Origin of the sequence: Pseudomonas sp. 10C3 (genome assembly GCF_036346185.1) — a bacterium.
Taxonomy (GTDB): domain Bacteria; phylum Pseudomonadota; class Gammaproteobacteria; order Pseudomonadales; family Pseudomonadaceae; genus Aquipseudomonas.
Genome location: NZ_JASJVE010000016.1, coordinates 113,443 through 160,395, shown reverse-complemented (window position 1 = coordinate 160,395; position 46,953 = coordinate 113,443). Strand labels below are relative to the sequence as shown.

General features: G+C 57.9%; 44 protein-coding genes (1 of these 44 only partly in view). 27 read left to right on the top strand and 17 right to left on the bottom strand.

Translation table 11 applies throughout. The annotated features are described in order from the left end of the window. Window positions 1-163: 163 nt before the first annotated feature. A complete protein-coding gene (locus QN399_RS17300; RefSeq protein WP_322218785.1) occupies window positions 164-1,384 on the bottom strand; it encodes a CaiB/BaiF CoA-transferase family protein in 1,221 nt (406 codons plus the stop codon). Window positions 1,385-1,430: 46 nt separating this feature from the next. Then, a complete protein-coding gene (locus tag QN399_RS17295) occupies window positions 1,431-2,612 on the bottom strand; it encodes an acyl-CoA dehydrogenase (RefSeq protein WP_322177217.1) in 1,182 nt (393 codons plus the stop codon). Window positions 2,613-2,773: 161 nt separating this feature from the next. Here QN399_RS17295 and QN399_RS17290 point away from each other — a divergent pair, with 161 nt between their 5' ends. The 10 genes from QN399_RS17290 to QN399_RS17245 all read left to right on the top strand — a co-directional run bounded on the left by QN399_RS17290 (window position 2,774) and on the right by QN399_RS17245 (window position 12,620). Beyond that, window positions 2,774-3,694 carry a LysR family transcriptional regulator gene (locus QN399_RS17290; RefSeq protein ID WP_322177216.1) on the top strand — a complete coding sequence of 307 codons (921 nt, stop codon included), beginning with the start codon at window positions 2,774-2,776 and terminating at the stop codon, window positions 3,692-3,694. Window positions 3,695-4,119: 425 nt separating this feature from the next. Further along, window positions 4,120-5,241, top strand: a complete 1,122-nt coding sequence (locus tag QN399_RS17285) for a Re/Si-specific NAD(P)(+) transhydrogenase subunit alpha (protein ID WP_322218782.1) — start codon at window positions 4,120-4,122, stop codon at window positions 5,239-5,241. A gap of 11 nt (window positions 5,242-5,252) precedes the next feature. Next, window positions 5,253-5,576 carry an NAD(P) transhydrogenase subunit alpha gene (locus QN399_RS17280; RefSeq protein ID WP_219063260.1) on the top strand — a complete coding sequence of 108 codons (324 nt, stop codon included), beginning with the start codon at window positions 5,253-5,255 and terminating at the stop codon, window positions 5,574-5,576. Continuing rightward, on the top strand, window positions 5,573-7,009 hold the full coding sequence (locus QN399_RS17275; RefSeq protein WP_322177213.1) for an NAD(P)(+) transhydrogenase (Re/Si-specific) subunit beta: 1,437 nt from the start codon (window positions 5,573-5,575) through the stop codon (window positions 7,007-7,009). The genes QN399_RS17280 and QN399_RS17275 overlap by 4 nt, the downstream gene beginning before the upstream one ends. Window positions 7,010-7,212: 203 nt before the next feature. After that, complete coding sequence (locus tag QN399_RS17270; RefSeq protein WP_322177212.1) at window positions 7,213-8,706, top strand: acetyl-CoA hydrolase/transferase family protein; 1,494 nt, start codon at window positions 7,213-7,215, stop codon at window positions 8,704-8,706. 318 nt (window positions 8,707-9,024) lie between these two features. Then, on the top strand, window positions 9,025-9,240 hold the full coding sequence (locus QN399_RS17265) for a DUF1127 domain-containing protein (protein WP_219063263.1): 216 nt from the start codon (window positions 9,025-9,027) through the stop codon (window positions 9,238-9,240). A gap of 339 nt (window positions 9,241-9,579) precedes the next feature. After that, window positions 9,580-9,897 (top strand): DUF2388 domain-containing protein, encoded by a 318-nt coding sequence (locus QN399_RS17260; RefSeq protein WP_322177211.1) that lies wholly within the window; start codon window positions 9,580-9,582, stop codon window positions 9,895-9,897. Between the two features lie 104 nt (window positions 9,898-10,001). After that, complete coding sequence (locus QN399_RS17255) at window positions 10,002-10,307, top strand: DUF2388 domain-containing protein (RefSeq protein WP_322177210.1); 306 nt, start codon at window positions 10,002-10,004, stop codon at window positions 10,305-10,307. A gap of 34 nt (window positions 10,308-10,341) precedes the next feature. Beyond that, on the top strand, window positions 10,342-10,662 hold the full coding sequence (locus tag QN399_RS17250) for a DUF2388 domain-containing protein (RefSeq protein ID WP_322177209.1): 321 nt from the start codon (window positions 10,342-10,344) through the stop codon (window positions 10,660-10,662). Continuing rightward, window positions 10,659-12,620: a DUF4105 domain-containing protein gene (locus tag QN399_RS17245; RefSeq protein ID WP_322177208.1), complete on the top strand. Its 1,962-nt coding sequence runs from the start codon at window positions 10,659-10,661 to the stop codon at window positions 12,618-12,620. The genes QN399_RS17250 and QN399_RS17245 overlap by 4 nt, the downstream gene beginning before the upstream one ends. Before the next feature lie 22 nt (window positions 12,621-12,642). On the opposite strand, the gene QN399_RS17240 is transcribed toward QN399_RS17245, so the two are convergent. Next, window positions 12,643-13,044 carry a GFA family protein gene (locus QN399_RS17240; protein ID WP_322177207.1) on the bottom strand — a complete coding sequence of 134 codons (402 nt, stop codon included), beginning with the start codon at window positions 13,042-13,044 and terminating at the stop codon, window positions 12,643-12,645. 348 nt (window positions 13,045-13,392) lie between these two features. Between QN399_RS17240 and QN399_RS17235 the strand changes: the two genes are divergently transcribed. The 9 genes from QN399_RS17235 to QN399_RS17195 all read left to right on the top strand — a co-directional run bounded on the left by QN399_RS17235 (window position 13,393) and on the right by QN399_RS17195 (window position 23,705). Beyond that, window positions 13,393-14,700, top strand: coding sequence for a CitMHS family transporter (locus tag QN399_RS17235; protein WP_322177206.1), 1,308 nt, complete (start codon window positions 13,393-13,395; stop codon window positions 14,698-14,700). 93 nt (window positions 14,701-14,793) lie between these two features. Beyond that, entirely contained in the window at window positions 14,794-15,561 is a 768-nt protein-coding gene (locus tag QN399_RS17230; RefSeq protein ID WP_322177205.1) for a TerC family protein, read from the top strand. Between the two features lie 237 nt (window positions 15,562-15,798). Next, window positions 15,799-17,451 (top strand): Na/Pi cotransporter family protein, encoded by a 1,653-nt coding sequence (locus QN399_RS17225; protein WP_330201307.1) that lies wholly within the window; start codon window positions 15,799-15,801, stop codon window positions 17,449-17,451. Between the two features lie 57 nt (window positions 17,452-17,508). After that, window positions 17,509-18,894 (top strand): insulinase family protein, encoded by a 1,386-nt coding sequence (locus QN399_RS17220; protein WP_330201306.1) that lies wholly within the window; start codon window positions 17,509-17,511, stop codon window positions 18,892-18,894. 117 nt (window positions 18,895-19,011) lie between these two features. Further along, window positions 19,012-20,121 carry a DUF5924 family protein gene (locus QN399_RS17215; protein ID WP_322218770.1) on the top strand — a complete coding sequence of 370 codons (1,110 nt, stop codon included), beginning with the start codon at window positions 19,012-19,014 and terminating at the stop codon, window positions 20,119-20,121. An 11-nt stretch (window positions 20,122-20,132) separates the two neighbouring features. Beyond that, the gene (locus QN399_RS17210) at window positions 20,133-21,299 is read left to right on the top strand and encodes an ABC transporter permease (RefSeq protein WP_322177201.1); all 1,167 of its coding nucleotides are present in this window, start codon (window positions 20,133-20,135) and stop codon (window positions 21,297-21,299) included. A 5-nt stretch (window positions 21,300-21,304) separates the two neighbouring features. Further along, the gene (locus tag QN399_RS17205) at window positions 21,305-22,123 is read left to right on the top strand and encodes an ATP-binding cassette domain-containing protein (RefSeq protein WP_322182967.1); all 819 of its coding nucleotides are present in this window, start codon (window positions 21,305-21,307) and stop codon (window positions 22,121-22,123) included. A gap of 2 nt (window positions 22,124-22,125) precedes the next feature. Then, window positions 22,126-23,064, top strand: a complete 939-nt coding sequence (locus QN399_RS17200) for an MlaD family protein (protein ID WP_322177200.1) — start codon at window positions 22,126-22,128, stop codon at window positions 23,062-23,064. Continuing rightward, window positions 23,061-23,705 carry an ABC-type transport auxiliary lipoprotein family protein gene (locus tag QN399_RS17195; protein WP_322177199.1) on the top strand — a complete coding sequence of 215 codons (645 nt, stop codon included), beginning with the start codon at window positions 23,061-23,063 and terminating at the stop codon, window positions 23,703-23,705. The genes QN399_RS17200 and QN399_RS17195 overlap by 4 nt, the downstream gene beginning before the upstream one ends. Here QN399_RS17195 and QN399_RS17190 read toward each other — a convergent pair. The 5 genes from QN399_RS17190 to QN399_RS17170 all read right to left on the bottom strand — a co-directional run bounded on the left by QN399_RS17190 (window position 23,678) and on the right by QN399_RS17170 (window position 28,507). Beyond that, the gene (locus tag QN399_RS17190; RefSeq protein ID WP_330201305.1) at window positions 23,678-24,916 is read right to left on the bottom strand and encodes a nucleoside recognition domain-containing protein; all 1,239 of its coding nucleotides are present in this window, start codon (window positions 24,914-24,916) and stop codon (window positions 23,678-23,680) included. The two genes, QN399_RS17195 and QN399_RS17190, sit on opposite strands and share 28 nt — an antisense overlap. A 138-nt stretch (window positions 24,917-25,054) precedes the next feature. Beyond that, window positions 25,055-26,386 carry a glutamate/aspartate:proton symporter GltP gene (gene gltP, locus QN399_RS17185; protein ID WP_219063277.1) on the bottom strand — a complete coding sequence of 444 codons (1,332 nt, stop codon included), beginning with the start codon at window positions 26,384-26,386 and terminating at the stop codon, window positions 25,055-25,057. 556 nt (window positions 26,387-26,942) lie between these two features. Next, entirely contained in the window at window positions 26,943-27,107 is a 165-nt protein-coding gene (locus tag QN399_RS17180) for a DUF1328 domain-containing protein (RefSeq protein WP_322177197.1), read from the bottom strand. Window positions 27,108-27,168: 61 nt separating this feature from the next. Further along, window positions 27,169-27,450: a hypothetical protein gene (locus tag QN399_RS17175; protein WP_322177196.1), complete on the bottom strand. Its 282-nt coding sequence runs from the start codon at window positions 27,448-27,450 to the stop codon at window positions 27,169-27,171. 208 nt (window positions 27,451-27,658) lie between these two features. After that, entirely contained in the window at window positions 27,659-28,507 is an 849-nt protein-coding gene (locus QN399_RS17170; RefSeq protein WP_322177195.1) for a BON domain-containing protein, read from the bottom strand. A gap of 229 nt (window positions 28,508-28,736) precedes the next feature. Between QN399_RS17170 and algB the strand changes: the two genes are divergently transcribed. Further along, entirely contained in the window at window positions 28,737-30,083 is a 1,347-nt protein-coding gene (gene algB, locus QN399_RS17165; RefSeq protein ID WP_322177194.1) for a sigma-54-dependent response regulator transcription factor AlgB, read from the top strand. A gap of 10 nt (window positions 30,084-30,093) precedes the next feature. Next, complete coding sequence (locus QN399_RS17160) at window positions 30,094-31,881, top strand: KinB sensor domain-containing domain (protein WP_322177193.1); 1,788 nt, start codon at window positions 30,094-30,096, stop codon at window positions 31,879-31,881. Window positions 31,882-31,891: 10 nt separating this feature from the next. On the opposite strand, the gene QN399_RS17155 is transcribed toward QN399_RS17160, so the two are convergent. The 7 genes from QN399_RS17155 to QN399_RS17125 form a co-directional block, all read right to left on the bottom strand. Continuing rightward, the gene (locus tag QN399_RS17155) at window positions 31,892-33,499 is read right to left on the bottom strand and encodes an EAL domain-containing protein (protein WP_330201310.1); all 1,608 of its coding nucleotides are present in this window, start codon (window positions 33,497-33,499) and stop codon (window positions 31,892-31,894) included. A gap of 93 nt (window positions 33,500-33,592) precedes the next feature. Further along, window positions 33,593-34,369 carry an N-acetylmuramoyl-L-alanine amidase gene (locus QN399_RS17150; RefSeq protein WP_322177192.1) on the bottom strand — a complete coding sequence of 259 codons (777 nt, stop codon included), beginning with the start codon at window positions 34,367-34,369 and terminating at the stop codon, window positions 33,593-33,595. 113 nt (window positions 34,370-34,482) lie between these two features. Continuing rightward, window positions 34,483-36,573, bottom strand: a complete 2,091-nt coding sequence (locus QN399_RS17145; RefSeq protein WP_330201304.1) for a diguanylate cyclase — start codon at window positions 36,571-36,573, stop codon at window positions 34,483-34,485. After that, a complete protein-coding gene (locus tag QN399_RS17140; RefSeq protein WP_322177190.1) occupies window positions 36,570-37,448 on the bottom strand; it encodes an endonuclease/exonuclease/phosphatase family protein in 879 nt (292 codons plus the stop codon). The genes QN399_RS17145 and QN399_RS17140 overlap by 4 nt, the downstream gene beginning before the upstream one ends. Window positions 37,449-37,460: 12 nt before the next feature. Beyond that, window positions 37,461-38,102, bottom strand: coding sequence for a thiol:disulfide interchange protein DsbA (gene dsbA / locus QN399_RS17135; protein WP_322177189.1), 642 nt, complete (start codon window positions 38,100-38,102; stop codon window positions 37,461-37,463). Window positions 38,103-38,299: 197 nt separating this feature from the next. Continuing rightward, entirely contained in the window at window positions 38,300-38,926 is a 627-nt protein-coding gene (locus tag QN399_RS17130; protein WP_322177188.1) for a c-type cytochrome, read from the bottom strand. A 46-nt stretch (window positions 38,927-38,972) separates the two neighbouring features. Continuing rightward, a complete protein-coding gene (locus tag QN399_RS17125) occupies window positions 38,973-39,263 on the bottom strand; it encodes a c-type cytochrome (protein ID WP_322177187.1) in 291 nt (96 codons plus the stop codon). A gap of 190 nt (window positions 39,264-39,453) precedes the next feature. Between QN399_RS17125 and yihA the strand changes: the two genes are divergently transcribed. Beyond that, window positions 39,454-40,098: a ribosome biogenesis GTP-binding protein YihA/YsxC gene (gene yihA / locus QN399_RS17120; RefSeq protein ID WP_322177186.1), complete on the top strand. Its 645-nt coding sequence runs from the start codon at window positions 39,454-39,456 to the stop codon at window positions 40,096-40,098. A gap of 298 nt (window positions 40,099-40,396) precedes the next feature. Here yihA and polA read toward each other — a convergent pair whose 3' ends face one another. Continuing rightward, entirely contained in the window at window positions 40,397-43,159 is a 2,763-nt protein-coding gene (polA, locus tag QN399_RS17115) for a DNA polymerase I (RefSeq protein WP_330201303.1), read from the bottom strand. Between the two features lie 74 nt (window positions 43,160-43,233). Between polA and QN399_RS17110 the strand changes: the two genes are divergently transcribed. After that, window positions 43,234-43,524 carry a DUF2782 domain-containing protein gene (locus tag QN399_RS17110; protein ID WP_322177184.1) on the top strand — a complete coding sequence of 97 codons (291 nt, stop codon included), beginning with the start codon at window positions 43,234-43,236 and terminating at the stop codon, window positions 43,522-43,524. A 37-nt stretch (window positions 43,525-43,561) separates the two neighbouring features. After that, window positions 43,562-44,512, top strand: a complete 951-nt coding sequence (locus QN399_RS17105; RefSeq protein ID WP_322177183.1) for a homoserine kinase — start codon at window positions 43,562-43,564, stop codon at window positions 44,510-44,512. Window positions 44,513-44,602: 90 nt separating this feature from the next. Here the strand turns inward: QN399_RS17105 and QN399_RS17100 are convergent, their stop codons facing one another. Beyond that, entirely contained in the window at window positions 44,603-45,526 is a 924-nt protein-coding gene (locus QN399_RS17100; protein WP_322177182.1) for a metal ABC transporter solute-binding protein, Zn/Mn family, read from the bottom strand. A gap of 66 nt (window positions 45,527-45,592) precedes the next feature. On the opposite strand from QN399_RS17100, the gene zur reads away from it, so the two are divergent. The 3 genes in view from zur to znuB are tightly spaced (each overlapping or abutting the next) and all read left to right on the top strand, a layout consistent with a single transcriptional unit that may run on beyond the window. Continuing rightward, window positions 45,593-46,075 carry a zinc uptake transcriptional repressor Zur gene (gene zur, locus QN399_RS17095; RefSeq protein ID WP_322177181.1) on the top strand — a complete coding sequence of 161 codons (483 nt, stop codon included), beginning with the start codon at window positions 45,593-45,595 and terminating at the stop codon, window positions 46,073-46,075. Continuing rightward, window positions 46,075-46,872 (top strand): zinc ABC transporter ATP-binding protein ZnuC, encoded by a 798-nt coding sequence (gene znuC, locus QN399_RS17090; RefSeq protein WP_322177180.1) that lies wholly within the window; start codon window positions 46,075-46,077, stop codon window positions 46,870-46,872. The genes zur and znuC overlap by 1 nt, the downstream gene beginning before the upstream one ends. Beyond that, window positions 46,865-46,953, top strand: partial view of a zinc ABC transporter permease subunit ZnuB gene (gene znuB / locus QN399_RS17085; RefSeq protein WP_322177179.1) — the start only. The gene runs 700 nt beyond the window's last position; the window shows 89 of its 789 coding nt (coding positions 1-89); the start codon lies at window positions 46,865-46,867; the stop codon falls past the right edge of the window. Before znuC ends, znuB begins: the two co-directional genes overlap by 8 nt.

The window sequence follows — 46,953 nt, the reverse complement described above, 5'->3', positions numbered from 1 at the left end:
TTACAAGGAGTTTTCCGTTTCATCTGCTCCGGAAGAGGTGCGAATTATAGAGAGATTAGCTGGGGCGTCAACACCTAATTTCATAAACCTGTCACATTGGTAAAACATGCCAGTAAACGCTAATGGATAGCCTTAAATCAGCCCTCTATATATAGCTATATGGCTACAGCACACCTGCCTGGCGCAGAACATCTACAGCGTCGGCATCCAGACCCAGGACACGCTCTAATACCTCCAACGTATGTTCACCCAATAGCGGCGGGGCAAGACGATACTCAACCGGCGTCTCAGACAACCGGATAGGGCTGGCGACCTGAGGCACACTTCCGGCCAGCGCGTGCGGCATAGTAATAGCCAGCCCGCGCGCCTGAACCTGTGGATCAGCAAACACCTGTGCCAGGTCGTTAATCGGCCCACACGGCACGCCGGCACGCTCGAGCGCAGTCACCCATTCAGCGGTGGTCTTGAAAACCGTCGCCTGGCGGATGAGAGGGATCAGTTCGGCCCTATGGGCAACGCGCAGGTTATTAGTCAGGAAGCGCGGATCTTCAGCCCACTGCGGTTGCCCGGCAACCTCGGCGAACTTTCTGAACTGACCGTCATTACCCACCGTAAGGATGAAGTTGCCATCAGCAGTGGGAAAATCCTGGTACGGCACGATATTGGGATGAGCGTTGCCCAACCTGCGTGGCGCCACCCCGGTCGTCAGGTAGTTCATCGCCTGATTGGCCAGACAAGCCACTTGCACATCAAGCAAAGCCATATCGATATGCTGACCAACACCGCCCTGATCCCGGTGAGCGAGAGCCGCCAGAATCGCAACCGTCGAATAGAGCCCGGTAAGAATGTCCGTCAGCGCCACACCGACCTTGACCGGCCCGGCGCCCTCATCACCCTCCGGACGCCCCGTAAGGCTCATCAAACCACCAAGGCCTTGAATCATGAAATCGTAGCCGGCCCGCTTGGCATAAGGACCGCTTTGGCCAAACCCGGTGATCGAGCAATAGATAAGCTTGGGATTGATGGCTTTTAGCGCCTCATAGTCCAAGCCATATGCCGCCAACCCACCGACCTTGAAGTTCTCGATGACGATGTCGGACTTGGCAGCCAGCTCCCGCACCAACTTCTGACCCTCAGGCCGGGTGAAGTCTATGGTGACTGACTGCTTGTTCCTGTTGGCCGACAGGTAATACGCCGCTTCACTGGTGTTCTCGCCCTCGGCGTCCTTAAGGAACGGAGGGCCCCAGGCGCGAGTGTCATCGCCATTGCCTGGGCGTTCGACCTTGATCACCTCGGCACCGAGGTCAGCAAGAATCTGTCCGGCCCAAGGTCCAGCAAGAACCCGCGACAAGTCGAGGACCCGTAGATGTGAAAGCGCGCCCATCGGCTGACTCCTTTTCCTTTATAGATAGAAAGCTGAAAGCCGCTACTTAATAGAAGGCTTGAATGCCAGTCTGTGCACGACCCAGGATCAGCGCATGGACGTCATGGGTACCTTCATAGGTATTCACGACTTCCAGGTTGACCAAATGACGGGCAACACCGAACTCGTCGGAGATGCCATTGCCGCCCAACATGTCCCGCGCCATCCGTGCAATGTCCAGAGACTTGCCGCATGAGTTGCGCTTCATCATCGAGGTGATTTCGACCGCAGCAGTGCCTTCGTCTTTCATCCGACCCAAGCGCAAGCATCCCTGCAAGGCCAAGGTGATTTCAGTCTGCATGTCAGCCAGCTTCTTCTGGATGAGCTGAGTCGCCGCCAACGGGCGCCCGAACTGATGACGATCCAGGGTGTATTGACGTGCGGTGTGCCAGCAGAACTCGGCAGCCCCCAACGCGCCCCACGAAATCCCGTAACGTGCCGAGTTAAGACAGGTGAAAGGACCTTTCAAGCCACGGACGTCCGGGAAGATGTTTTCTTCGGGCACGAACACGTTGTCCATCACGATCTCGCCAGTGATCGAGGCACGCAGACCCACCTTGCCGTGGATAGCCGGCGCAGTCAGGCCCGCCCAGCCTTTTTCCAGAACGAAACCGCGAATGTCGCCCGCATCGTCTTTACCCCAGACAACGAATACATCCGCAATCGGGCTGTTAGTGATCCACATTTTGCTGCCAGACAGGCGATAGCCGCCGTCAACCTTCTTGGCACGGGTAATCATCGCGCCCGGATCGGAGCCGTGGTTAGGCTCGGTAAGACCGAAACAACCAATCCATTCGCCGGTGGCCAGCTTGGGCAGGTATTTCTGTTTCTGTGCTTCGGTACCGAATTCGTTGATTGGCACCATCACCAGAGAGGACTGAACACTCATCATGGAGCGATAGCCGGAGTCGACGCGCTCAACTTCGCGAGCGATCAAGCCGTAGCACACGTAATTCAGACCGCTGCCGCCGTATTGCTCAGGGATGGTCGCGCCCAACAGACCTATTTCACCCATTTCGCGAAAAATGGCAGGATCAGTATGTTCATGGCGAAAGGCTTCAAGAACACGCGGTGCCAGCTTGTCACGGGCAAACTGTTCAGCGCTGTCACGCACCATGCGCTCTTCTTCAGTGAGCTGTTGATCCAGCAACAGCGGGTCGATCCAGTTGAAGCTTGCTTTGCCGCCCATGAGCGAGTCCTCGTGAAGATTGGTCAAAAGTCGTGGGACTGATCCTAGGCTGGCTTAAGGAATACGGCAAACGAGGATTTTGCATGCTGTTGTGCTAATTTCTCACTCCGTGACGATCAAAAAAGGCTTTTTCCGGTGATCGACTAGTGAGGTAGAGGTACATGCGCAGAAAGATCCCCAGCACAACCGCACTCATCAGCTTCGAGGCGGCAGCCCGACACGAGAGCTTTACCAAGGCGGCGCAAGAGCTTTCCCTCACTCAAGGCGCCATTTGCCGACAGATCGCCGGTTTGGAAGAGTTCCTTAATGTCGAACTCTTCCGACGCTCACGCCGCGGCGTGAAACTGACCGAAGCCGGGCTTTCTTATAGTCGTCGCGTGGCAACACAACTGGATGCGGTCGAGCGTGACACGCTATCGGTCATGGGTCAGCAGGGCGCTAACGTGATTGAGCTGGCGGTTGTGCCGACCTTTGGCACTCAGTGGTTGCTGCCGCGACTCAAGGATTTCCAGCAATGCCATCCCGACGTAACGGTCAATCTCACCAACCGCACGCGGCCATTTCTGTTTGCCGACACCGACTTCGACGCAGCGATCTATTTTGGTGACGCGGACTGGTCCGGTACCGAGTCACATCGGCTGATGGGGGAAAACCCGATGCCGGTGTGCAGCCCCAATCTTTTGGGCAATTTCGACACGCTGAGCGCACAGGCAATTGCTGAATTACCTTTGCTGCAACAAACCACACGCCCCTATGCCTGGCGCCAGTGGTTCGGCTCTCTGAACCTGAATATTCCCCGCGACATGACAGGGCCGCGTTACGAGCTATTCTCCATGCTTGCCCAAGCCGCCATGCACGAGATGGGGATTGCCTTGATTCCGCCCTTCCTGATCCAGCGCGAACTGGCCGAGAAGCGCTTGGTCATTGCCAACACCCACGCGCTATCGAGTATCAAGGCCTATTACCTGATGATTCCGGAGCGAAAGGTGGAATCAGCGTCTTTACGCGCATTTCGCGACTGGCTCGTGGGACAGGCTCATAGCTATGCGCTAATCACCGAGCGGCCCGCAGCCATTAACTGACCTTGTAGTCAGCTGCTAGAGACGCCTACAGATGTACGAATATATCGCTTTTACATCAACTGTACGGATGGCATCGGTAATGGCTCAAAAAGCCTGAAACCGCGGACTGCAGCTTGAGTTAAAGCACCGTAGGGTTATTCACACTGCGAATCCTGAATTTTATTAAACCTCATTAAAAGTCCCTGCGGGCCCGGCAATCATGAGCGTTAGCCCTGGCCTTGCGACATTGAGTCACAGGGTGACTTGTAGTTAATATTCAGTCACAGTTCAGAACTTGTTGAAGGGATCAAACTTCGCCTGCAAAATGCCGCCCCCGCCTTTCACGGCGGGATCGCGCTGATCTGACGCCCCGGCAGCACCATCCGTAGTGCGCTGGCCTATTTAAAATAGATAACAAGATAAAAAGATTACGCAGGAGATATAACGTGCACATTGGTATTCCTCTCGAAACCCATGCGGGTGAAACGCGGGTTGCCGCAACCCCGGAAACCATTAAGAAGCTGATCGGCCAAGGCCATCGGGTCACTGTGCAAAGCGGCGCAGGCGTCACTGCCAGTGTTCCGGACAGTGCCTATGAAGCGGCGGGCGCCACCATTGGTAGCGCCACGGATGCCTTCGGTGCCGAGCTGATTCTCAAAGTTGTCGCACCCAGCGACAGCGAGCTGACCCACATCAAGAGCGGCACGATCGTCGTGGGCATGCTCAATCCGTTCAACAACGAAACGATTGGCAAGATGGCAGAGTGCGGCATTACCGCCTTCGCCCTTGAAGCCGCGCCGCGTACCTCGCGCGCGCAAAGCCTCGACGTGCTGTCCTCGCAAGCCAACATCGCCGGCTATAAAGCCGTGCTGGTGGCCGCGCATCACTATCCGCGCTTCATGCCGATGCTGATGACTGCTGCAGGTACCGTGAAGGCCGCCCGCGTGCTGATCCTTGGTGCCGGTGTAGCGGGGCTGCAGGCGATTGCCACCGCCAAGCGTCTGGGCGCGGTGATCGAAGCATCCGACGTGCGTCCTGCGGTGAAGGAACAAATCGAATCCCTCGGCGCCAAGTTCGTCGACGTGCCTTACGAGACTGACGAAGAGCGTGAATGCGCGGTCGGCGTCGGCGGTTACGCCCGGCCGATGCCGGCCAGCTGGATGCAACGCCAGGCCGTCGCGGTCCACGAGCGCGCCAAACTGGCCGACATCGTGATCACCACCGCGTTGATTCCGGGTCGCAAGGCGCCTGTGCTGCTCAGCGCCGAGACCGTCGCGCAGATGAAACCAGGCTCGGTCGTCATTGATCTTGCGGCGGCTCAGGGCGGCAACTGCCCACTGACCGTGGCCGATCAAGTAGTCAGCGCACACGGCGTGACCATCGTCGGCTATACCAACCTGCCTGCGATGGTCGCGGCTGATGCCTCTGCGCTCTACGCACGCAACCTGCTGGACTTCATGAAGCTGCTGTTCACCCCTGAAGGGCAGCTGCAGATCAATCTCGAAGACGACATCGTCGCCGCGTGCCTGATGTGCCGCGACGGCCAAGTCATCCGCAAGAACGGCTAAGGATAAAAATAATGGAAGAGCTGATCTCCCCTGGCATCTACAACCTGATCATCTTCGTGCTGGCGATTTATGTCGGTTATCACGTGGTCTGGAACGTAACGCCTGCACTGCACACGCCACTGATGGCCGTGACTAACGCCATCTCGGCCATTGTCATCGTCGGCGCCATGTTGGCCGCCGCGCTGACCGTAACGCCGCTGGGCAAGACCATGGGCACCCTGGCGGTGACGCTGGCTGCCGTGAATGTGTTCGGTGGCTTCCTGGTCACCCGACGCATGCTGGAAATGTTCAAGAAAAAAGCACCCAAAGCCAAGGTTGAGGTGCAGAAGCCATGAGCATGAATCTGGTCACTACGCTGTACCTGATCGCCTCGATCTGCTTCATTCAGGCGCTCAAGGGCTTGTCTCACCCCACCACATCGCGACGCGGCAACCTGTTCGGCATGCTCGGCATGGCGCTGGCAGTGATCACCACCGTTGGCCTGGTCTACAAACTCGGCTCCGAGATGGCCGCCCCCGGCATTGGCTACATCATCTTTGGCCTGTTGGTCGGCGGCACGGCCGGTTCGATCATGGCCAAGCGCGTTGAAATGACCAAGATGCCGGAACTGGTCGCCTTCATGCACAGCATGATCGGCCTGGCAGCTGTGTTCATCGCCATCGCAGCCGTCGTCGAGCCGCAATCGCTGGGCATCGTTCGGCACCTGGGTGACGCCATTCCAGCGGGCAACCGTCTGGAACTGTTCCTCGGGGCCGCCATTGGCGCCATCACTTTCTCCGGTTCGGTGATCGCTTTCGGCAAGCTCTCGGGCAAGTACAAATTCCGCCTGTTCCAGGGCGCACCCGTACAGTTTGCCGGCCAGCATAAACTTAACCTGGCCATTGGCCTGGCGACACTGACGTTTGGCGTCATCTTTATAGTGAGCGGCAATCTGAATGCGTTCGCCCTGATGCTGGCGTTGGCGTTCGTTCTCGGCGTGCTGCTGATCATCCCTATCGGCGGCGCAGACATGCCGGTCGTGGTGTCGATGCTAAACAGCTATTCGGGCTGGGCAGCGGCAGGGATCGGTTTCTCGCTGAACAACTCGATGCTGATCATCGCCGGTTCGCTGGTGGGCTCTTCGGGTGCAATCCTCTCGTACATCATGTGCAAGGCGATGAACCGCTCGTTCTTCAACGTCATCGGCGGCGGCTTCGGCGGTCATGCGGACGCGGCGGGCCCAGCGGGTGACAAAGAAGCGCGGCCGGTCAAATCCGGTTCGGCAGATGACGCCACCTTCCTCCTGAGCAACGCCGACACGGTGATCATCGTTCCAGGCTATGGCTTGGCAGTGGCTCGGGCGCAACACGCACTAAAGGAGCTCACAGAGAAGCTCACCCATCGTGGCATCACGGTGAAGTACGCCATTCATCCGGTTGCAGGGCGGATGCCGGGGCACATGAACGTACTGCTGGCCGAGGCAGAAGTGCCTTACGACCAGGTGTTCGAGATGGAGGACATCAACTCCGAGTTCGGCCAGGCTGACGTGGTTCTGGTGCTGGGCGCCAACGACGTGGTCAACCCGGCAGCGAAGAATGACCCTAAATCGCCAATTGCCGGGATGCCGATCCTTGAGGCTTACAAAGCCAAGACCGTGATCGTCAACAAGCGCTCTATGGCCAGCGGCTATGCAGGCCTGGACAACGAACTGTTCTACCTGGACAAAACCATGATGGTGTTCGGCGATGCCAAGAAAGTGATTGAGGACATGGTCAAAGCCATCGAATAACGCTTCGATACTGGCACGCTGCAAGTGCACGCTTCAAAACAATCCCTGGCACCGAAATCGCCGGGGATTTTTACATCTGTCACAACGGTGTTTTACATCACGCACTATAATTAGAGCACGTGAATGCGACCATGGTAGCGGGACGAAAAATGCTCAACTCACTAGACTGCAGGTCTTGCTTCCACCGCCCGAGATGAAAATCCATGTACCGTGACCGTATCCGCTTGCCTTCTCTGCTCAACAAGGTGATGAGCGCGGCAGATGCCGCAGCCCTGATCCAGGACGGCATGACCGTCGGTATGAGCGGCTTTACCCGTGCAGGCGAAGCCAAGGCTGTGCCTCAGGCACTGGCCGAGCGCGCCAAAGTGTCTCCGCTGAAAATCAGCCTGATGACCGGCGCCAGCCTCGGCAATGACCTCGATAAACAATTGACCGAAGCCGGTGTGCTGTCCCGTCGCATGCCGTTTCAGGTCGACAGCACCCTGCGCAAAGCAATCAACGATGGCTCGGTGATGTTTATCGATCAGCATCTGTCCGACACCGTTGAGCAGTTACGTAACCGCCAGATCAAAGCCGTTGACCTGGCTGTGATCGAATGCGTGGCCATCACCGAAGAAGGGCATCTGATCCTGAGTACTTCGGTGGGCAACTCAGCCAGCTTCGCCATTCTGGCCAAAGAAGTGATCGTCGAGATCAACCTTGCTCAGCCACTTGAGCTGGAAGGCCTGCACGACATCTACATCCCAAGCTACCGTCCAACCCGCCTGCCGATCCCGGTACTGAAGCCTGACAGCCGCATCGGCAGCCACGCCGTGCAGATCGACCCGGCGAAGATCATCGGCATTGTGATCAGCAATCAACCTGACTCGCACTCGACAGTCCTGCCACCTGACGAAGAAACACAGGCTATCGCCAGCCACTTGGTGGAGTTTTTCAAAAGCGAAGTGCGCGCAGATCGGTTGACCAACAGCCTGATGCCACTTCAGGCAGGCATTGGCACCATCGCCAACGCAGTGATGCACGGTCTGCTGGACTCACCGTTCCATGACATGACCATGTACTCCGAAGTGCTTCAGGATTCGACATTTGACTTGTTCGACTCCGGCAAACTGATCTTTGCATCTGGCAGCTCCATCACCTTGTCTGCCGCCAAGCACGACGAAGTGTTCAACAAGCTGGAGCACTACAAGCCACAGCTGGTGCTGCGTCCACAGGAGATCTCAAACCATCCTGAGGTCATTCGCCGCCTGGGGATTATCGGCATCAACACCGCACTGGAATTCGACCTGTACGGCAACGTCAACTCCACCCACGTCTGCGGCACGCGGATGATGAATGGCATTGGCGGTTCGGGAGATTTTGCCCGTAACGCGCACTTGGCGATTTTTGTCACCAAGTCTATTGCCAAGGGCGGTGCGATCTCCAGCGTTGTGCCGATGGTCAGCCATGTCGATCACACTGAACATGACGTGGATATCCTGGTGACCGAGCAAGGCCTGGCTGACTTGCGCGGCCTGGCACCACGGGAGCGCGCACGGGTGATTATCGACAACTGTGTGCACCCGGATTATCGCGAAGCACTCAACGCCTACTTCGCGGCAGCCTGCAAAATAGGTGGTCACACTCCACACGTACTGCGCGAAGCACTCAGCTGGCACATCAATCTGGAAGAAACAGGGCGCATGCAGCCTCTCTGATTTTGGAGTGGGTAGCTGACAACGATTTTTTCGTGCTGTCAGCTACCCCAATGTTTCCCTTAAATCAGAAAACTGTACTGCTGTACCGGTCATTTCCAGGCTTTCAAATCGAAAAAACCCCCTGATTAGCACGAAAATGCGCCATTAAAGTGCAGACCAGTACAGTTACCCCAAATACGAACAAAACAGTCCCTATAAACAGTTAACTGGACCAGCACAATTGAAGTGAACTGTGTCTGGAGGGACTGGCCAAGAGGGAGGAAGATTGGCACCAGTCAAGCCACTATCTAAACCCGCCACAAGCGGAAGGAAGTCATCATGGAACGTACACTCAGTTCCGACCTGTTCTACGAAAATACCGCTTCAACCGCTAAAGCTGCATGGCCTCTTCGCGCTTTCGCCAACCTGATGCTTTGGCAGCGTCGCATCTCCAGCCGCCACCAACTGGCTCGTCTGGACGCACGTTTGCTGGCTGACGCCGGGATTAGCGAATCGCAACGTTACGAAGAGTTGAGCAAGCCGTTCTGGCGCTAAGCTAGCGCTCGCTGGTCTCAGACCATAGGTCTCCCTCCAGCAACCCGAATTGCTCCATACAAGACCCGTCGCAGGTAACTGCCGACGGGTTTTGTCATTTCAGAGATCCGGAATCAGGCTGAGAAACGAACGACCAGACAGTCTACAAGTACAGTTTGCAAATCACTTCAATCCACCGCTACAGTTGTTTTCTGCTTACTTCTCAACCACATAACACCCCCACAGAAGCGCCGATTGTCGCTAACTATGCACTGGAGCTGACGCAGGATGGTGCGTACAGCGCCGCTGCGATAGGCTTGGGCGTGCTTAGCTCACCTCTTTCAGTCATTGGAGTTCATCATGTCCCGCCTACGCCTACTTAGCGCTGTAGTCCTGCTGGCTGTCGCTACCGGCGCCAGCGCTTCGAGTTTTGTCGTCACCACCGATGCTGTAGTCCGCGCGCTCGATGCCTCCAGCAATGCAACGTCCAAAGTCTCGTCGTCGCTCAAGGATGACAAAATCGTTCTTGCGGCACGTGACGACGCGGCCAGTTTTGTCGCCAGCCAAGGTGACATCCGTGGTGTACACCTGGAAGGCGCCCTGGCGCATATCCGCCAACAGGCTCCTCAGCTCAGCGCCACCGATACTCAGCTGGCGCAAGCGATTCTGGCCCTCTAACGAGCGTCGTTCGAGGCTAATCGGCTAGCCCGCAACTGTCGGGCTGGCTCTGCTCCGGGCATTACGCTAGCCTTCGCCGCTCGAATTATTGGCTATTTCGACCCATGCGTTTTCTGTTGCTTCTGTTCGTTGCCCTGACTTGGAGTCTCCAGGCCCAGGCGTTTGACCTGACCACACAAAATCTGGTCGCCAGCGGATTTGTCACCAGCAAAGTGACCTCCGCCCCCTTCGACAATAAACTGATACTTGCCGCCCAGGATGATGCTGCAGCGTTTATAGCCAGTGATGGCCAACTGCGAGGAGCACAGCTTGAATCGGCGTTGGCTTTTTTACGTGAAGAGCACCGTCAGACCCAGCCAGAATTTCGTGCCAGTGATCTTGAACTGGCGCAGGCAATCCTCGTCCAATAATCATGTTGTATCTTTTGTATTCCGGAGACATTTCATGCGTACCCCGCTCATTGCTACCGCCCTCGGCCTCTTGTTGTTGGCCGGTGTAGCTCAAGCTCAAACTGTGAAGGCAACCAGTAACATTGTCGTCCGCGCCTTCGGCCGCAGTATTGATTTCACCTCTGACACCACCACCTCGACCCGCGACTCAAAAGTCGTGATCCAGGCCAAAGATGATGCTGCCAGCTACGTTGCCAGCAAAGGCGATATTCGCGGAGTGCAGCTTGAGGCCGCGTTCGACACCTTGCGTGCTCGCCTGCCTGAAGCCCGAGACGCCAGTGACCAAACGCTGGCCGAAGCCATTCTTGCTCTGTGAGGCGCCTCACAGGTTGGCTGCTGGCCTCAATGCTGTTGCTGGTCGGCAACAGCGCCGCAGCCGCATTGAGTCTGTCGCTCAACGCTGACAGACTCACTCCGGCGCAGCAACAAGCCAGCCAGACACTGCTCGATGAAGCCCTGCAGGCCTTGCCGCCGCGCTTCATCGAGCAACTGGACCGCCGTATCGACGTTCGTTGGTCTGCAGACCTGCCGAGCAACGCATACGGACAAGCGTCAGGTCCCTATCAGCTCGACTTGAACAGCAATCTGCTGGCCGGTCTGACCGATGGCTCAGCGGCCACCCAGAAAACCAATCGCCCCCACGGCACAGTACGCCGGGAAATGCTCGCCACTGTGCTGCATGAACTTACCCATATCTATGATCGCGCCACGCTATGGCCGGGTGCCGAGCGTTCGCTGATCCTCAATTGCCAGCGTCAGGCCAATAGCCTGGGCAAGATTGGTTTGCCCGACCGCTGCCGTGGTCAAACGGCCCGGCGCTTCACCCTCAGCGACGATCCGAGGCTGCTCGACCTCGCCGGCTGGCAGCAATACGTCGGCCGCAGGGGCGAGCGTGAGGAACACAACCGCCAGGTCGCCCGTAGTCCGGACATCTACGAAATCAGCAACCCGCGTGAGTTCGTCGCGGTCAACATGGAGTATTTCCTCCTCGATCCGGACTACCCCTGCCGTCGTCCCGCGCTGTACGCGTACTACAAAGAACATTTCGACTGGGCCCCCTCAGCCAGGAGTGAGTGCCGGACGTCCTTCCCGTTCCTTAACGCCGGCAGCGACTTTGGCCGTCAACCTCTGGGCACAATCGACCCCGAGCGCGTGTACGCCGTCGACTACCTGCTGGCCGAGGCCAACCAGAACTGGGTCAGCCGCTGGGGTCATAGCATGTTGCGGCTGGTGATCTGCAAACCTGGACGCCCTCGTGGCCCGGATTGCCGTCTGGACCTGGATCAACACCTGGTGTTGTCTTACCGCGCCTTCGTCGGCGACGTGCAGCTTTCCAGTTGGGACGGTCTGACCGGCGTGTACCCGTCGCGCTTGTTCGTCCTGCCGCTGGGCCAGGTGATCGACGAATACACCAAGACCGAACTGCGCAGCCTGGCCTCGGTGCCGATGAATTTGTCCCGGCCGCAAATCAACGACCTGGTCGAGCACGCGGCCGAGATGCACTGGAGTTACGACGGCAACTACTACTTCATATCGAACAACTGCGCTGTGGAAACCCTGAAACTGCTGCGCAGTGGCACCGATGACCCACGCCTCAAAGGTCTGGACAGCATTATCCCCAATGGGCTGCTGGAAGTGCTCAATGCACGTGGATTGGCTGACACCAGCGTACTGAAAGACCCGCGAGAGGCATTGCGCCTAGGGTATCGTTTCGATTCCTATCGCGACCGCTATCAGGCGATGTTCGACGTGCTCAAAAAACAGTTGCCGATCAAACAGACCACGGTAGAAGACTGGTTGGGGGTGCCCTCCAAGGAGCGGCGTGAGTGGTTTGCCAGTGCCGATTTGCGCACCAGTGCAGCGATGCTGTTGCTGGAGCAAGCCAGCTTGCGTCGAGAACTGTTACTGGCCCAGGAGGAGGTCAAGCAACGCTACCTCAGTGCCAGGGAGCAGAAGGATGGCGGCGTCTCCAAGGCGACCGGCACCTTGCGGGAAATTCTCGCCAGCAGCGGCTTCCTCAGTCGCCCGGCAGAATTGCTCGACAGCGGCGGCTACGGCTTGCCCCAAGCCAGCGAATGGCAGCGCCTGGAAGACGAAAGCAGCCAGCGTCAGAAGCAATTGCAGCGTTTGACCGGTGATCTGGACAAAGAAGTCCGCGCATTGCTTGAACCCGAACGCGCCGCAGAAATCGCCGCCAACGAAGACAACCTCAAACAGATCAGCGACCACCTGCGCACGTTGCACAAGGCCGCAGGTGGGCTGGAACTGCCTTAGTCCTGCAACATAGGCGTTAAACCTACAACGACTCCTCACGCTCTTCAGGCAAATGCTCATCCAGATGCAACCACGGCAATCGATTGGCGGTCCAGATATGCCGAGCTGCCGGGGCCTGCTCCGGGTGATCCAGCGTGGCGACCGTGACGTCCATGCTGTCCGGCGTTTTGCGGGTGAACAACGCCAACTGTGCGCCGCAGTTGGCGCAGAAATAACGCACACAGGTCGGACCAGAGTCGTAAGACGCCGGGCTGCCCACCAGCCACTCGAACGACGTGAGCGGCACCGTAATCCAAGTCGTCACGAGCCCACCCGAAACCCGTCGGCAAATAGAACAGTGACAGTGGGCGATGTCCTGCAGCGGGGCGTTGAACTGATAACGCAGACTGCCGCAATGGCACCCACCGGTGTGAGACTGACTCATCAAGCGTGCTCCTTCTCAGATCACATGAAATTGAAACCCTTGTGGCACGCCACGGTTGCGCCTTCAACGAAACGGCAACGCGTCAGATGTTTGTTCGACGAAAGCTGGCTGAAAGCTTACCGCTTTAGGATCGCACCACCACCGGCAACAGACCGGTCAGCCAGGGCATGCGTTTTCAACGTCACCCGGCCCAGTAAACAACAATAAGCGTTAACAACCATGGTGATTCTCATGCCCTCTACTACCCCTCTCTTCGCACCATTCCCCCTTGTACTCCACGCGCCGCCCACCCAGCGCTGATTCGCTCGGTTCGCCTTCCTCACGTCGCGCTACATCTGGAGTATCTCTATGTTGACCTTCCTCGGCTTCGCCATGGTCGTCACGTTCATGTACCTGATCATGAGCAAACGCCTGTCAGCACTGATTGCGCTGATCCTTGTACCTATCGCATTTGCCTTGTTCGGTGGTTTCGCTACCGGCATCGGCCCGATGATGCTCGAAGGCATCACCAAGCTAGCGCCAACCGGCGTGATGTTGATGTTTGCCATCCTGTATTTCGCCTTGATGATCGACTCGGGCCTGTTCGACCCGGCAGTGCGCCTGATCCTCAGACTGGTCAAGGGCGATCCGGTCAAAGTCTCGGTGGGCACCGCCGTGCTGGCGCTGGTGGTGTCCCTCGACGGTGATGGCGCGACGACATACATGATCTGCGTGGCCGCCATGCTGCCGCTGTACGCCCGCGTGGGCATGAGCCCGCGCATCATGGCGGGCTTGATCATTCTGGCTGGCGGCGTGATGAACATGACCCCGTGGGGCGGCCCAACCGCGCGTGCTGCCAGTGCGCTGCATGTCGACCCTTCGGATATCTTCGTACCAATGATCCCGGCCATGCTGGCAGGTGTGGTGGCGATCCTGCTGATTGCTTATGCCTACGGTAAACGCGAGCGCGCTCGCCTGGGTGAACTGCACCTGTCGGACGATGACGTCGACCACAGCGAAATCAGCGTTTCGCAGTTCCCGGAAGCGCGCCGGCCCAAGTTGATCTGGTTCAACGGCGCCCTGACCCTGGCCCTGATGGCGGCCCTGATCGCCGGCCTGCTACCCCTGCCTGTGTTGTTCATGGTCGCGTTCAGTATTGCCATGATCGTCAACTACCCCTGCCTGCAAGCGCAGAAAGACCGCATCGCCGCACACGCGGGTAGCGTTCTAGCGGTGGTTGGGCTGATTTTTGCGGCAGGCATCTTCACCGGTATTCTGTCGGGCACCGGCATGGTCAACGCCATGTCCAAAAGCCTGTTGGCCGTCATCCCCGATGCCCTCGGCCCTTATCTGGCCGTCATCACCGCGCTGGTCAGCATGCCGTTCACATTTTTCATGTCAAACGATGCTTTTTATTACGGGGTGTTACCGATTCTCGCTGAGGCAGCCAGCCATTACGGCATTAGCCCAGTGGAAATGGCCCGTGCGTCTATCGTTGGCCAACCCGTGCATTTGCTCAGCCCGCTGGTGCCTTCAACCTACTTGTTAGTGGCACTGGCCGGCATCGAATTCGGTGACCATCAGCGCTTTACCTTGAAGTGGGCAGTGCTGGTCTGCCTGTGCATAATGTTTGCCGCCTTACTGATGGGGATTTTCCCGCTCTTCAGCAGTCTATAACGCACTCGATTCATCCCGTTGTTACCCCTCACCACCGGGGTTGGCCCGTGAGGCGGGGTAACATAGGGGTATTAACCGCATAAAGGAATACCTATGGAATGGCTGACCAACCCGGAAATCTGGGTTGCCTTTTTCACGCTGACTGCCCTGGAGATCGTCCTGGGCATCGACAACATCATCATGATCTCGATTCTGGTCAGCCGCATGCCCAAAGCCATGCAGCCGCGCACCCGAATTTTCGGCCTGGCGCTGGCCATGATCACGCGTATCCTGCTGTTACTGTCGATTGCCTGGGTCATGCGCCTTACCGCAGATCTGTTCGAGGTCTTCGGCAAGGGTTTTTCCGGCCGTGACCTGATCCTGTTCTTCGGTGGCCTGTTCCTGCTGTGGAAAAGCTCCCAAGAGATCTACCACGGCCTGGAAGGTGAAGACGAAGTCGTCGACGAGCCCAAAGGCAAGGGCGGCCAGTTCTTCTACACCATCATCCAGATCGCGATCATCGACATCGTGTTCTCCCTGGACTCGGTGATCACTGCGGTCGGCATGGTCTCTCACGTGCCCGTCATGATTGCTGCCATCGTCGTCGCCGTGCTGGTGATGATGGCGTGCGCAGGCGCCATCAGTAACTTCATAGACAAGCACCCATCACTGAAGATGCTGGCGCTGTCCTTCCTGACGGTGGTCGGTACCGTGCTGATTGCCGAATCGTTCGGCGTGCATGTACCTAAAGGCTACGTGTATTTCGCCATGGCGTTCTCGCTGGCGGTAGAAGCCATCAACATCAAGATGCGCACCGAAATGGCGAAAAAGAAGAAACAAAGCGAGCCGGTCAAACTGCGCAAGGACATCCCTGGTCAGTAACTGCACCGCTTGAAAACAAACGGGGCATTGAGTGCCCCGTTTTTTTATGAACTTTCAATCTACTGATTTATGACGGTTTTGTTTCAAGGCGTGTATTGCCTATGCGATGCTGGCGCCAAGGCCATAAGCCGACTAAAGCTTAGGTGAGCGCTAAAACGCTTCGGTTACATCGCTTCGTTCGCTACACGCTGCACTTTTAATCCTCACCCGGCTTGGGTGACCTCAGGGGGCCTTTGTATGCTAACCCTGCTCAATTTGCTTTCTGCCGTTGCCTTGCTGATCTGGGGCACGCACATCGTCCGTACCGGCATCCTCCGCGTATACGGCTCCCAATTGCGTCGCGTACTTAGCCAGAACATGTCCAGGCGCCCGTTGGCTTTCGTCGCCGGGATCCTCGTCACTGCGCTGGTGCAAAGCAGTAACGCCACGGCGATGCTTGTCACTTCCTTCGTCGGCCAAGGGCTAATGGCCTTAGCCCCGGCACTGGCAATCATGCTCGGTGCGGACGTCGGCACCGCGCTGATGGCGCGGGTGCTGACGCTCGATTTGTCCTGGTTGTCGCCACTGCTGATTTTCCTCGGCGTGATCTTTTTTCTGTCGCGCAAGCAAACCCGAGCCGGGCAACTCGGGCGGGTGGGTATCGGCCTTGGCCTGATCATTCTGGCCCTGCAACTGATCGTCACGGCTGCGTCGCCCATTACCCAGGCAGCGGGCGTGAAGGTACTGTTCGCCTCATTGACCGGAGACCTCCTGCTCGACGCCCTCATCGGGGCAATGTTCGCGCTGATTTCCTACTCCAGCCTTGCTGCCGTGCTGTTAACTGCGACCCTGGCTGGCGCGGAAATCATCAGCCTGCCAGTCGCGATCGGTTTGGTGATCGGGGCAAATATCGGCAGCGGCCTGCTGGCATTCCTGAGTACCAGCATGCAAAACGTCGCCGGGCGCCAGGTTGCGCTTGGCAGCTTGCTGTACAAGCTGATCGGCCTGCTGCTGATCATTCCCATACTGGACCCGCTGGTGAAGTGGATGGATACGCTGAACTTCAGCGCCCAGAGCCTGGTGATCAGCTTCCACCTGACCTACAACACCCTGCGCTGCCTGCTGATGTTACCCAGCGTCAGCCCCATGGCCCGGGTGTGCACGTGGCTATTGCCTGAACGCCCCGACACCAACGGCGTGGCAAAACCCCGGCATCTGGACGCCACGGCGTTGGCAACGCCAAGCCTGGCGCTGACCAATGCCGTGCGCGAGACCCTACGCCTGGGCGATCTGGTCGAAAGCATGCTCGACGCCATGCACGGGGTGCTGCGCGGTACGCAAACGGCGGTCACCCTGGAAATGCGGCGCCTCAACGACGATGCCGAAGCGCTGTACAACGCGATCAAACTCTATCTGGCGCAGATGCCTCGGGAAGACCTGGGCGAGCAGGACAGCCGACGCTGGGCAGAAATTATCGAGCTGGCGATCAACCTCAAGCTGGCCAGCGATCTGATCGAACGCATGCTGCGCAAGGTCCAGCAACAGAAGACCTCGCAACGCCGCTCGTTCTCCGAGGTAGGCCTGGAAGAACTGACGGGGCTGCACAGTCAATTGCTGTTGAACTTGCGCCTTGGCCTGTCAGTCTTCGTCAGCGCCGACCCCGAAAGCGCCCGCCAATTATTGCGTGAGAAGCGCCGCTTCCGCGCTCAGGAGCGACGTCTGGCACATGCCCACGTCAGTCGCTTACAACGCAAAGTGGTGCAAAGTATCGAAACCAGCTCGCTGCACCTGGAGATGATTGGCGACATGAAACGGCTCAACTCGCTGTTCTGCAGCAGCGCCTATGCCGTCCTCGAAACCGCGGAAACGGGTGCACTGTCCAGCGAACCCTTGCCCGACCAACCAATGTGAACGACCTCGGCTCATTGAAGTCTGTTAAACATATCGGCCCGCAAGGAAGCTCGTTTTATGCGTTGTCTGCTGTTTGTTTGCCTGCTTCTGACTGCCAGCCCGTCAATAGCCTTCGACCGTTATCAAGTCGAAGGCTACGACCTGCCCAATGGCCTGCAATTACTGCTCAAGCCGGGCAATGAAAAAGGCCATGTCGCTATTCGACTGGTCGTCGGTATTGGCTTCGATGACTTCAATTGCGCCAACAAGGAATTACCGCACCTGCTTGAGCATCTTTTGTTCAGCGGTATTGATGATCAAGGGGAAGGGGGGCTTGAGGAGCGCATGCAGGCGCTGGGCGGTGAGTGGAACGCTTTCACCAGCAGTGCCGACACGACCTTTGTGATCGAAGCGCCCGCGAGAAACCAGCGTAAGGTTCTTGATTTGTTGATGGCCGTATTGACCCGCAGTCGCATCGATGAAAATGCCCTGAACACCGCCAAACGTATCGTCGAGCGCGAGGACGGCGGCCATTACTCGCACCTGCAACGCTGGCTCGATCATCAAGACCTCGGTCACAACGCCAGTAAACAACTGGCGGTCGAGTTGGGCCTCAAATGTGCCGAACGACCCGATGTCGAGTCGCTGACCCTCAAGCAGGTCGAGAAAATACGCAACAGTTGGTATGCCGCGAACAACATGACGCTGATTATCGTCGGCGATCTGGACCGGCTCCTGCCGGCCTATCTGGTGCGCACCTACGGCCAACTCATCGCAGCCGAACCGAGCGAACACATCCCGCTCGCGCACATCAGCCATACCGCAGAAACCGAACGCAGCCTGATAAAAGGCTGGGTGGGTGAGGGCGCGCGTCTGCACTGGTTTTTCCCTGAGCCGCAGCTTGAACAGCAGCACGATGAGACCTGGGAGCTGGTCAAAAGCTATCTGGATTGGGCGCTCTACCGCCAGTTGCGGCTCGAGCACAGCCTTTCTTACGGACCCTGGAGCGAACGGGAAGTCTTCGGCGACACCGGTTTTCTCAGCCTGAACGCAGACCTTGGCCGTGATGATGTCGATCAGGCAGAACGCGTAATGCGTGAATTGAGCGAGCACCTGCAAAAAGACGGGCTCGACCCCGCGACCTTCTCCCGCCTGCAACAGGCTGCCATCGACAAACAGGCGTGGGCTGCCCAGGGCAATAGCGCGCTGGCCGATTACTATTGGGGATCGTTGAACGACTACGAGGATGGGCACCTGACAGACCCAGCAAAGCAGATCAGGGCCGTCAGTCTCGATACCGCCAACCGGGCGATGCGTCAATTGCTCGCGCAGCCGGGCTATGTCCGCGTGGAAAAACCGTTGCTGGGTTACAACGGATTGTATGAGGTGGTGGCGGGGACCCTTGTGTTGTTTACCCTGATGCTGTTGTTGTGGCGATACCGGGCGGTCCGCGCTCGCGAATGAATTCGCTGACGGGGATTGAGCCTGGAGTTTTCACACAGCCTGCACGGGGATGACCGCTAACCGAACAGCATTGGTATCCTGTCGAGGATTTTTCCTACATACACAGTGAACTGCCGAATGCCTGACTGGAACCATTACGTAACGCGAATACTGGATTTGATGAAGCGCTATCCAGGGTTGATTGCGCTCTTCGGTTTTGCTTCAGGTATCAGCAGCTTCATTTTGGTAGATCGTCAAGAAGCTCTGGCCACCTGGATTGCGGTCATCATGCTGGTCAGCTGGCTGTGGCTGATGTTCGAGAACAGCGTGATGCAGCTGTTCACTAAAATCTTCAAACGCGAAATTCCGCCGCCGCTGTTGCGCTATGGCACTCAGATGATCCACCAGGAAAGTCTGTTTTTCGTATTGCCGTTTTTCTTCATTACCACCACCTGGAACAGCGGCCAGCTGGTGTTCACCAGTCTACTGGGCGCGGCGGCACTGATTTCGATCACTGACCCGCTGTATTACAAATGGCTGGCGCCCAAGCGCTGGTTGTTTCTTGCGCTGCACACGCTGACCTTATTCGCCGCGCTGCTCACCGCGTTACCGATCATTCTGCACCTGACCACCGCCGAGAGTTACAAGCTGTCATTGGGTATCGCCATGCTGCTGTCATTTCCCAGCCTGGTGTCGAGCTTCCCGATCAACCATTGGCGGCGCGGCGTGTTATTACTGGCAGTGACGCTGGTTATCGGCGGCGCTGGCTGGTTTCTGCGTTCGTGGGTACCACCGGCGACCTTGTGGTTGACTGAAGTCGCGGTCAGCACTGATTTTGATAACCAGAACCGGACGCCGGGTGAAAGCCTGAAAGAGGTCAGCGCCCGCCAGGTACGCAACAGTGGGTTGTATGCCTACACCGCAATCAATGCACCGCGCGGGCTGGATGAACGGATTTACCATGTCTGGCGACAAAACGGTAAAGAGGTCGATCGAATCGCCCTGGATATCCACGGTGGGCGCAAGGAAGGCTATCGTGCCTGGACCCGCAAACAGAATTTCCCGGCCGACCCCACCGGGCGCTGGCAGGTGAGGGTGCTGACTGAAGATGGTCAGATGATCGGTGTGCTGCGGTTTCTCGTCACAGACACCGACCAGGCACCTGTCACGCACTCGGCTGGCGACCCTCTGGGTATAAAACCCTCAGCCGATGATCCAGCGCAATCCAATCCAGGGCAAACCTACTAAGCTCGGAGCTTATGACCACACCCTCTCTGGCCGGCAGTGCGCCGTCTTCGGCTGGCATCGCCCTCGTTGACACGTCGAGCAGCCCCCCGAGCCTGCGAATCTCGGGCGACTGGACGCTGGCACATTACCGCGACCTCAAGCAGCAGACGAGCGCGCTGTTCGGGCAGTACGACGCCACGACCCCCGTCGACCTGACTCTGCTGAGCGCCCTCGATACCGCAGGCGCTTCGTTGTTGGTGGAGTTGCTGGGCGCAGACCGGCTGGGACAACTGGCCGTGGACGCCCCGGAACTGCCAACCGCCAGCCGCGCCTTGCTGCAAACCATTCAGTCCTCGATGCATGATTTTTGTATACCTGCCAAAGAGCCGGAAGAGGCGGTGGGCATTCAGTTACTCATGCGCATCGGCAAGGCGGTGGATGCGGTTTGGCTGGACACCCTGCAACTGCTTGGTTTTGTTGGCCTGGTTCTAGAGACACTGGTGCTGAATTCATTTCGCCCAAAACGCTGGCGGATGACCTCGGTGATCTCGCACATCGAGCAGACCGGCCTTGATGCCGCGCCTATCGTGGCGCTGCTGACCTTCCTGGTCGGCGCCGTGGTGGCGTTCCTTGGCGCGACGGTACTGCAAAAATTCGGTGCCAGCATCTTTACCGTGGATCTGGTGGCGTTCTCTTTCCTGCGTGAGTTCGGCGTGTTGTTGACTGCGATCCTGATGGCCGGGCGAACGGCCAGTGCCTTCACCGCGCAAATCGGTTCGATGAAGGCCAACGAGGAAATAGACGCTATCCGTACCCTCGGTCTGAGCCCTGTCGAGCTGCTGGTGGTCCCTCGCGTATTGGCACTATTGGTTTCGCTGCCGATCCTGACCTTTCTCGCGATGCTCTCCGGGATTATCGGCGGTGCCGTGGTGTGTGCAGTGTCGCTGGATATATCGCCAGCGATGTTCCTCTCGCTACTGCAATCGGACATTAGCGTTCGGCACTTCCTGGTGGGTATGGTCAAGGCGCCATTCTTTGCCTTCCTGATCGCCTCCATTGGGTGCCTGGAAGGCTTCAAGGTCAGTGGCAGTGCCGAATCAGTCGGGGCTCACACCACATCCAGCGTGGTGCAGTCGATCTTTGTGGTCATCGTGCTGGATGCCGTGGCCGCGCTGTTCTTCATGGAGATGGGCTGGTGACCCCAATGACAAACCCTGTTGCAAGCCCGACCCCAAGTACGCCGCACGAAGTGGTGATTGAGGTGCGCGGTCTGTGCAACCGATTCGGTAGCCAGATCGTGCATGAGAATCTCGACCTGGACTTGCGGCGGGGCGAAATTCTGGCCGTGGTCGGAGGCTCGGGCAGTGGCAAGTCCGTATTGCTGCGCAGCATTGTCGGACTGCGGCGGCCGAACGAAGGCACGATTCGGGTATTTGGCCAAGACCTGCGACACCTGTCAGACAAAGACCGCTCCCTGGTCGAGCGACGCTCCGGTGTACTGTTCCAGAAAGGCGCGTTGTTTTCTTCATTGACGGTGACCGAGAACGTCGCGCTGCCACTGATCGAGAACGCCGGTCTGAGCCGCAATGACGCGGAGCACTTGGCGAGCGTGAAACTGGCGCTGGCCGGGCTGCCGTTGTCGGCCGCGCACAAATACCCGGCAACGTTGTCTGGCGGCATGATCAAACGCGCCGCGCTGGCCAGGGCTCTGGCCCTGGACCCGGACATTTTGTTTCTCGACGAGCCGACTGCGGGTCTCGATCCGATTGGCGCCGCCTCGTTCGATCAATTGATCCTGACCCTGCGTGACGCGCTGGGCCTGAGCGTATTTCTAGTCACACACGATCTGGACACCCTCTACACCATCACTGATCGGGTCGCTGTGCTGGCGCAAAAGCGTGTATTAGTGGTCGATCAAATCGATAAAGTCGCCGCCACGAACGATGCCTGGATTCATGAATACTTCCATGGCCCGCGCGGCCGAGCGGCCTTTTCAGCCGCCACACAGCAGAACGAGGTCTAACGATGGAAACCCGTGCCCATCATGTGCTGATTGGCTTATTCACCGTGATAGTGGTCGCCGCAGCGCTGCTGTTCAGCCTGTGGCTGGCAAAATCCAGTGTCGACACCGAGTTCAAAGAGTATGAGGTTGTGTTCAACGAGGCCGTGACGGGCCTGTCGAACGGCAGTGGCGTGCAATACAGCGGAATCAAGGTCGGCGACGTGGCGCAGTTGCGCCTGGACCCCGAGGATCCGCGGCGAGTGCTGGCGCGGATCCGTATCGCGGGCGAAACCCCGATCAAGGAAGACACTCAAGCCAAACTGGCCCTGACCGGGATTACGGGCACCTCGATCATCCAGCTCAGTGGCGGCACGCCAGAAAGCCATGTATTGCGGGGCGTCGACGGTAAACTTCCTGTTATTTTCGCCAAGCCCTCGCCCATCGCCCGACTGCTGAACGACACCGGCGACCTGATGAGCGGCGTTAATGAATTGCTGCACAACGCCAACCAGATGTTCTCGCCCGACAACGCGAAAAGCCTCAGCCTGACCCTCCAGCATCTGGAACAAACCACCGGCGTCATCGCCGAGCAGCGCGACGATATACGCCAGGCCCTCAACCAACTGGCGCAGGTCGGTAAGCAAGCGAGTGCAACGCTGGAGCAAACCGCCTTGTTGATGCGCAACGCCAACGGCTTGCTCAACAATGACGGCAAACAGATGTTCAACAGCGCCGAACAGGCGATGAAATCCATTGAGCAAAGCAGCCTGACCATCAGCAACCTGCTCAAAAATAACCATGATTCGCTCGACAGCGGCATGCAAGGACTCAGCGAACTAGGCCCGGCCGTGCGCGAATTGCGCGACACGCTGACCTCGTTCCGGTTAATTTCCCGCCGCCTGGAAGCCAATCCGAGCGGTTACCTTCTGGGCCGCGACAAGAACAAGGAGTTCGAGCCATGAGGCTTGCCCATCACTCACTCGGTCGTTTCGCCGTTGCCGGAGCATTGTTGCTGTCGAGCGCGTGCTCGATCCTGCCACAAGCTGAACCGTCCGATGTCTACCGATTGACCACGTCGCAATCAGCACCGCAAGCCGCCCACGGAGCACCGCTTGCCTGGTCGCTAAGGGTGGCCCGACCCAGAGCCAGCGAGGCGCTGGACAGCCCGCGAATCGCCGTCGTGCCTCAGGGGGATCTGATCAGTAATTACAAGGGCGCGCGCTGGAGCGATCCGGCCCCGGTGGCACTGCGCAACCGACTGCTTGACGCCTTTACGCGCGATGGCCGCGTGCAGTCGCTCAGCACCGATGACAGTAACCTGCAGGCGGATTTTGAGTTGAGCGGCGAGCTACAGGCGTTCCAGAGCGAATACCATGGACAGGTCATCGACGTGGTCGTCCGTCTCGATGCGCGACTGGTCAGTGAGGACAAACGCATCGTCGCCAGCCGTCGTTTCGACGTACACCAACCCGTCACTGACAAACAGGTACCTTCGGTGGTGGCGGGTTTCAGTCAGGCCAGCGATACGCTAGCGGCGCAACTGGTGCAATGGACCCTTGAGCAGGGTCAAAAGCATTACGCCATGGCGCCGAAGAACCAGTAGCAAACGAGGATGGCCGCAACGACCCCGGCCAGTTCCGCCAGCAGTGCGCAACCCACCGCATGCCGAGCACGCTGGATACCGACAGACCCGAAGTAGACCGCCAGCACGTAGAAGGTGGTTTCAGTGCTGCCCTGAATCGTCGCGGCCACCAGCGCCGGAAAGCTGTCGACGCCCTGAGTCTGCATGGTCTCGATCAGCATCGCCCGTGCGGCGCTGCCAGAGAACGGTTTGACCATTGCAGTGGGCAGGGCATCGACGAAGCGGGAGTCTATCCCCGCCCATTGCACCAGATGCCGAATGCCATCAAGGCCGAAATCCAGCGCACCTGACGCACGCAATACACCGACCGCGCAGAGCATCGCTACCAAATAGGGCAGTAGGTTCTTGGCGACATCGAAGCCTTCTTTCGCGCCCTCGACAAAGGCCTCGTACACCTTCACTTTCTTGAACGCGGCAATGAGCAGAAACACCATGATCAGGCCAAACAACGTCAAATTACCGAGGATCGACGACAGGCTTGCCAACGCGGTAGCCGACAGCCCGGCGAGCAGCGTCATGAAACCGCCCAGCAGCAGTGCACCGGGAATCAAATACGCCAGGACCACCGGGTCCCACAACCGCAAGCGTTGCATGAACGCTACCGACAGCAATCCGACCAGGCTGGAGGCGCTGGTCGCCAGCAAAATCGGCAAGAACACCAGCGTCGGATCCACCGCGCCTTGCTGAGCCCGGTACATAAAGATCGTCACCGGCATCAGGGTCAGGGACGAAGCGTTGAGCACAAGAAACAGAATCTGCGCGTTACTGGCCGTGGTCTTGCTGGGGTTCAGCTCTTGCAGCGCACGCATGGCCTTGAGACCAATAGGTGTGGCGGCGTTGTCCAGACCCAAGCCATTGGCAGCGAAGTTGAGGGTGATCAGCCCCAGCGCCGGATGACCAGACGGGACGTCAGGCATCAGATGGCGGAACAACGGGCCCAGTACTTTGGCCAGCCAATCGACGATCCCGGCCTTCTCCGCAATGCGCAGAAACCCTAACCAGAGGGTGAGGGTGCCGAACAGCAGGATCATCACATCGACCGACAACTTGGCCATGGCGAAAATGCTTTCCACCATCGCTGCAAAGATCCCGGCATTCCCGCCAATCAGCCACTGCGCCAGCGCCGAGACCGCCGCCACCACAAAAAAGCCAAGCCATAGGCCATTGAGCATCAGTAAGTCCCTCAGAAGATGCGGCGATGATAGCGGCGACAGGGGTTAACAACAAATGGGGCTGGCCGTATTGCGGCAGGAACGTCAAAAAGACAAAACCCCGGAAATCCGGGGTTTGTCAGTGCGGCGCGTCAGTGATCAGTCAATGACGGTTTCACCCGCTGGCAGCGGCTCTTTGCTGCGCCAATGCGGAAGGGAGTTCCAGTAGCGCTCGCCCTTGGCATCGTCATACATGCCTTCCCAGCGCGAGATCACCAACACCGCCAAGGCATTGCCGATCACGTTCAGCGCCGTACGGGCCATGTCCATGATCCGGTCGACACCGGCGATAAAGGCCAGACCTTCCAACGGAATACCCGCGCTACCCAACGTTGCCAGCAACACCACGAAGGACACGCCCGGCACGCCCGCGATCCCTTTGGACGTGACCATCAGGGTCAAGACCAGCATCAATTGCTGCCCTATCGACAGGTCAATGCCATAAAGCTGAGCAATGAAGATCGCCGCAATGCTCTGATACAGGGTCGAGCCATCAAGGTTGAACGAGTAGCCGGTCGGCACCACGAAGCTGCAAATAGCCTTGGGTGCGCCGTAGGCTTCCATCTTCTCGATCACACGCGGCAGCACGGTCTCGGAGCTGGCGGTGGAGTAGGCGAGGACCAGCTCATCTTTAAAGATGCGCATCAGCTTGATCACCGAGAACCCGAACAGGCGGGCAATCAGACCCAGCACCATGAAGGCAAAAAAAGCGATGGCGAAGTAAACCAGGATCACCAGCTTGGCCAGCGGCAGCAGGGACGCAAAACCGAAGTTAGCGACCGTGACCGCGATCAAGGCAAACACACCTATCGGGGCGTAGCTCATGATCATATGGGTAACTTTGAACATGCTTTCCGAGACGCCCTGAAACATCTTTACCAGCGGCTCACGCAGGTCTGATTGCAGGCTGGACAAGCCGAGGCCGAACAATACCGAGAAGAAGATGATCGGCAGCATGTCACCGCGAGCGATGGCGGCGAAGATGTTCGACGGGATCAGGTTGAGGATGGTCTCTATGAACGCATGCTCGTGCCGCACCTCGGAGGCCGTCTGCTGGTACTTGGAGATATCGACGGTGCCCAAGGTACTCATGTCGATGCCTGTGCCCGGATGGAACACATTGGCCAACACCAGGCCTACCAGAATGGCGATGGTAGTGACGACTTCGAAATAGAGAATGGTTTTGAGGCCGATGCGTCCCAGTTTTTTAGCATCACCCACACCCGCGATACCAACGATCAGTGAAGACACCACAATCGGGATCACGATCATCTTGATCAGGCGGATGAATATGTCACCCGCTGGTTGCAGAACGTTGCTGATCCACCAGGCTTTTTCAGCACTGAAATGGTTGAGCAGTGCCCCGATTGCAATCCCCAGAACCAGACCGATGAGGATCTGCCAGGCGAGGCTCAGCTTTGCCTTCTTCATGTCATTACCCTTATATCAAGTGGCGTGGACATCCCCCATCAAGGCATTTGACTTGGCTTTTTTTGAAGGCCGCATCGAGGACAAAGATGGCTTGAGGGCTGTCCAGTAGAAGGTTTCCGCAGTTGGGCGTCCCAGCTCTTTAGCAGGCGAAAAAGGGCGCAACTATTCCGAGGACAAGACGCGACGTCTAATGCCGTAAACGCCTACCTCATGCCGAATCGGCATGAGGTACGTCAAATGAAACCCAGGTTTCAGATTGAACAAGGTCATTTACGCGGCGGGAATAAATACCGTTTTTCGGCGCCAGACTGGCTAAAGCGTCGCCTGTAGCGAAAAGAGATTTAAAAATCCAACCCGGGGCATGAGCGAATAAAAAGGTAATTCGGTATTAAAGCGGGGGAGTTTTCTGCTGGAAATTTTTAGATCGATGGTCGAAAAATAAAGCGCTCGGCAAGTCCGCGAAATTCATTTCTGAATGAAAATCACGGACTTGCATCACAGCGCTCTCCTGATTAGACCCTGATTGTGTCGCGGCATACAGGCGTGAAAAAGCGCGTCAACCTCGACCGCGACGACCGAAGAAGAACGAAGCGACAAAAAGCACCAGGAACACGATAAAGAGAATCTTCGCGATACCCGTAGCGGTGCCAGCGATACCACCGAAGCCCAATACGGCAGCGACGATAGCAATGATCAAGAACGTGATTGCCCAACTCAACATGGTGATTCTCCTTACGTTGCGTTTTTTCTTGCGTATATTTCAGGCTTCCAGGACAACATGCCTAGAACACCCAGCTTTGTGGATGAGGTCGTTCACTGACAGAGGCTTCCCCCTCGACCGGTTGCAAGCTCAGGGCAACGTCTTTCGGGGCTGCGGCGCTCACGTTGGTGTAGGTGCTGCCGGTCATGAAAGGCTGTTTGATCTGATGCACATTCCGGTGACTGTCCCAACGCTCAAATTGTTGTCCGACAATCAAAGTGACGAGCAGCGCCAGGCTGACAAACAAACCCTGCTGAATAGGCAGAGGCGAAATACGCAGTTGAGCGATACGCGGGCTGTTCATCCTGAAACTCCTCCACCTGAGTGGCTGTTCGATCTTGTTGGGCGAGCGTACTGCTCAGCCTTTGTTACGTAACCTTCTGCAGCCTGCATGCCAGCTTCTTTATCTATAAAAAACCTTACTTATCAAGTATTTAAATAAATAACAGCCGCATACTTGCAAGCATCCTGCACGACAGCCCCATGGGCATCGTGCGTTCTGCACGATGGGACTAACCCGCCGTCCGGGTGATGACTTTCAACGCGTCGGCATCAACACCGCGTACGCCACGAATATTCCGCGCGATTTCGACCGCCAGTTGTTTTTCGGCGTAATTGGCGACCACACCGCTCAGGCTGACCATGCCATCCTTGGTATCGACTTTGATGTTCAATCCATCAAGGTTACGGCTGTAGATCAAACTGGATTTAACCTTGCTGGTAATCCAGAGATCGCTGATCACTTCGCCGGCGTTAGTTGCGCCAGGCTGGACCTTGGGTACCGAGGGGTCACTGGCACTCAGGCTGATCAGGTTATTAACCTCTGTCACCCCATCGGTGTTGCTCGCCAGCCTGCCAGCCAGCTCCTTGGCTTCGGCGCTTTGGGCCTGGCCTTTAAGCGTGACCACCCCGTCTTTGCTATCCACTTGAATACTCAGCGCCTGGGTCACGCTGTTCCACAGCAGTTTTGATTTCACCGTCGCGGTGAGTGTTGCATCTTCAAAACGCTGAGCGATTTTGGCTTTAGTGCCTGGCTCAGCAGCGACATTTGGGTCTACCTCCAGCTGGTTATCGACCTTGTCTATGCCTTTGGTGTCGAGCGCTATCTGTTCAGCCAACTCACGATCAACGTCATTTTCAACCTTGCCCTTGAGCACCGCAGTCCCTTTCTCGACCGTGACGTCGATCTTGAAAGGGCTCAAATGGCGGTTAAGAGCGAACGCGGTCCAGATCGAACCTTCCTGCCGCGCCTGGGTCAGCTGAGTAGCCAGATCTTCCTGAGCGGCCTGCGCAAACATAGGGGTCAACCCCAGTACTGCGGTCGTAGCGGTGGCCAGGGCAATCTTCTTCAGCGGGTGCATAACGATTCTCCATCAATGTCTGCGCAGGTTGTTTGTGACGATAGTCGCGGGAGTGTCGCAAGCCTCGTGCCAGCACGTTTGAGACGCTAAAACGCATATAAATCAGGCCGATGACGACATCACTAACAGATAGCTACCATGCAGACCGCCGAATCAAGCAGAATTAACCATGCAACTTGCCCGATTTTTCCGGGACTAACTAAGAACAGTCTTAAAGGAGCGTAGGAATATGGACACAGCCACTGAGCATCAAGGCCGTATTCTTTTAGTGGATGACGAGTCCGCGATCCTTCGCACCTTTCGCTATTGCCTTGAAGATGAAGGCTATACCGTCGCCACCGCCAACAGCGCGGCCCAGGCAGAGGCGTTGCTTCAGCGCCAGGTATTCGACCTGTGCTTTCTGGACCTGCGCCTGGGTGAAGACAATGGCTTGGACGTGCTGGCGCAAATGCGCATCCAGGCGCCGTGGATGCGCGTGGTGATCGTCACCGCCCACTCAGCCGTCGATACCGCCGTCGATGCGATTCAGGCGGGCGCGGCCGACTACCTGGTAAAACCTTGCAGCCCGGATCAACTGCGACTGGCCACCGCCAAGCAACTTGAAATCCGTCAACTGTCCGCGCGGCTCGAAGCGCTGGAAGGTGAAGTGCGTAAGCCCAAGGACGGCCTGGACTCTCACAGTCCGTCGATGATGGCCGTATTGGAAACCGCGCGTCAGGTCGCGAATACGGATGCGAACATCCTGATTCTCGGCGAGTCCGGCACTGGTAAAGGCGAGCTGGCGCGTGCGATTCACGCATGGAGCAAACGGGCGAAGAAGTCCTGCATCACGATCAACTGCCCCTCGCTGACCGCCGAACTGATGGAAAGCGAGCTGTTCGGCCATAGCCGTGGTGCATTTACCGGCGCCAGCGAAAGCACATTGGGCCGGGTCAACCAGGCCGATGGCGGCACCCTGTTCCTCGACGAGATCGGCGATTTCCCGCTGACGCTGCAACCTAAACTACTGCGTTTCATCCAGGACAAAGAGTACGAGCGCGTTGGCGACCCGGTCACGCGTCGAGCCGATGTGCGAATTCTGGCGGCAACCAACCTCAACCTTGAAGACATGGTGCGCGATGGCCGTTTTCGCGAAGACCTGTTGTATCGCTTAAACGTCATTACCCTGAATCTGCCGCCGCTGCGTGAACGTAGCGAAGATATTCTGGCCCTCGCCGACCGGTTTCTTGCCCGCTTCGTCAAGGAGTACGCCCGTCCCGGACGCGGTTTCAGCGAAGAGGCGCGGGCAGCCCTGCTCAATTATCGTTGGCCCGGCAACATTCGGGAACTGCGTAACGTGGTCGAACGGGCCAGCATCATTTGCCCTCAAGAACGCGTGGAGGTGAGTCATTTGGGGATGGCCGAGCAGCCGACCAATAACGCACCACGGATCGGCGCTGCGCTGAGCCTGGACGAATTGGAGAAAGCCCACATCGGCGCCGTTCTGGCGACCAGCGACACGCTTGACCAAGCCGCTAAAACCCTGGGTATCGATGCCTCGACGCTGTACCGCAAACGCAAGCAGTACACGCTATGAATCTCAATTCATGAAGTTCACGATGAAGTTGCGTACCCGGTTGTTCCTGAGCATTTCGGCGTTGATCACGGTCGCGCTGCTGGGACTGCTGCTCGGGCTCGTCAGCGTGATGCAGATGGCAAAAGCCCAGGAGTCGCTGGTCCAGCAAAACTTCATCACCCTCGACTTGGGCCTGAAGTTGCGCAAGAACCTCGGCGATCAATTGGTCATGATGCTCAAAGGACAGTCCGATAGAGCCGCCGTCTTGCAGGCTCGCCAGCAGTTTCAAGCGCTGTTGGCCCAAGGCATCGAAAACGAAGCGCAAAGCAATCTGCAAAACGGTTTTACTCAGGCCCGCATCGATTATCAGCGGTTTATTCAGGATTTCGAGCAATCGCAACGTCAACCCGCCGAGGTCCGCGATAATGTCGCGCTGACTAACAGTTTCGATGTCCTGCGCAACGGGTTGATCGACGCCCATAGGCAAGCACTGGAAAACATCAATCAAACCCAGAGTACGGCCCGAGAAAGGGCTCTCTGGATTGCCGCCCTGCTGGGATTGGTGGGCATTGCCGTCTTGTGTATCGGTTTTATTACCGCCCACGGTATTGCTCAGCGTTTCGGCGCACCTATCGAGGCACTGGCCAAGGCCGCCGACAATATCGGCCAAGGCAATTTCGAGGTCACGCTGCCGATTTCTTCGGCGGCGGAAATGAACCTGCTGACTCGACGTTTCGGGATCATGGCCGAAGCCTTGCGCCAGCATCAGGCGACGAATATCGATGAGCTGCTCGCGGGTCAGCAGCGCCTGCAAGCAGTGCTTGACAGCATCGATGACGGGTTGCTCATGATTGACCGGCAAGGCCGTTTGGAGCACCTTAATCCAGTAGCCCAACGCCAACTGGGCTGGGACGAAAACCGACTCGGTCAAGGGTTGGGCGAGGCCTTGCAGCGCCCTGAGCTGGACGAACAGCTGTACCTGACGCTGCGCGGCGGAAGTCTGGATCGTGTCCCCGACGACCTGGCCATTGAGGTCGATGGCGAGTCACGGCTGCTGACCTACAGTTTGACGCCCGTCAGCCATACCAAGGGCCATATCCTTGGCGCGGTGATGGTGCTGCGCGACGTGACCGAACAACGTGCATTCGAGCGGGTACGCAGCGAGTTCGTACTGCGCGCTTCCCATGAATTGCGCACCCCCGTGACCGGCATGCACATGGCGTTCGGCCTGCTTCAAGAGCGCGTGCACTTTGCCGCGGACTCGCGTGAAGCCGACCTGCTTAATACGGTCAATGAAGAAATGCAGCGTTTGATGCAGTTAATCAACGATCTACTGAATTTCTCGCGTTACCAGAATGGTCTGCAAAAACTCAGCCTCGCCCCCTGCGCCCTTGATGATCTGCTCGAGCTGGCGCGCCAGCGTTTCGCCGAACAAGCCGATGAGCAGAATATCGCGTTGCTGGTCGAGATTCAGGAGCCGCTCCCACGCGTGAACGCCGACAAGACGCAGCTTGAGCGCGTACTGGATAACCTGTTGGATAACGCGCTACGCCATACCCCGCAGAACGGGCTGATTCGCCTGCAGGCACGGCGCCACGGCGAGCGTGTCATCGTCAGCATCGAGGACAACGGTGAAGGCATCGCTTATGGGCAGCAAGGGCGGATTTTCGAACCCTTCGTTCAGGTCGGGCGCAAGAAAGGCGGGGCAGGGCTAGGTCTGGCACTGTGCAAGGAAATCGTGCAATTGCACGGTGGCCGGATGGGCGTCTATTCGCGACCGGGGCAGGGCACTCAGTTCTACATGGCATTGCCGATCTAGGCGTGAGGTCTCAGGCCTCATCATCGTTGCGGCGGGAGAGTGTTCGCCGCCCGCCGGTAACCAGTTCGGAAAATTTGGCTGCGCTCAATGGCCGCGCAAACAGCCAGCCCTGGCCATAGCTCACGCCTTCACTGCTGAGCAGCACGGCCTGCGCTTCTGACTCTATCCCTTCGGCGATCACGCGCAACTGCAGGGCGTGAGCCATGCGAATGATGTACGGCGCGACACCGCTGCTCGCCGCATCGTGCCCCAGCGCGTCGATGAATGCCTTGTCGATTTTCAGGCAATCCACAGGCAGGGTTTGCAGGTACGCAAGGCTGCAATAACCGGTGCCAAAATCGTCGATCAATACCTGATGGCCGACGTCGCGCAGTGCTTGCAGGTGATCGCGTGCCACCACGACATCAATCAACCCGCGCTCGGTCACCTCGAACGCAATCTGACGCGCGGCCACCCGATGCAGCGTCAGCAATCTGGCCGCTACCCGACCAATGCGTGGGGCCATGACATCACATGCGGCCAGGTTCACCGAGATGTACAAATGCGGATTCGCGCGCAATAACTGGCCTAACTGTTCCAGTAATTGTTGAAGAACAAAGTCGGTGATTTGCCGAATCTGCCCGGTGTTCTCCGCCAGTGGAATGAACAGATCCGGGCTGGTCAAACTGCCATCCGGCCGACGCCAGCGCACCAAAGCCTCGGCACCGACGCAGCGGCGGCTGTTGAGATCGAATATTGGCTGATAAAGCACCTGCAATTCGCCCCGACGCAACGCGCCATGAAGCTCGCCGCCCAACGACTGGCGCTGACGCACCAATTGCAACACCAATCCACCGATGCACAGCGCAATCAGGAGACTGGCCGGGATCAGCAACCACCAGGCACCCCTCGTTTGCGGCTGTAGCCCTGTGCGCGAAGTGATGAGTACAAGCTGGTATTCCGGGCTCTGCGTGGGCATCCGGTAAATAAGCTGAGTGGGGGTGGTGACCAAGGTTTGCAGGGTGTCGGCCGACCAGTCCGGTGTCGGTGGCCATGCCTGCGCAGGCCCCAACACCGGTATGGCCCTGGCGCCTTTATCAAGCACCACCAACAGACTGCCATCGACGGGCAGATCAACCACATCGGTGAGGTGCCCCCGAGAGGTCAACACCCGGAAATCGCCTCGTCCCAGCATCAACGCAGCCAGATTGTCATCGGGCTGGGCAGACGTATTGAGCCAATAGTCATAGGTAGGCCCGCGAATATCCGGAGCGCGCGGGGAATCGACCAGGTTTTGCCCCCCCCGACTCGAACACGGCTGCGACCCACCGACAAACGAGGCGTCATACACGAACCGATAGCTGACGCTGACCTGACGCAGCAGTTCCAGCATTTGCGGGCTACAGCTGCGCAAAGGCTGGGCCTCCAGCTGATCGAGACCTTCGCGCAATTGGCCGAACATTTGCTCCAGACGCACCAAAAAGCGCTCGCCCTGAGCATTCATCTGTTCTCTTTCATCCTGCCTGGCTTGATGCATGACCAAGCCAAAGCTGCCGACTAACAACAAGACAGCACTGATCAATGCCGCCAGTAAGGCCAGCAGCCAGGGACGAAAGATCAGAGTGCGTGCAGCAGCCATCGACATCAATGTCTATCCAAATGAATATCACTGAGGTATAGCAACAACTCAGAAAATAACCTGCCCTATCAGACGGGCCGGCTGTTTTTAGCGTTAATGATTGAGCACTTGCAGGATAGCTGCACTCTGCACATCCGGCTGACCATCGAATCGCTCCGGCCGATAGTGCATCTGGAACGCCGCTAACACGTGACGTGTAGCTACATCCAGCTCGCCCGTTTGGGGAGTCACATAACCCAGCTGCGCCAACTGCTGCTGAAACCAGGTAACGCTCGGCAGGTTGTCCATCATCGACGCCTGGCGCTGAGCCACCCTCTGTGCATCCGGCCAGATACCCAGCCCTTCATCCGCAAGACGCTTCCATGGAAACAATGGGCCCGGATCGAGCTTGCGCAGAGGAGCGATGTCGCTGTGTCCAATGATGTGTCGAGGATCGATGTTATTGCGTTTGACGATGTCTTTGAGCAATACGATCAACGCCTGGACCTGGCCCTCTGTATAGGGGTACCAAAGCCTGCCAGTGGGCGTATCGCGGAAACCCGGGTTGACTATTTCGATTCCGATGGAGCTGGAGTTGAGCCAGGTTCGGCCCTGCCACTCGCTTTCGCCGGCATGCCAGGCGCGAAGGTTTTCATCGACCAGTTTGTAGACCGTGGGGCGCGACTGATCGCCGATCAGGTAATGGCTGCTGACCTCGCCATGGGTCAATAGCGCCAAGGAACGCTCCAACGACGCATTGGTGTAGTGCACGATGACGAACTGGACCCGACTGTCATGGTTGGCGGAGGGGTGACTGGTGTCGAGCTTCGGACCACTGCTGGTGCACGCGGTCAGGAAGATGAACAAAACCAAAGCGGTGAGCAATTTCATGGAAGGTCGGAACACGCATAGGCAAGTAATGCAATAGCATAACGTAATGCTGACAAAACGCTTTAGTAAAGCAGCGTTACGCAATATTTAGTCATTACTCAACACGGGGCCTGTCAGCCGCATTCGATGCGGTTTCTGCCTTCATCCTTGGCGCGGTATAACGCTTCGTCCGCTCTCTTCAACACAAACTCGCTACGCTCACCCACCCCAAAAGCAGTGATCCCCACAGAAATGGTGACCGTTACCGGCTCGCCCTTGAAGTGAAACGGGCAGGCCTCGATGGCCCTGCGCAGCTTGTCCATCAACGCCACACCATCAGGCATGGGGGTATGCGGGATCAATAGAACAAACTCTTCACCGCCAAAACGGGCGATAAAGTCGCCGGGCCGCAGACGTTTGCGCAGTTCTGTGGCGATGATCTTCAGCACCTTGTCGCCCGCCAGGTGGCCGTAGTTGTCATTGATCCTTTTGAAGTAATCGAGATCAATCATCCCCAGCAGCAGCTCATTGCCATTTTTTTGCCGAAGACCGACCTCCTGCTCCAGCCGTTCACTCCAGGCGGCACGATTGGGCAGGCCCGTCAGCGGATCGACCAAGGCTTTCTGCCGCTGCTCCTCAAGGTGCACGCGAAAGCCCTGAGCCTCTTGTTCCATGGTCGCGACCCGGTTCGCCAGGCCTTGCAGCCGTGCAGCGACTTCCTGCTCCCGCTCGTCATGCTGCTGCTGATGCTGATCCATCGTGCCCAGCAGGCCCTCCAGACGATTCTCTAGGACCTGCTTGAGGCTGTTCAGGTCGGCTGCGTCCTGCACGCTGCTTTGCAGGCCATCGACCTGTTCACGCAGCTCACTTTGCATGTCGCGGGCAACAGAGCAGCTGTCGGCCTGGCCCTCACTGGCGGCCTGCAAGCTGCTCTGAAATGACTCAAGCCGCTCGTTGAGTTGCTTGAGGTACACCTCGAACTCATGCTGCCCGCTGTCCGTGATCGCCAACATCAGCACGACCAGGTCATCTAGAAGCGGCAACAATTCGTACCAGTTCAGGCCCTTGGCCAAACGTTCCCGCATCGACTGTGCTTGAGGCTGGTGACGCTCCGGCAAGGTCAGGTCGTCAAGCAGGCCCAGCAGTGTTTCTTCAATATGTGTCGCCACAGAGCTGTAAGTTGGCTCTGGAGTAGCCGGGAGGTCGTAGGTGACGTCTTGCTCGACATTCTCTTGATCGAGCTGCGGCACGCTCTCAGCCACCGGCTCAGCGGCCAGCGCGCCGCTATCGACGGCGTCTGGAAGGCGCTCAGGCAGCGCGACTGGCAATTGCTCAATCAGCTCCGGTGCGACAAACACCTCTTCGACAACGAGCGCAACCTCTGCGGCAACTGGCGCCTCGGTTGGCGCACGGGCATCAAGGACTGCAGGCGCCGCGACCGTTGGCGTCGAGCTGACAGCCGCAGGCACTGGCACCGTTATCGCGGCAGGCTCAGGCGCCTCTTCTACCGGGTCATCAACACGCTGAACGGTTGCAGGAGCGGCAGGCACGGGTGAGGCGACCTGCACCACTTGAGCGTGCTCAGGGACCTCTGTGCTTTCAATCCGCGTTTCGGCAGGCAGCATCACCGACTCGACAGACGCCAATACCGAGCCCATCGCAGCCTCGGGCATCGGCTCCGTGCCGGTATTGGCAGCTTCGCGACCACCAAACAACCGCTGCAGGAGTCCCGGCCGTGAGTTTGTCTCTTCAGAGTTTTCCAGCAGGATCAACGCTTTGCCCTGCAACGCGCTCAATTCGGCGAGCAACAGTGGCAGTTCACGTGCCTGAGAAACGCGCTCATCCAACTGCTTGGCAAAACTCTTGAGCGGGCGACTCACCTCTCGAGGCAAGGGCAGACTCTGCAACTGGGCAACTAATGAGTTCAAGGCCGTGCCCATCTGCCCGACTCTGGTTTCGCGGCGCTGCTCCGAATCGAGCACGGCTTTTTCCAGCCGGGGGAGAAGCGCGGCGAGGGCGGCATCCATGTCATCCTTGCGAACGACCTCACGCATTTCTTTCATGCAGTGATCAACGGCGCGATCACTGCCTTCAGCGGCCAGGCTGCTGCGCACCAGGCCACGCCGCAGCAGATCGAGTCGCGCATTCCAGCGATTTTCAAGCTTTTCCTGTTGTTCGAGACTTTTCAGGTACTTTTCTTTCCAGCGTTCTGCTTCTTCGCTCATCCAAGGGTTCCACGAAGAGGCGTGCTGGCCACAGGCAGCGAATCACCCGTTAACGATGCAGGCAGGCGGATCTCCACGGCAACGGGCAAATGGTCGGAGATGGGTTGAGCCAGGACCTGCACTCGCTCCAGCGTCAGGCTGGGGCTGAGCAAAATATGATCAAGACAGCGCTGAGGGCGCCAACTGGGGAACGTCGCTTCGATCTGCGGCGCCAACAGGCCCAAATCCCGAAGCGGTGAGTTTTCCAGCAAGTCGGTGGCATGAGTGTTCATGTCGCCCATCAACACCTGGTGGCGATAATCACCAATCAACTCGCGAATGTAAGCCAGTTGCCGGGTGCGAACGCGTGCGCCCAGTGCCAGGTGCATCATCACCACGATCAATGCTTCCGGACCTTCGCCAAAACGGACCAGGATGGCCCCGCGCCCGGCAGGACCTGGCAACGGGTGATCTTCTATCGCCCACGGCCGCAAACGGCTGAGCACACCGTTGCTGTGCTGGCCAAAACGCCCGAGGTTACGATTGAGTTGCTGATACCAGTACGGGAAGGCCCCGAGCTGGGCAAGGTGTTCGACTTGATTGATATAACCTGATCGCAGGCTGCCACCATCGGCCTCCTGCAGCGCGACCAGATCGAAGTCGCCGAGCAGATCACCGATCTTTTGCAGGTTGCCTGCTCGCCCGGTATGCGGCAGCAGATGCTGCCACCCGCGCGTCAAGTAGTGCCGGTACCGCTCGGTGCTGATACCGACCTGAATGTTGAAGCTGAGCAAGCGCAACCGACCATCGGCCGGCAAGCCGCTTGTTTCCAGGTGGTCTTCGTTGACATGCGCATCGTGCCTGCCAACAACGCGTTCCGTTCCCCAGCGTCGCATGGCTAACGCCTCTTATTTGCCAGCAACAGCAGCGCGCTCTTTGGCGATCAACTGGTCGGCGACTTGCAATGTTTGTTCAGGACCGCCAGCAGAACCCAGGTCAAAGCGGTATTTTCCGTTGACGATCAGGGTTGGAACGCCAGTAATTTCATACTTCTTGGCCAGTTCTTTTGCTGCTGCGATTTGGCCCTTGATCGCGAAGGAGTTGAATGTGGCCAGGAACTTGTCCTTGTCAACGCCTTGAGTCGCGACGAATTCAGCCATTTCGTCTGGAGTGGTCAGTTTTTTGTGTTCTTTCTGGATGGCATTGAACACGGCAGAGTGAACCTTGTTTTCAACGCCCATGGACTGCAGGGTCAAAAACAATTGGCCGTGAGCGTCCCACGGGCCGCCGAACATGGCGGGGAGACGCACGAAGTGCACATCGGCAGGCAGTTTTTCTGCCCATGGGTTGATGGTCGGCTCGAAGGCATAGCAGTGTGGACAGCCGTACCAGAACATTTCAACTACTTCGATCTTGCCAGGCTCGGAAACAGGAACAGCGCTGCTCAGCTCGACATACTGTTTACCGGCTTCGATAGGCTCGGCAGCCTGAGCGGTCATCCCGAACAGGCTGGCGGTAACGAGAGCGGCGCTGAGAATCAAATTACGCATGCTTTACTCCTGGGCAAATAAAGTCGCCTTGGCGCGACCAGTGTTGGACCGGGCGGACAGGCTTGAGTTCGCTAGTGTAACGCTGGCAGCCACGAAAAAGGGCAGCCGTAGCCACCCTTTTTGACCCTGCGTCCATGCAGGAGAGCCTCAAATCATTGCGAAAAGTGTAAGCCGTTCGCCGACTGATCAGGCAGCGATCAATGCAGACCTTGAATGTAGGCCGACAGCGCTGCGATGTCCTTGTTGCTCAGCTTCGAAGCAATGGTACGCATTACCATGGTATCGCCGTCGTTGGTGCGATCACCTTCACGGAACGAGGTCAGCTGTTTTGCCACGTAAGTAGCGTGCTGACCACCCAGGTGCGGGAAGCCGGCAGCCACGTTACCTGCACCATTGGGTGAGTGGCAACCGAGGCAGGCAGGCATGCCCTGTTCCAGTTTACCGCCACGGAACAACGCTTCGCCTGCAGCAACCAACTTCGGATCAGCAGCACCTACGCTGCCTTTCTGGCTGGAGAAGTAAGCTGAAATATCAGCCAGGTCCTGGTCTTGCAGGTTGGTCAGCAGACCGGTCATTTCCAGGACCGTACGCTTACCATCCTTGATGTCATGCATTTGCTTGAGCAGATAGCGCTGCCCCTGACCTGCCAATTTCGGAAAGTTAGGCGCCATACTATTGCCGTCCGGGCCATGACAAGCGCCACACACAGCCGCTTTTGCCTGACCGGCAGCAGCGTCGCCAACAACACCGGTAACAGCACCGGCGGCCTGGGCCATACCAGAGATGCCCAAGGTCAACAGCAGACTCACGATTAATTTGTTCATCAGCTAATCCAACTACGGCTAAGGGTGAAAGAGTTATGTATCGGGGTTACTCGCTCATCCACTGGATGATTGCGCGGTAATCCTCGCTACTGCAGTCCATGCACAATCCACGCGGCGGCATTGCCTTGAAACCCTGGGTAACGTGTTGCACCAGCGTATCCATACCCTGCAACAGTCTAGGCGCCCAAACTGCCCGGTCGCCAGGTTTCGGCGCCATTGGCAGTTGACCGGCATGACAAGCCACGCAAGCACGGTTGTACATAGCTTCCGGATCCTGTGTAGCCTGAGCGCTGAAAAACGGCATCAAGACACCGGCAGCTAGCAGCCATTTCTTCATAAAACGACCTTTTCAGGGTTGGGAACGTGCTGCGTTCTAATGCGCAATTCAAACCACTCGTTCCCGTGAACTTCATCCTACGGTGGGACAAAGCGCACACAAAATCTGCGGCATTATATACTGGCGCTACTGAAACGGAAACGACACTGCTTGCCGCGCTCTTGCCGGCACCGCCCTCATCGGAAATCCCATGCAACTCAAGAACCCCATCCTCGGCCTGTGCCAACAGGCAACTTTCATGCTCAGCGCGGCCAAAGTCGATCAATGTCCCGACGACGAAGGCTTTGAAGTGGCCTTCGCAGGGCGTTCCAACGCCGGTAAGTCGAGCGCGCTGAACACCCTGACTCACGCCAGCCTGGCCCGTACATCGAAGACTCCAGGGCGTACACAGCTGCTGAACTTCTTTAGTCTCGACGATCATCGTCGCCTGGTGGACTTGCCCGGTTACGGCTACGCCAAGGTGCCAATCCCGCTTAAATTGCACTGGCAGCGTCACCTGGAAGCCTATTTAGGCAGCCGCGAAAGCCTCAAAGGTTTGATTCTGATGATGGATATCCGTCATCCAATGACCGATTTCGACCTGCTGATGCTCGATTGGTCCGTCGCCAGCCACATGCCTATGCATATTCTGCTGACCAAAGCCGACAAGCTGACGTACGGCGCAGCGAAAAATGCTCTGCTCAAAGTGCAGGCCGAAATTCATAAAGGCTGGGGCAATGCAGTGAGCATCCAGTTATTTTCAGCCCCCAAGCGCATGGGCCTGGAAGACGCCTACACTGTATTGGCGGGATGGATGGAGCTGGCGGACAAGGGTGCCGAGCCGTCTGCAACGTAAAATCGCAGGCAAAAAAAACCCCGGACTTCTTATGGGGAGGGGGAAGTTCGGGGTTTAAGATCCAGACCATTAGGGCGTGGTCCAGATATCTGCCAACACTTAACACAACATTAGGAGCTTGAAGGGCTTCACACCCATTCCCAATCTCTGACTGGGAATTCTCCGATTTAGTTCCTGAGCATCTAGATGCGGTTCGCTATAGCGGTGCTTCATTTCAGGAATAAGCTGAGAAACCGGGGCGAAACACCTGCTGGACTGCGACTTTAAGTCGCAGTCCAGGCACGTTTATTCAGCACAATCAGTGTGCTTCGTCCCAGTTGTTGCCAACACCTACTTCGACGAGTAGCGGCACATCGAGTTTAGCTGCCCCACTCATGTAGTGCCGAATCTCCTCACGCACCTGCTCAACGAGGTCTTCGCGCACTTCCAGCACCAATTCATCGTGGACCTGAAGAATGACCCTGGCATCCAGACCGGAGTCAGTCAGCCATCCATCGACCGCAATCATGGCTTTCTTGATAATGTCGGCTGCAGTGCCCTGCATAGGCGCATTGATCGCAGTACGCTCCGCACCTTTGCGCAAGGCCTGGTTCTTGGCATTGATATCCGGCAGATAGAGCCGACGGCCGAAAAGAGTTTCTACAAAGCCCTGCTCGGCCGCTTGCGCGCGCGTGCGCTCCATGTAATCCAGCACACCGGGATAGCGCGCAAAATAGCGGTCGATATACGCCTGCGACTGTTTGCGGTCGACACCGATCTGTTTCGCCAGACCAAACGCACTCATGCCGTAGATCAAACCGAAATTGATCGCCTTGGCCTTGCGGCGCATGTCGGTGGTGACGTCCTCCAACTCGACGCCAAACACTTCGGCAGCCGTCGCACGGTGCACATCCAGGTTGTTGCGGAAGGCATGCAGCAACCCTTCGTCCTTGGCCAGGTGCGCCATGATTCGCAGCTCGATCTGCGAATAGTCGGCGGCCAGCAGCTTGTAGCCCTTGGGCGCGACGAAAGCCTGACGAATCCGACGCCCTTCGGCCGAGCGGATCGGGATGTTCTGCAGGTTAGGATCACTGGACGACAAGCGCCCGGTCGCCGCAACCGCTTGATGGTAGGACGTATGAACGCGCCCGGTGCGTGGGTTGATCTGCTCCGGCAAACGGTCGGTGTAGGTACTCTTCAGTTTGCTCATGGAGCGGTACTGCATCAGCACTTTAGGCAGCGGGTAATCCAGCTCAGCCAACTCGGCCAACACCGCTTCTGCGGTAGACGCCTGGCCTTTGGCCGTTTTGCTGAGGACCGGAAGACCGAGCTTTTCGTACAAAATGACCCCGAGCTGCTTGGGTGAGCCGAGGTTGAACTCCTCGCCGGCGATAGCAAACGCCTCTCGCTCCAGGGCGATCATTTTCTCGCCCAGTTCGACGCTCTGAATACCCAACAATTTGGCATCGACCAACGCACCCTGACGCTCTATTCGCGCCAACACCGGTACCAATGGCATTTCGATGTCGGTGAGTACCGGCACCAGGCTTGGTGTAAGGGCGAGCTTTTCCATCAGGGCTTCATGCAACCGCAGGGTTACATCCGCGTCTTCGGCGGCAAAGTGCGCGGCTTGCTCCAGCGCGATCTGATCGAAAGTCAGTTGTTTCACGCCCTTGCCGGCAATGTCTTGCAGGCTGGTGGTCGTGTGGCCCAGGTATTTGAGGGCCAGGCTGTCCATGTCGTGCCGGGTCGCAGTGGAGTCGAGCACATAGGATTCGAGCATGGTGTCGAACGCCAGGCCCCGCACGGTGATACCTTGGCGCTGATCACCGCCAATGGCGCAGTTGGCGAGGATGTTGATATCGAACTTGGCGTGCTGACCGACCTTGACCTTCCCGGGGTCCTCAAGCAGCGGCTGAAGCGCCCTGAGCACGGTGTCTCGATCCAGTTGCTGGGGCACGCCCATGTATGAGTGGGTCAGCGGGATATAAGCCGCTTCGTTGGTCTTGACCGCAAACGACATGCCGACCAACTGCGCCTTTTGTGCGTCCGGACCGTTGCTCTTGGTGACGAAGGCAAACAGCTTGGCGTCGCTCAACTTCCTCAACCAGGCCTCGAACTGATCCTGTTCAAGAATGGTTTCGTAGCGCGCTTCGGTGACCACCGGCTCCTGTGCAACGACGATTTCCTCACCGGCGCGCTTGGCTTCGCGCTGCAATTCGTCAATCCAGCTTTTGAACTCCAGTTCGGTGTACAGCTCGACCAGCTTCTCGCGATCCGGTTCGCCGCAGTGCAGGGCGTCCAGCTCGACGTCCAATGGCACGTCGATTTTGATCGTCGCCAGCTCGTAGGACAGGAACGCCATGTCCTTGTGTTCTTCAAGCTTGGCCGACAGGGTTTTCGCGCCACGAATCGGCAGTGCGGCAACCTTGTCCAGGTTTGCGTACAGCTCGACAAGACCACCGCCGATACCGACCAACAGGCCGACCGCGGTTTTTTCGCCAACACCGGGCACGCCCGGAATGTTGTCGACTTTGTCCCCCATCAGCGCCAGATAATCGATGATGTGTTCAGGACCGACACCAAACTTCTCTTTCACGCCAGCCACATCCAGCACGCTACCGGTCATCGTATTGACCAAGGTAATGTGCCCATCGACCAGTTGCGCCATGTCCTTGTCGCCGGTAGAGATAATCACCGGGCGGTTGGCGGCCGCGCTGCTGCGGGCCAGCGTACCGATCACGTCATCGGCCTCGACGCCTTCGACGCAGAGCAGCGGGTAGCCCAGACCTTTGACGCAGGCGTGAAGCAAATCGACCTGCACCCGCAGATCGTCGGGCATGCTTGGGCGATTAGCCTTGTATTCGGCAAACAACGCATCGCGGAACGTGCCGCCTTTTGCGTCGAAAACCACGGCAAACGGGCTTTCAGGATACTGCCGACGCAGGCTTTTGAGCATGTTCAGCACACCCTTGACCGCCCCCGTAGGCAATCCCCTGGACGTAGCGAGTGGCGGTAGCGCGTGAAAGGCACGGTAAAGATAGGAAGAACCGTCCACCAGGACGAGGGGTGCTTGGTTCATGAGCAAGATCAACCTTTTCAGCGGGGTCGGCGCTAGAATGCGAGGACCAATGACGACAAAAGGACAAGGTTATCATGCGCACAACAAATCGCCTGTTGCTGGCCAGCCTGTTGGCACTTTGCCCGCTGGTTGCAGTTGCTGCTGACACTGGGGCTCCTTCTGCGGATCCAGACGTTACCATCCGCACCGAAGGCGACAAAACCATTCAGGAATACCGCCAGAACGGGTTTCTTTACGCAATCAAGATCACACCCAAAGGCGGTAAACCGTACTTTCTAGTACGCTCCGATGGCACTCAGGCCAACTTCATTCGTTCGGACCAACCGGACATGCTGATTCCCGAATGGAAAATCTTCGAGTGGTAGTGCCTAACATTCACTTTGTTTACTGGCAGTCTTGACCATGTCCGTATTTACCCCCCTGGCTCGACCTGAGCTGGAAACGTTTCTCGCCCCTTATGGGCTTGGCCGTCTACATGATTTTCAGGGCATTGCTGCCGGCAGCGAGAACAGCAATTTCTTCGTCAGCCTGGAGCAGGGCGAGTTCGTTCTGACCCTGGTTGAACGCGGGCCAGTCAAGGATCTACCGTTTTTCATCAAGCTGCTCGACGTACTGCACGACGCCAATCTGCCGGTGCCTTACGCCCTACGCACCACCGACGGCCACGCATTACGCGAGCTGGCGGGCAAGCCGGCACTGCTGCAGCCAAGGCTCCCGGGCAAACACGTTAGCGAACCGAACACCCAGCATTGCGTACAGATCGGCGAATTGCTGGGGCATTTGCATCTGGCCACGCATGGGCATGTGCTGGAGCGCAAGACTGATCGGGGGCTGGACTGGATGCAGGCCGAAGGCGCGACGTTGATGCCGCACCTGGACACGACGCAAAGCGCACTGCTGCAGGCGGCACTTGAAGAGTTCGAACGGCTCGCGCCGAGAATCATGGCCTTGCCACGCGCCAACCTGCACGCCGACCTGTTTCGCGACAACGCCTTGTTCGAAGGCACGCACTTGACCGGGCTGATCGATTTCTACAACGCCTGCTCCGGGCCAATGCTTTACGACCTGGCCATTGCCCTCAATGACTGGTGCTCTGAAGAAGACGGTCAGATCGACGGTGCGCGCGCCCGTGCCTTGCTCGGTGCCTACGCCGGTTTGCGTCCGTTCACCGCCGGCGAAGCCGAACTGTGGCCGACCATGCTGCGCGTAGCCTGCGTGCGTTTCTGGCTGTCACGCCTGATCGCGGCGGAATCCTTTGCCGGGCAGGACGTACTGATCCATGACCCTATGGAGTTTCAGCAACGTTTGGCCCAGCGCCAGCACGTGCATACGCCGCTGCCGTTCGCCCTGTAGTCAGCGGCGTACGCTTCACGAATGAGTTCGCTCTCAATCTGTGGGAGCGAACTCACTCGCCTGAAAAGCAATGACTCAGACACCGCCCCATCAAAGCGACTCCAGACACCCTGCCAAATCATTACCCAGCTTTTCCACCATCTGCTCATAACCCTGAGCGGTGGCAGGGGTGTAGCCGCCCAATCCATCGAGTTCCGCCAGTTTGACCGGCAGCCCCGCAGTCAGGGTTTCGGCCAGACGCGGACGCATCGGCGGCTCGCTGAACACGCAGGTCTTGCCCACTTCGCTCAACCGCGCGCGCATGGCGGCAACATGCTGCGCGCCGGGCTGCACTTCAGCGGCGACGCTGAACACCCCCGTATGCTTGAGACCGTAGGCATCCTCGAAGTAATCGAATGCTTCATGGAACACGAAGAACGGTTTTCCTGCGACGTCCGCAACCCGCGCCTTTACCCGCGCATCCATGGCGTCGAGGCGTTCATCGAACACCTTCACATTGCTTTTATAGCGGGCCGCGTTGGTGGGGTCGGCCGCACTTAAATCAGTGGCCATACGCGCAGCGATCACCCGCGCATTGACCGATGACAGCCATAAGTGGGCATCCAGACTGCCGGGGCGATGGTCGTGGTCATGTTCGGCGGGATCGGCAGCCTCATGGGACTGGCTGTCCGCCGCGAAGTGACGCAGGCGCAACTCCGGCAACGATTGCACCGTCACCACCGGCAGCGTTCGGCTTTGCAACACACGAGGCAGGAAGCTTTCCAGGTCTGGACCGATCCAATAAAACAAATCGACTTCACGCACGCGCCGTACGTCGGACGGGCGCAAGGCGTAGTTATGCGGCGACGCACCGGGCGGCAAGAGCACCTCTGGCGAGCCCACGCCGTCCTGCACCGCAGCGGCAATCAGCTGCAACGGCTTAATGCTGGTCAGCACCCGAACCTCGGCGTGAGCGGGGCTGATCACCAGCAAACTGGCACTTAAAGCAATAAAAATGGCAAAAAGACGGAACACGATGACCACTCAAGGAGGCAGGAACAGGTAACATAATAACGTCTCTCACAAAAGTCGTCGCCGCCCATGCTCAACACACCGCTGGCCAGTCGCCCCCATGATCACTCACATTGCGTGCACACCGCGCTCTCCGAGGCTGATGCGCTGTGCGCGAGCCAAGGTCTGCGCCTGACCGCTCTGCGTCGCCGCGTGCTGGAACTGGTCTGGCAGAGTCATAAACCGTTGGGCGCCTATGACATTCTCGCGGTCCTCAGTGAAGAAGACGGCCGCCGCGCCGCGCCGCCCACCGTGTACCGCGCGCTGGATTTCCTTCTGGAAAACGGCCTCGTCCACCGCATCGCATCGCTCAACGCCTTTACCGGCTGCAATCACCCGACGCACGCGCACCAGGGCCAGTTTCTGATCTGCCGGGAGTGCCATGCCGCTATCGAGCTGCAACACCCAGCCATCAGCAAGGCAATCATCGCCGCTGCGGCGGAGGTGGGTTTCACCGTAGAAGGGCAAACGGTCGAAATTGTTGGCCTGTGTTCGGGCTGCAAGGCGGCCTGATGAGCACTGCATTGATCCGTCTCGATCAGGTCACCGTTACGTTTGCCGGGCAAAACGTGCTGGAAAACATTCAGCTCAGCGTAAAACCGGGCGAAATCGTGACCCTGATCGGGCCTAACGGCGCAGGCAAAACCACGTTGGTGCGGGCGGTTCTGGGCCTGCTCAAACCGAACTCGGGCAGCGTCTGGCGCAAACCGAAGTTGCGTGTCGGCTACATGCCGCAAAAGCTGTATGTGGACCCCACATTACCCCTGTCGGTGCTGCGCTTTCTGCGACTGGTCCCCGGCGTTGACCGGCCACGAGCGCTGGCGGCGTTGATCGAAGTAGGTGCCGAGAAAGTCATCGACAGCCCGCTGCAAGGGATATCCGGCGGCGAGATGCAGCGCGTGCTGCTGGCCCGGGCATTATTGCGTGAACCCGAGTTGCTGGTCCTTGATGAGCCCGTGCAAGGTGTCGACGTGGCTGGCCAGACTGAGCTGTACAGCTTGATCACCCGCCTGCGCGACCGCTACGGCTGCGGCGTGCTGATGGTGTCCCATGACCTGCACCTGGTCATGAGCACCACCGACCAGGTAGTTTGCCTGAACCGGCATGTGTGCTGCTCAGGCCACCCGGAGCAAGTCAGCAACGATCCGGCGTTTGTCGAATTGTTCGGCAAAAACGCGCAAAGCCTGGCGATCTATCACCACCACCACGATCACGCCCATGACTTACACGGCGCAGTGGTCGAAGAGGCTGCATCAGCGCCCGGCACGCCCCCTACTCATGTCCACGGAGACAACTGCAAGCATGGCTGACTTTTTACTCTATGCCTTGCTCGCGGGTCTGGCGCTGGCAATAGTTGCAGGCCCTTTGGGTTCGTTCGTGGTCTGGCGGCG

What these genes read in the sequence shown, in the direction of transcription:
- QN399_RS17300 (WP_322218785.1), bottom strand. Translation starts at nt 1,384, where the DNA reads ATGGGCGCGCTTTCACATCTACGGGTCCTCGACTTGTCGCGGGTTCTT.
- QN399_RS17295 (WP_322177217.1), bottom strand. Translation starts at nt 2,612, where the DNA reads ATGGGCGGCAAAGCAAGCTTCAACTGGATCGACCCGCTGTTGCTGGAT.
- QN399_RS17290 (WP_322177216.1), top strand. Translation starts at nt 2,774, where the DNA reads ATGCGCAGAAAGATCCCCAGCACAACCGCACTCATCAGCTTCGAGGCG.
- QN399_RS17280 (WP_219063260.1), top strand. Translation starts at nt 5,253, where the DNA reads ATGGAAGAGCTGATCTCCCCTGGCATCTACAACCTGATCATCTTCGTG.
- QN399_RS17275 (WP_322177213.1), top strand. Translation starts at nt 5,573, where the DNA reads ATGAGCATGAATCTGGTCACTACGCTGTACCTGATCGCCTCGATCTGC.
- QN399_RS17270 (WP_322177212.1), top strand. Translation starts at nt 7,213, where the DNA reads ATGTACCGTGACCGTATCCGCTTGCCTTCTCTGCTCAACAAGGTGATG.
- QN399_RS17265 (WP_219063263.1), top strand. Translation starts at nt 9,025, where the DNA reads ATGGAACGTACACTCAGTTCCGACCTGTTCTACGAAAATACCGCTTCA.
- QN399_RS17260 (WP_322177211.1), top strand. Translation starts at nt 9,580, where the DNA reads ATGTCCCGCCTACGCCTACTTAGCGCTGTAGTCCTGCTGGCTGTCGCT.
- QN399_RS17255 (WP_322177210.1), top strand. Translation starts at nt 10,002, where the DNA reads ATGCGTTTTCTGTTGCTTCTGTTCGTTGCCCTGACTTGGAGTCTCCAG.
- QN399_RS17250 (WP_322177209.1), top strand. Translation starts at nt 10,342, where the DNA reads ATGCGTACCCCGCTCATTGCTACCGCCCTCGGCCTCTTGTTGTTGGCC.
- QN399_RS17240 (WP_322177207.1), bottom strand. Translation starts at nt 13,044, where the DNA reads ATGAGTCAGTCTCACACCGGTGGGTGCCATTGCGGCAGTCTGCGTTAT.
- QN399_RS17235 (WP_322177206.1), top strand. Translation starts at nt 13,393, where the DNA reads ATGTTGACCTTCCTCGGCTTCGCCATGGTCGTCACGTTCATGTACCTG.
- QN399_RS17230 (WP_322177205.1), top strand. Translation starts at nt 14,794, where the DNA reads ATGGAATGGCTGACCAACCCGGAAATCTGGGTTGCCTTTTTCACGCTG.
- QN399_RS17225 (WP_330201307.1), top strand. Translation starts at nt 15,799, where the DNA reads ATGCTAACCCTGCTCAATTTGCTTTCTGCCGTTGCCTTGCTGATCTGG.
- QN399_RS17220 (WP_330201306.1), top strand. Translation starts at nt 17,509, where the DNA reads ATGCGTTGTCTGCTGTTTGTTTGCCTGCTTCTGACTGCCAGCCCGTCA.
- QN399_RS17215 (WP_322218770.1), top strand. Translation starts at nt 19,012, where the DNA reads ATGCCTGACTGGAACCATTACGTAACGCGAATACTGGATTTGATGAAG.
- QN399_RS17210 (WP_322177201.1), top strand. Translation starts at nt 20,133, where the DNA reads ATGACCACACCCTCTCTGGCCGGCAGTGCGCCGTCTTCGGCTGGCATC.
- QN399_RS17205 (WP_322182967.1), top strand. Translation starts at nt 21,305, where the DNA reads ATGACAAACCCTGTTGCAAGCCCGACCCCAAGTACGCCGCACGAAGTG.
- QN399_RS17200 (WP_322177200.1), top strand. Translation starts at nt 22,126, where the DNA reads ATGGAAACCCGTGCCCATCATGTGCTGATTGGCTTATTCACCGTGATA.
- QN399_RS17195 (WP_322177199.1), top strand. Translation starts at nt 23,061, where the DNA reads ATGAGGCTTGCCCATCACTCACTCGGTCGTTTCGCCGTTGCCGGAGCA.
- QN399_RS17190 (WP_330201305.1), bottom strand. Translation starts at nt 24,916, where the DNA reads ATGCTCAATGGCCTATGGCTTGGCTTTTTTGTGGTGGCGGCGGTCTCG.
- gltP (WP_219063277.1), bottom strand. Translation starts at nt 26,386, where the DNA reads ATGAAGAAGGCAAAGCTGAGCCTCGCCTGGCAGATCCTCATCGGTCTG.
- QN399_RS17180 (WP_322177197.1), bottom strand. Translation starts at nt 27,107, where the DNA reads ATGTTGAGTTGGGCAATCACGTTCTTGATCATTGCTATCGTCGCTGCC.
- QN399_RS17175 (WP_322177196.1), bottom strand. Translation starts at nt 27,450, where the DNA reads ATGAACAGCCCGCGTATCGCTCAACTGCGTATTTCGCCTCTGCCTATT.
- QN399_RS17170 (WP_322177195.1), bottom strand. Translation starts at nt 28,507, where the DNA reads ATGCACCCGCTGAAGAAGATTGCCCTGGCCACCGCTACGACCGCAGTA.
- algB (WP_322177194.1), top strand. Translation starts at nt 28,737, where the DNA reads ATGGACACAGCCACTGAGCATCAAGGCCGTATTCTTTTAGTGGATGAC.
- QN399_RS17160 (WP_322177193.1), top strand. Translation starts at nt 30,094, where the DNA reads ATGAAGTTCACGATGAAGTTGCGTACCCGGTTGTTCCTGAGCATTTCG.
- QN399_RS17155 (WP_330201310.1), bottom strand. Translation starts at nt 33,499, where the DNA reads ATGGCTGCTGCACGCACTCTGATCTTTCGTCCCTGGCTGCTGGCCTTA.
- QN399_RS17150 (WP_322177192.1), bottom strand. Translation starts at nt 34,369, where the DNA reads ATGAAATTGCTCACCGCTTTGGTTTTGTTCATCTTCCTGACCGCGTGC.
- QN399_RS17145 (WP_330201304.1), bottom strand. Translation starts at nt 36,573, where the DNA reads ATGAGCGAAGAAGCAGAACGCTGGAAAGAAAAGTACCTGAAAAGTCTC.
- QN399_RS17140 (WP_322177190.1), bottom strand. Translation starts at nt 37,448, where the DNA reads ATGCGACGCTGGGGAACGGAACGCGTTGTTGGCAGGCACGATGCGCAT.
- dsbA (WP_322177189.1), bottom strand. Translation starts at nt 38,102, where the DNA reads ATGCGTAATTTGATTCTCAGCGCCGCTCTCGTTACCGCCAGCCTGTTC.
- QN399_RS17130 (WP_322177188.1), bottom strand. Translation starts at nt 38,926, where the DNA reads ATGAACAAATTAATCGTGAGTCTGCTGTTGACCTTGGGCATCTCTGGT.
- QN399_RS17125 (WP_322177187.1), bottom strand. Translation starts at nt 39,263, where the DNA reads ATGAAGAAATGGCTGCTAGCTGCCGGTGTCTTGATGCCGTTTTTCAGC.
- yihA (WP_322177186.1), top strand. Translation starts at nt 39,454, where the DNA reads ATGCAACTCAAGAACCCCATCCTCGGCCTGTGCCAACAGGCAACTTTC.
- polA (WP_330201303.1), bottom strand. Translation starts at nt 43,159, where the DNA reads ATGAACCAAGCACCCCTCGTCCTGGTGGACGGTTCTTCCTATCTTTAC.
- QN399_RS17110 (WP_322177184.1), top strand. Translation starts at nt 43,234, where the DNA reads ATGCGCACAACAAATCGCCTGTTGCTGGCCAGCCTGTTGGCACTTTGC.
- QN399_RS17105 (WP_322177183.1), top strand. Translation starts at nt 43,562, where the DNA reads ATGTCCGTATTTACCCCCCTGGCTCGACCTGAGCTGGAAACGTTTCTC.
- zur (WP_322177181.1), top strand. Translation starts at nt 45,593, where the DNA reads ATGCTCAACACACCGCTGGCCAGTCGCCCCCATGATCACTCACATTGC.
- znuC (WP_322177180.1), top strand. Translation starts at nt 46,075, where the DNA reads ATGAGCACTGCATTGATCCGTCTCGATCAGGTCACCGTTACGTTTGCC.